The following is a 56,901-nucleotide window of genomic DNA, read 5'->3' on the forward strand; positions in this document are numbered from 1 at the left end:
GCAGCGGCGTCCTCCGCGAAAAGGGCTGTCGACCAAAGCGTTTCGTCCTCCTTACCGGTGGCCGCCTGCAGGCGCGCGGTATCACCGGTGCCCCGGTAGTCGAAGGTGATCGTGAAGAACCGCTCGGTCAGCAGCGGGCGCACGTGCTGCCACCAGTCGTGCGAGTTCGCCTGTCCCTGCAGCAACAACAATGCGGGCGCGTCGCGCGGACCCTCGACCTGATGGGCGACACGAGCCTCGGCCACCGGACTGGTCCCGCGCAGCTTCATCAATGGTCCTCACTCGTCGTGGACAACCCGCAAACTACAACGTCGACCGGAGCGTCTCCTAGGCTGCCCTCGTGACTGGATCTGGCGAGGTCGAGGCAACTATCGCGGCATACGAGAATGGCGCGCAGCAATATCGCGACGCGACAGCGTCGATGCCGCCGACCATTGCCGCCGCAATCGAGCGCTACTCCGACAGTCTTTCCCACGATGCGGAGGTCCTGGAGATCGGGAGTGGCCCGGGCCGAGACGCTACGGCGCTCGAGGCGCAAGGGCTCCGGGTCCGACGCACCGACATCACGAGTGCATTCGTCGAGATGCTCAGGGCGGACGGACATCGCGCGACGCAGATGGACCCACTGGCCGACGACTTGGGCGGACCCTGTGACGGGGTCTGGTGCAGCGCGGTCGTCGTACACCTCGACAGGGCGGACGCTGCTCGTCTCGCGCAGCGACTGTATGACGTGACGCGCCCCGGCGGACAGCTCTTCCTGTCAGCCAAGGAGGGAGATGGCGGCGCCTGGTCGGAGACCGGAAACCTGAATGCGCCAAGACATTTCACCTACTGGGGTTCTGATGCTTTCGGCAACTTGCTCAGCTCCGTCGGCTGGACCGTCGACGAACTGCGGGTCGAGCCCGGGCCGGGTGGTGGTTCATGGCTGCACGCATACGCGACACGGCCCGTTGAGGTCGGTTGACTCCGGAACTTCTCGCTTCCCGAGTCGCCGCTGCACATTGCCCGACACTGGGGAGACTCGTGAACATCGCCGACCGCCATACCCGCACACGGCCCGACACTGGGGAGACTCGTGAACGCCGCCGACTGCCATACCCGCACACGGCCCGACACTGGGGAGACCCATGACCGCTGCCCGGACGTAAACCACCCCGGACGTGGTGCAGCCCCCGGGGCCTCGAGTGTCCGTGGGGGCTGCACTGGGTCCAACTCGCGAGGTGCGGCCGGTGTTCCCGTCAGAAGTGGACTACTCAGACCTGTCGCTTGTCCCGGATGGCGGATTCGATCTCGGCGATCGCGTCGGCCACCGGAACGCCGTTGCGCTGCGAGCCGTCTCGGAAGCGGAACGACACGGCATTCGCCGAGCGGTCCTCCTCACCGGCGATCAGCGTGAACGGCACCTTGGACTTGCTGGCGTTGCGGATCTTCTTCGGGAAACGGTCGTCAGACTCGTCGAGCTCGACGCGAATCCCCTTCTCCTGCAATTGATCCAACACACCCTGCAGGTGTGGCGCAAACTCCTCGGCGACCGGCACACCGAGCACCTGCACCGGCGACAGCCACGGAGGGAACGCACCGGCGTAGTGCTCGACCAGCACACCCAGGAATCGCTCGATCGACCCGAACTTCGCCGAGTGGATCATCACCGGCTCCTGGCGGGTGCCGTCCGACGCCTGGAACTCCAGCCCGAAGCGGTGCGGCTGGTTGAAGTCGTACTGGATGGTCGACATCTGCCAGGTGCGGCCGATGGCGTCGCGGGCCTGCACGGAGATCTTCGGGCCATAGAACGCGGCGCCGCCCGGGTCCGGCACTAGCTCCAGGCCGGTCTCGGTCGCGACCTGCTCCAGGATCGCGGTCGCGGTCTCCCACTGCTCGTCCGAGCCGATGAACTTGTCCTTCTTGTCGCCCTCGGTCTCCCGGGTCGACAGCTCCAGGTAGAAGTCCTCCAGCCCGAAGTCGCGCAGCAGCGACAGCACGAAGTTGAGCAGGTGGCGGATCTCCCCCGGCGCCTGCTCGGCCGTCACGTAGGAGTGCGAGTCGTCCTGCGTCATACCGCGCACACGCGTGAGGCCGTGGACCACACCAGACTTCTCGTAGCGGTAGACCGAGCCGAATTCGAAGAAGCGCAAAGGCAGTTCGCGATAGGACCGGCCGCGCGACTTGAAGATCAGGTTGTGCATCGGGCAGTTCATCGCCTTCAGGCGGTATTGCGCGCCCTCCAGCTCCATCCCCGGGAACATCGTGTCCGCGTAGTAGGGCAGGTGGCCGCTGGTGTGGAACAGCCCGTCCTTGGAGATGTGCGGCGTGCCGACGTACTGGAAGCCCTCCTCCAGGTGCCGGGCGCGCACGTAGTCCTCCATCTCGCGCTTGATCACGCCACCCTTGGGGTGGAAGACCGGCAGCCCCGACCCGAGCTCCTCGGGGAAGCTGAAGAGGTCGAGCTCGGCGCCCAGCTTGCGGTGGTCGCGCTTCTCCGCCTCGGCGAGCCGGTCGAGGTAGGCCTTCATCTCGGTTTTGCTCGGCCATGCGGTGCCGTAGATGCGCTGCAGCTGCGGGTTCTTCTCCGAGCCACGCCAGTAGGCGGCGGCCGAACGCATGATCTTGTAGGCGTTGCCGATCAGCTTGGTCGACGGCAGGTGCGGGCCGCGGCACAGGTCGCCCCACGCCACCTCCCCGTCACGCCGGACGTTGTCGTAGATCGTCAGGCCGCCCTCGCCGACCTCGGCGTCGGCACCCTCGGCGGCGTCACCCGCCTTCGACTTCAGCCCGATGAGCTCCAATTTGTAGGGCTCCGAGGCGAGTTCGGCACGCGCGTCGTCGTCGCTGATCTCGCGGCGCTGGAACGTCTGGCCCTCGTTGATGATCTTCTGCATCGCCTTCTCGAGGGCCTTGAGGTCCTCGGGCGTGAAGGGCGTCTCGACGTCGAAGTCGTAATAGAAGCCGTCGGTGATCGGCGGCCCGATGCCGAGCTTGGCGTCCGGGTTGATCTGCTGCACGGCCTGCGCCAGCACGTGCGCGGTCGAGTGCCGCAGCACGTTGAGCCCGTCCGGGGAGTCCACCGGGACCGGCTCGACGAGGGCGCCGGCCGGGATCTCGCGGAAGAGGTCCTGCAACTCGCCGTCGACCGTCATCGCCACGATCGTGCGGTCGTCGCCGAAGAGTTCGGTGCCCGTCGTGGCCTGCTCGACCCGTCGACCGTTGGCGGCGGTGGGGGCGGCTTGGCCTACTGACACGGGTGTTCTCCTTCGGTATGGCGTGAGTACGGCGAGCGCCGGCTCGCCATACGACATGATCCGGCGACACGCCGGGCAGTGTCAGGCTAGCGGGCCGGACTCACGGCCGACACGGCAGATCCGTCGCGGTCGCCAATCAGCCCGTGGCGATCGCGAAGGCGACGACGGCCACACAGATCAGTGCCATCACGGCGGCGACGACCCACAGTGTCCGTGTCGCACGGCCACCGCCGCCGACGCTCGCAGCAGGCTCCGGTGCAGGACGCGCCGTGTGCGCCGGTCGGCCCGCGGACCGGGCTGCGGGTAACGGCGCGGTCCCCGGCATCCGGGTCCCACCACCGGCTGACCCGGGACCACCGGGAGAAGACGGGGGTCCAGGGGGGCGCGCGGGCGCCGCTGACCGCCGCGGCTGCGACATCGCCGACCGGGCGGCGTCCATCAGTTCCGTCGCGGTCGCGGGCCGCTGGGAGGGGTCCTTCGCCATACCCGAGCGCACGACGCGGTCCAGCGCGTCCGGCAGATCCCCGCGGTGCTTGCGCAGCGACGGTGGCGCGGCGTTGAGGTGCGCGGAGATCAGCTGCACCTGCTCCCCGGCGACGAACGGCTTGCTACCGGTCAGGGACTGATAGAGCACGCAGGCCAGTGAGTAGACGTCGCTGCGGGCGTCCGAACGCGGCGGCGACTGCAGCCGCTCCGGCGCCATGTAGGACGCGCTGCCGACGATCTGCCCGGTCGCCGTGAGGTCCTGTTGGGTGATGCTGGCGGCGATGCCGAAGTCGACCAGATAGGCGAACCCCTTGGGATCGACCAGGATGTTGGACGGCTTCACGTCACGGTGCACCAGGCCCGCCCGGTGTGCGGAGTCCAGGGCAGCGGCGATCTGGCTGAGCAGGTCGAGCGTGCGGGACACCTCCAGCCGTCCCCTGTCCAGCAGCTGTGCCAGGTTGCGGCCCTTGACCAGCCGCATGTCGAGATAGAGCCGACCGTCGATCTCGCCATACCCGTGGATGGGTATGACGTGCGGGTCGGTCAGCCGGGCGACGATCGCCGCCTCCCGCTGGAACCGGGCACGGTACTCGTCATCGGCCGCGGTCGCCGGGTGCATGACTTTGAGCGCCACGTCCCGGCCCAGTCGGGTGTCGGTCGCACGAGCGACCTGGCCCATGCCCCCGGTGCCGATGACCTCGTGCAGTTCGTAGTGCCCGAAACGCGCGGGACGACGGGCCGACACGTCACCGCCGCTCATGGCGTCCTACCCAGGGACGCGACTCCTCCAACAGGCACGGGCGACACATTAACGGTCCCGCCTCAGCGGTTCTCGCCGCGGTGAGCGTGCCTCGTCCCCAGCAGGCTGCCTGTCGGTTACGGTGGACGCTGCGGCCCGTCTCACCACAGGTATCGTGGAGAGGCTGCACGGACACCAGGACGACCGTCACAGGGGCCTGCAGCATTCGACGTTTATCCAGGAGTACGAACACAGTGAATGCGACAACATCGATCCGTCGGTGGGTCGCCCAGCGACTGCTGTCAACTGCCGCAGCAGGCCGCTCATCGGGGTTGGCAGGTCTGAAGGTTCTTCCCAAGAAGCTGACGATGCCGTTACGACGCAACGGCATCGATCCGCTCCCCGAGCTAGGGCGACTACGCGATCAGGACCCGGTGCACAAGATGCGCCGGGTTTTCGGCATCAATGTGTGGCTGGTCAGCGGCTACCACGAGGCGAAGGCCGTGCTCGCCGACACCAAGAGCTACAGCACCGACATCCGACCGATGCTCGGCATGGACAGCGACGTCACGATCGGCGGCCTCGGCTTCACCGACCCGCCCGAGCACAGCCGGCTGCGCAAGATCCTGACCCCCGAATTCACCATCCGGCGACTCGCCAGGTTGCAGCCGGTCATCGACCGGATCGTCGCGGAGCGACTGGACGCGATGGAGGCAGCCGGTCCGGTCGTCGACCTGGTCGAGGAGTTCGCCTTCCCCATCCCCTTCCTGATCATTTGCGAGCTGCTCGGCCTGCCGGTCGAGGACCGGGAGCACTTCCGCAAGCTCGGACATGCCCGGTTCGACATCACCGAGGGCGGCGTCGGCGTGTTCGGCGCGATGAGCGAGTCGCGTGCGTTCCTGCAGGAGGCCGTCAGCCGCCAGCGCATCAACCCCGGTGACGGCCTCATCGGGCAGATCATCCGCGAGCTGGGCGACGACGTCAGCGATGAGGACCTCGGCGGCCTCGCCGACGGTGTTTTCACCGGTGGCTACGAGACGAGCGCCAGCATGCTGTCGCTGGGCACCCTTGCCCTGCTGCGTGATCCGGAGAGTTACGCCCGCGCCGGACAGCGCGAGCACGTCGACGCGGTGGTGGCCGAACTGGTGCGCTACCTGTCCGTCGTGCAGATCACCTTCCCCCGTTTCGTGAAGCACGACATGGAGCTCTACGGCAAGCAGATCAAGAAGGGCGACGTGCTCGTCGTCTCGTTGTCCGGTGCCAACCGCGACAAGGCCTTCGGCGACGAGCCCGAGACCGTCGACTCGCATGCGGATCGTCCGTCGCACCTGGGGTTCGGCCACGGCTTCCACCGGTGCGTGGGTGCCGAACTCGCCCGCATGGAGTTGCGCTCGGCGTTCCTCGGGTTGGTCGAGCGATTCCCGCACCTCGAGCTCGCCATACCGCCTGAGCAGTTGACGTTCCGCGACCTGTCGATCGTGTATGGCGTGGACTCGCTCCCGGTCCGGCTAGAGCCCCAGAGCAGCCGCGACGTCGCATGAGGTCTCCGGAACTGCTCGACACTGCACTGGATCGTGCATGAGGATCATCCATGTCGCTGACTCCTACTCTCCCGATGTCGGTGGCATCGAGCGTCAGGTCGAGGCGCTGGCGCTCGCCCAGCGCGCCGACGGGCACGACGTTTCGATCATCACCGCGGTCAACAAGGACGGCGCCGAGGACGGTGGACTCGACGTTCACCGCGGGCTGCGCACCCGGTGGCTGACCATCGCGTTCCCCTCGCTGAACCACTCGATGGTCGCCGAGGTGCTCGACCGGGGTGACGTGGACGTCGTGCATGCGCACTTCACGGTCGCCTCCCCTATCGCGATCTATGTCGCCCGCGCCGCGAGCAGGCGGGGCATCCCGGTCGCGGTCACGGTCCACTCGGTGTGGTGGAAGGTCGCGGCGGCGCACCGTTTCGTGAGCAGTGTCTTCTTCGGCCCGTCGCTGATGCGGGTCGTCTACTCCGGCGTGAGCACGATGATCGCCCGGCACATCAAGCGCGTCTATCCACGCTGCGGCGACGTCTCGGTGGTCCCCAACCTGGTCGACACGCAATGGTGGGCCCCGGCCGCACCGTCGATGCACCGTGCCGGCGACCCGGACTTCCGGGTCGTGCTGGTGGGCCGGCTGAAGAAGCGCAAGCACATCGACGAGTTCATCGAGGTGATGTCCCGCGTCAAGGCGAAGGTTCCCGCGGGCGCGACCGTCTCCGTCTCCATCGTCGGTGCGGGGCCACGACGCGACGACCTCGAGCAACAGATCGAAGCGCTCGGCTTGAGTGACTGGGTGCACCTGCTCGGTCTCCAGACGCCGGAGCAGATCCGGGACCTGCTGCACGAGTCCGACCTGTTCGTCGCACCGTCCCGCCAGGAGGCCTTCGGGATCGCCGCACTGGAAGCCCGCAGTGCGGGCGTCCCCGTGCTGGGCTACAACTTCACCGGGCTGGCTGATTTCGTGCAGAGCGGTGTCGAGGGCCTGCTCGTCGACGACGCCGACGACATGGTGGATTCGTTGGCGAAACTACTGGTCGACGCGGAGCGGGTCGAACAACTCAAAGCCTCCACCCGAGCTCGGCGTCCGGCCGTTACTCACGATGACGCGATGCTTGCGACATACGAGTTCTATGCACGCGCCCGACGCGAATTGCGAGGGCGTTCGGCACGCACGCGGCGGCGCTGATCTCGACGCCGACGAGGCCGCCAATTGCACAACCGCAATGCGACCCGGTCGCGTGAATTCCCTGATGCGCGCGAGACTATAGCGTGTTCGCGGTGCGCTCACGGGGTTCCGGGACGGTTCGATTTCGGTGAATCAGGATGGGTTCACGGACCACCCCATTTCGGCTAACTTGCTGGGCATATGCGAAATCCGCACCGTGCTCGCAAGGCGCACGCTGGAATGGAGTAATCACATGGAGTTGAGCGACTTTCATTGGTCCGACATCATCACGAAAGTTGTCGCGGCCATCGTCATTCTGGTCATTACCTGGCTATTGGCGAAGTTCGCCAAGAAGATTCTTGCCAAGCAATTCACCAAGATCAAGGCGCTGAACCGGCAGGACGGCACTGGTGATTCGCTCGGCGAATCCCTGAGCACGATCGTCTCGCTGATCATCTGGGTATTCGGCTTGATGGCGGTGCTCAACCTGTTCCGGCTCAACCAGGTCACCGCACCGTTGCAGGACATGGTCAGCACTCTGTTGCACGCCCTGCCACAAGTGCTCGGTGCCGCGCTGGTCATGTTCATCGGCTTCGTGCTGGCGAAGATCGCACGCGAGCTTGTTGTCACCGCGCTGCAGGCCGCCAACGTCGACCGTTTCGCCGACAAGCTCGGCAGTTCCGCGAACCAGCAACTCCAGGAAGGCACGAACGGCGGACAGCACGAGGCACCCCAGCACCTGCAGGGTGACCAGCAGGGTCTCGGCCAGGCACACGCCCAGGCCCAGGCACAGCAGGGCGGCGCCGAGCCGATCAAGATCTCCACGATGGTTGGCCACCTCGTTTTCGCCGTCGTGTTGCTGGTAGTCGCGATTTCCGCACTGCAGATCCTCGGGATCAAGTCGATCTCCGACCCGGCATCCCACATGTTGAAGCTGATCCTCGACACCCTCCCGCTGATCATCGGCGCGGGCATCCTGCTCGCGATCGGTGGCGTGATCGCCAAGTTCGCCGGCAACCTGCTGGAGAACCTGCTGCGCGGTATGAACCTCGACCGGGCCGTCAGCAACCTTGGTGTGGAGACCGAGAACATCGACATCGCCAAGACGCTGGCGAAGATCGCTCAGATCGCGATCGTGCTGTTCTTCGCGGTTGCGGCGGCGAACGTGCTGCACATCCCGCAGATGACCGAGATCCTCAACACCGTGCTCAACATCGGTGGCCGGGTCCTGTTCGGCGCGGCCATCATCGTGGCCGGTGTCTTCGTCGCCGGACTGCTGGCGAAGATGGTCACCGGACGAACGGGCGAGATCGTCAAGATCGCGACGATCGTGCTCTTCGCCGCCATCGGCCTGCGCTACATGGGCCTGGCCAACTCCGTCATCAACCTCGCGTTCGGCGCGGTCGTCGTCGGCGGTGCTGCCGCGGCGGCCCTCGCGTTCGGCCTCGGTGGCCGGGATGCGGCCGCGCGCCAGTTGGAGAAGATGCAGCGGCAGGCCGACTCTGCGCCGAAGCAGTCGTCCAGTCCCGATCAGGGGGTGTAGGCCGCACGCGCCATACCCACGAGAAGCCCGGCGGTGCTCCGCCGGGCTTCTCCCCTGTCGGCTGCAGGCTAGGCTGAAGGGCCCGATCAGGTCGAGTGCCGCGGTTCGGCGGCTCCGGCCGGAGAGGAGCGCCGATGTCGCTCAACGCCGCACAGAAGCTCATTCGTGACCACCTGCTGGACGGTGATCTCACGCCAGGCGCTGAGATCGCGTTGCGGGTGGACCAGGCACTCGTGCAGGACGCCACCGGCACGATGGTGATGCTCGAGTTGGAAGCACTGGACCTCGACCGGGTGCAGACCGAGGTGGCCGTCCAGTATGTCGATCACAACCTGCTGCAGGAGGACGAGCGCAACCCGGACGATCACGCGTTCCTGCGCTCCGCGGCGCAGCGCTTCGGGTTGTGGTTCTCCGGGCCGGGTAACGGGGTGTCGCACCCGACCCACCAGCAGCGGTTCGGCAGGCCCGGGGCCACGCTCGCCGGCTCCGACTCACACACCTGCGCGGCCGGCGCCATCGGCATGCTCGCCGTCGGCGTCGGTGGTCTCGACGTGGCAATGGCCCTGGCGGGAGAGCCGCTCTATCTGCGGATGCCCCAGGTCTGGGGCGTCGAACTGACCGGCGAATTGCCGGACTGGGTGTCGGCCAAGGACGTGGTCCTGGAGATGCTGCGCCGGCACGGAGTGAAGGGCGGCGTCAACCGGATCATCGAATATCACGGTCCTGGACTGGCCGGGCTGACCGCGATGGATCGTCACGTCATCGCCAACATGGGTGCCGAACTCGGGGCAACCGCAACGGTTTTCCCGTCCGACGACGAGGTGCGCCGGTTCCTTGCCAGCGAGGACCGCGAGGTCGACTGGCAGGAGCTGCTGGCCGACGACGGGGCGTCATACGACCTCGAGGAGCAGATCAACCTGTCGTCGCTGGAGCCGCTGATCGCCAAGCCCTCCTCCCCCGGCAACGTCGTGCCGGTCCGCGAGGTCGCGGGCGAGCCGGTGTCCCAGGTCGTGGTCGGGTCCTCGGCGAATCCCGGCCTGCGTGACTTCGCGGTCGTCGCGGAGACGCTGCGTGGCCGGTATGCCGACCGCGGGGTGTCCGTCGACATCAACCCGACGTCGCGGGAGATCCTGCAGGATCTGACCAAGGGCGGTTGGCTCTTCGACCTGATCAGCGCAGGGGCACGGGTTCACCAGTCCGGATGTCTGGGCTGCATCGGGATGGGCCAAGCGCCGGCGACCGGTCGCAACAGCCTGCGCACGATGCCGCGCAACTTCCCGGGGCGGTCGGGCAGCCAGGAGGACTCGGTCTGGCTGTGTTCCCCGGAGACGGCCGCGGCGGCGGCGCTGACCGGGGTGATCACCGACCCGCGACAGCTCACCGAGGAGCACGGGATCGCGTACTCGCGACCGAAGTTGCCCGAGCATGCCAGCGTCAACACCGCGATGCTCGTGGAGCCGCTGCCGCTCGAGGAAGCGCGCAAGGTCGAACTCGTCAAGGGCCCGAACATCTCCGCGCTGCCCGACTTCGATGGGCTGCCGGACCGGGTCGAGGCACAGGTGGGCCTCGTTGTCGGGGACAACGTCTCCACCGACGAGATCCTGCCGGCTGGTGCCAAGGTGCTGCCCTACCGGAGCAACATCCTCAAGATCTCCGAATTCGTCTACAACGCGGTCGACCCGGAGTATGTCGAGCGGGCCACCGCACTGCGGGACGAGGGGGGCCACATCATCGTCGGCGGCGAGAACTACGGACAGGGATCGTCCCGTGAGCACGCGGTGATTGCGCCGCGCTACCTCGGGTTGCGCGTCGTGATCGCCAAGTCGTTCGCCCGGATCCACTGGCAGAACCTCGCCAACTTCGGGATCCTCGCGCTGGAGTTCGACAAGACCGAGGACTACGACGACATCCGACTGGGTGACACGCTGGCCCTCGATGGCCTGCACGCCACGCTGCCGCAGGGCGACACGGTGGAGGCCACCAACTCGCGAAGCGAGGCGTCATACACGCTGCGTCACCGATTGTCGCCGCGCCAGGTCGACATGGTGCTGGAAGGTGGCCGGATTCCGTTGCTGCGCAAGCAGATCGATGTTGACTGACGTCCGCGACATACTCCGTGAGCACGGAACGACGTATGCCGCCGAGGCCGGCATTACGCTGCGGGACAAGCCGGCGCCGCTCTTCCAACTGCTCGTGCTGTGCCTGCTGTTCTCGGCGCCGATCAGTGCGGGGGTGGCGGCTGCGAGCGCCCGAGAGCTCTTCCGGGAAGGCTGGCGGACGCCCCGGCGGATGCGGGAGGGGTCGACGTGGCAGCAGCGAGTCGACGCGCTCGGTCGGGGCGGTTATAGGCGGTATGACGAGAGCACTGCTCGCTATCTGGAGCAGCTGTGCGACCGACTGCTCGAGGACTACCGCGGCGACCTGCGCCGGCTGCGCGATGAGGCGGGTGGCGACCCTCGCCTGATCCGGCGGACGCTGCAGCAGTTCGACCGGATCGGTCCGACCGGCGCGGACATCTTCTGCCGCGAGGCGCAGGCCGTGTGGCCGAGCCTGCGGCCGTACTTCGACAGACGCGCCCTCGAGGGCGCGAAAACCGTTGGGCTGCCGGCGGATCCAGACGAGCTGGCCGCGCAGGTCGCACCCGACGAGGTCGCCAGGCTTGCTGCGGCGCTCGTGCGTGTGGATCTCGGCTGAGTTGGACCTACGGGGAGGAATTCAGTCGGGCCTCGTCGATCGTGGGCTCGAAGAGTTCGACCGGGTTGCCGGAAGGGTCCTCGGCGATGGTCTGCCTGCCGCCGACGCCGTTGACGATGTCGTTGCGAAACCGCACACCGCCTGCGCGAAGCTCGGACACAAGCCCCTCGAGGTCGTCCACCTCGATCGCGAAGCGGTTCCAGCCACCGGGGCTCGGCGTCGTGCCGTCTGCCATGGCCTGCCCGCCATCCGGCCCGCCGCCGGGAGCGGACAGGACGAGGCGCAGGTCGCCACGGGCGAGCATCGCGAAAGCCGGCGCCGGATGCATCACCTCGGTGAAACCGAGCCGGCCGGTGTAGAACGCGATCGCCGCATCGACGTCGTGCACGATGTAGCGGACGCTCACTGTGGGCATGGGAACCTCCCGATCCGGGACTGTGCGACATTCCACGTTAGCGCCGATCCGAGACAGCCTCAGTCCCGAGCGCCGACGTCGTCCAACACCGTTAGAAGCACATGGGTTACGTCGTCCGCCGAGATAATTGTGTCGCGGTCGCCACGACGTTGTCGGAGCGCTCGTGTGATGCCCGACAGCGAGGGGTCGCGAGCCAACGCCCACTGCCCGGCCTGCGGCTTCGAGCAGTACGTGCCCTCGGTGTCGAAATGCCAGATGCGGCATGCGGTCAGCACCATCAGCTCGGCGTGCTCGGCATCATCCGCGAGTGTGAGCCATCGTCCAAGCCAGAAGAGGCCACGATCCTTCACCCACCGAGCTGGAACCTGCCCGATCGCTCGATCGACGGGTATGCCGATCAGCGAACGACCCGAAGTCCGCGCCATCGACAGTTCGACCACGAGGTCCTCGTTCGCGGCCTTCGCACTCTCCACGTGGATCCCGTCCGAGTAGCGGGCGACCTCGAGCTCGGACGCGGGCGCACGGCTCGGCCTTCCTGCGGCGGTTGAGGTGACCACTATGAGGTCGACCGCCTTGGCCGCGCCCACTCTCGCGTTGTCGACCGCATCGACGATATGGTCGCGGTCGGTCGCGGACAGGCCGTCGGGTCCGGTGACGAGCATGAGGTCGATGTCATTGCGTCCCGGTTCGAAATCACCGAGCGTCAGGGAGCCGTGCAGGACTGCGGCATAAAGGTTCGGCCCCAGGATGGCGGCACAGGTCCTGGCGAGCCCACCCGCTGCGGTCTCGGTCTGCCGCGCCTTGTCGTCCATCAGGTCATCGTCCTCCCGCAGGCGGGTCTCCGATCCGGGCACGCCGCCATCCGCCGTCCGGGTCGGCTCGCCTTGCAGCATGCAAATCAGTAGAGGGTCCGCCTCTGGGTGTCGCCGACATGATGGCGCGGGCCGCGCAAGCGGTCGCGCGGTTGGCCGACGTTGTCGAGATTCAGTGGTGGCTGAAGCCGAAGGAGAACCGCGGTCTCGACGTCGCCAAGGACCACGGTCGCTGGCTTCACCCATGTCGCCTGCAAGAGTCGCCCATCCATCCATCGGCTCAAGCGCTCGTCGCCTGCTGTGTCGAGTGCATGGTTCGCGCTGGCGGAGGGTCTGGTCACGTTCCGCGGTACCGCCACAAGCTCGAGCTGATCAACGAGTAACGCGGCAAGGCTGCGGCGGACGGTTGAGGACCCAGTCTTGCCGGTTGCGAAATGGGTGCGGACGTCGCGGCCGTTCAGACTCTTCTCGGCCTTCCCGACGTACAGCGGCTGCGCCTCGAACGCAGGACCAATTCCGTCGATCCGCCGCGAGTAACGTCGGTGCGACCACGGTCCGCCGCGGTCCAGGACGTCGGCGCAAGTCACATGGAACTCCTTGTGACTGTTGTGGTTTCGACTCAAAGAGTTGTCAGTGGTCACCTCTAGAATTGAACGCATCAGACACCGACGAGACAGGGTGGGAGGTGACCACCGATGAGCTCCAACGAAGGTCCCGGCGACGACATCGACGCCCGTGTGGTCGATCTGTCCGGGTTGCCGGACACTGTCATCGCCGCGATCAGCGCGCTGGCCGACCAGGCCCGGCAAGCCTTCACTGACGCGTCCCGGGAACACCTGGGTGATCTGGTGCAAGCGGCCGAGGTGGTCAAGGGCTTCTCGGACGCGTCGTTGTTGGACGCGACAGGCGCTTTGGTCGAGAATCTGGCCGCAGACCACGGCGTCGGCCGTGACGACCCTCGCTATGCGCGCAAGATCGCAGCACATCGCCAGTCCGCGTGCCGGGCAGTGGTGCACGAGGTCCAGCTGCTGACCGGTTCGACGTTGACTGCCGCCCGTGAGCAGGTCCGATTCGCCACGGCCATGCGACAACGCGTCGGCGCCGCCCACGACCGGCTCCGGGCAGGAGCGTGCACCTGGCAGCGGGCACGGATCGCCTACGCCGAGACGGCGCACCTCGATCCGGTGCTCGCCGGGCAGGTCATCGACCGGCTGCTGGCGCCGCCGGACCGCACGACGACACTCGATGGCGGCACGGCGACTGTGCCGTTGTCGCACGCCGGGTTCCGGGCGAGGATCCGCCGGCAGCTCGCGTTGGTCGACGGTGTAAAGGCCGACAGGGACCGCAAGCATCGAGAAGCCGTCGACGCACGCGACGCCTGCACCTTCGCGGGCCGGGACGGCACCGCGACCTTCCATGCCTCCGGTGATGCGGCCCGCGTGTTCACCGCCCAACAACGCGTCAGCGACCTCGCCAAAGCCGCGCGCGCCGCCGGTGACAAGCGCACCCTGGCCCAGTTGCGCGCCGATATCGCGATCGACCTGCTCATCGGCGGCACCATCCCCGGCCACGAACACCTCGGAGACGCCCCTGCCGGCCGGTTACACGTCATCGTGCCGTTAGCCACACTGCTGCCCGAAGATCTCGTGCCGCACGCCGGATCCGCCGCCGCGGGACCGGCATTCACGCCCGCCGAAGTGCCCGGGCTCGGATTCTTGACACCCGAGCAGGTCCGCGCCGTGGCGTTGCAAGCCGGCTCGACCTGGGCACGGATGGTCACCGACCCCGTCAGTGGGCAGGTGATCGACGCCGCCGGCACTTACCGCGCACCCGCCGGGATGGTCAGGCTGGTGCAGGGTCGCGACCACACCTGCCGGGCACCCGGCGACTGCGGCATCTCCGCGCACGAGACCGACCTGGACCACGACGTGGAGTACCGGCCCGGCGCCACGCATCCGTCCGAGGGCGCCACGCATCCGGACAATCTGCACCTCATGCACCGTGGCCACCACAACGCCAAGACCGGTAGATTCTGGACCAGCCGACAACACGCCGCCGGGACCATCACGTGGCACACCCTCACCCGACGCCTACGCACCACACCCTTCGACCACCAGCGGCCGGATGACCAATGCCCACCGCGGGTCAGTCGCGCAGAGCAGCAACTCGGCATCCGCCTCGCCCTCTACCGCGAACACGACGTCATACCAAACGTGTTCACCGACCTGGACGACCTCGACCTCCTCCGTGAGGAGCACGAGGACCGTGCCACCGAACGTCGCGCCGGCCACGACCTGCGGATCCACCGACACACACGCGACATACGCGTAAAGCCGCCCGAGCCAGAGCCACCCTTCTGACCGGGGTCTCCGGGGACAGCACCGTCACGTCAGGCCGGCGCGCCGGCGCAGGATGGCACGCTCGCTCTCGTTCCTCGTCCGCCCGGCAGCCTCGGTGAACGCCGCACGTGCTTCTGTATGGCGCCCCGCGCGCTCCAGGAGATCGCCGCGCACGCTCGGCACCAGGGGTGACTCCCCCAGCGCATCCGCCGGCACAGCGTCCAGCACGGCGAGCCCGGCGTCGGGCCCGAACGCCCGGCCGTGCGCGACCGCCCGGTTGACCTCGACAACCGGGCCGGGCGCTGCGGTCGCCAGGACGTCATACAGCGCGGCGATCCGGCGCCAGTCGGTGTCCTCGGAACGCGCGGCACGCGCGTGCTGCGCCGCGATCGACGCCTGGAGGAAGTAGCTGCCCACCGGCTTCCCTTGTCCCGCAAGCAGTTCCGCCTGCCGCAACGCACCGACACCGCGTCGGATCAGCAACCGGTCCCACCGGCTGCGGTCCTGGGCCTCCAGCAACACGGCGGCGCCCTCGTCGTCGATCCGGGCCGGCATCCGAGAGCCCTGGATCTCCACCAGCGCCTGCAGGCCGAGCACTTCGGGCTCGTCCGGAGCCAGTGCGGCCAGCATGCGCGCAAGGCGCATCGCCTCGTTCGCCAGGTCGGGCCGCATCCAGTCCGTGCCGGAGCTGGCGGCATACCCCTCGTTGAAGATCAGGTAGATCACCGCCATGACGTCGTCGAGCCGGCGGGTCCGCTCGGCTCCGGTCGGTAGCTCAAACTGTGCACGCGACGCCGCAAGCGTCTTCTTGGCACGCGAAATCCGTTGCCCCATGGTGGATTCGGCGACCATGAACCCGCGTGCGATCTCCGCTGTCGTCAGTCCACCCACCAGCCGCAGCGTCAACGCGGCCCGAGACTCGGCAGTCAGCGACGGGTGACAGGACAGGAAGATCAGCCGAAGCGCGTCGTCCTCGATGTGGTCGATCTGGGCGTCGAGATCAGGCATCTGCTGCTCGTCCCTCCCATCGGTCCGCTCGAGTTCAGCGGCCTTGCGACGAAGCACCTCTGCACGCCGGAAGTGATCGACGCCGCGCCGCTTCGCGGTGGTCATCAACCACGCACCCGGGTTGTCGGGCACCCCGGCGGCAGGCCATTGCTCGAGCGCGGCCACGAGCGCATCCTGCGCCAGGTCCTCCGCGAGCTCCACGTCGCGGGTCATCCGGGTGAGCGCGCCGACGAGGCGGGCCGATTCGGCCCGCCACGCGGCGACGATCACTTCGTGCGGATCCCCCGTCGTCCTCTGTGCCGGCACCAGGCCAGCGTAATGACGCCCGCTCAGTCGGTGGGCGCGTCCGGACCGTCGGAGATCTGCCGCAGGGTCGAGATCACGGTGACCTCCGGCCAGTGCTTGGCGTGCAGTTCGGCGAAGTCACGCTGGTCGGCCACGGCGTCCTCCAGACTGTCGTACTGCATGATCGCCCAGCCGCCGACGACCTCCTTGCCCTCGGCGTACGGACCGTCGACGCGGCTGACTTCCCCTTGGCGCACAACGAAATTCACTGCGTCCTCGGTGCCGAACAACCCGCCACCGTCGAGGAATACACCCTTCGCGGCCTGCTCGCCGATGTAGACGTCCATCGCGTCGAACAGTGCCTTCGGCGGCGTTCCGACGCCTTCTTCCATCCGCACGAATCCCATGAAACGCGGCATCTCGATCACTCCTGTTGATTGGTCGGGCTTGCTTGTCACACGTACGTCGAACGAGCTCCGGCGACTTCGACATCGATCCCGGAAAATTCTTCACGACTCGCCGCCGGAGCAACGACATACATCTTGTCGGCCCACGCGCGCCGGGCAAGAATGGAACGTTGCGGGCGCGCCGACCATGACGGCCCGCTCACGAGGAAGGGCGTCTCATGTCCGATGCAGCCATCCATCTGTTGGTCGGAACGACCAAGGGCGCATTCATCCTGGACGGCGATACCGCCCGGGTGCGCTGGACGGTCCGTGGACCTTACTGCGACGGCTGGCCGATCAACCACATGATCGGCGACCCCGTCACAGGCACCATCTGGGCCGGTGGTGGCGGCGACTGGTCCGGCGCAGGCGTATGGCGTTCCGGCGACGGCGGCCGGACCTGGGACGTCACGAAGCTGACAACCGGCCAGGTGGATGCGTGGGCGGCGCAGGACCCCGACTTCGCGGCCTCCATCGGCTGGACCGTGACGCCCGCGCCGTTCGGCGACGGGTTCTCCCAGGTGTGGTCCCTCGGCCGCAGCGGCGAACGGCTGTATGCCGGAACCAAGCCGGCGGCGCTCCTTGTCAGTGACGACGGCGGCGAGACCTGGGAGACGGTCAAGGGCCTGACCGATCATCCGTCGGCACCCGATTGGGGCCCCGGCGCGGCGGGCCTCGTGCTGCACACGATCGTGGTCGACCCGGAGCATCCGGAGACGATGTGGGTCGGGATCTCAGCCGCCGGAGTCTTCGCCACCGAGGACGGCGGTGCCACCTGGGAGCGGCGCAACGACCTCGCCGACCCTGCGGACAGCGAGGGACACGAGCATCCGGCGGCGGCGTCGGACGGACACACCGGCTTCTGCGTGCATCACATCGAGCGTGCCGCCGACGATCTGCTCTATCAGCAGAACCACCACGGCGTATGGCGTTCGGACGACGGCGGGCACCGGTGGCACAACATCACCGCCGGCCTGCCGTCGACGTTCGGCTTCCCGCTGTGGGCGCACCCCCGCGACGGCCGCACGATCTGGACGGTGCCGCTGAACGGTGACACCGAAGGCCGCTATCCGCCCGACGCAGCAGCCGCCGTATGGCGCTCCACCGACGCCGGTGAGTCCTGGACCGCCCAGCGCCGGGGGTTGCCGCAGGAGGCGTGCTTCTTCACCGTGCTCCGACAGGGCATGACCGGTGACCGGCAGGATCCGGCCGGTGTCTACTTCGGCACCAACTCCGGGTCGGTCTTCGCGAGTCGTGACGAGGGCGAGAGCTGGGACGAGATCGCCCGGCACCTACCGACCGTGCTGGCCGTCGAGGTGCTCGAGCAGGACGCACCTCTCGCAGGTCCATAGGCGTCGGGTCCGGCACGTCCGGCAACCAGGTGGAGAACACGCCCGAGATGTCAGCCGACCAGTTCGCGAAGGTGGACGCCGTGATCCGTGGCGATCAGCTCGGCAGCCTTCTCGCCGATCATGATGGCCGTCGCGTTGGTGTTGCCGCTGACGACATTGGGCATCACACTCGCGTCCGCCACCCGCAGCCCCTCGATACCGTGCACGCGCAGCCGCGGGTCGACGACCTCACCGATCCGACAGGTCGACGTCTCGTGGTAGACGGTTATCGCGTAATGGCGGGCGAAGTCCTCCAACAGCGCGTCGCTCGGCTCGGAGCCGGCCACGTGACCGTGGGCTTGCGCCAGGTGCGGAGGGATGACCGGCTCACCCAGGCCACCGCCGGGCCAGGCCTTCGCGATCTCGAGCGCCTTGCGCATGACTGCGACCATGACCTGCACGTCATGCGGGTCGCTGAAGTAGTTGAGCTCGATCCGCGGTGCGACCGCGGGGTCCGCGCTGACCAGCGTCACCGAGCCCTCGGAGTGCGGTTGCACGGGATTGGGCAACACGACCACCTGGGCGCGTGACGGGTCGAGGAATGCTTCCGGGTCCGCGAAGAAAGCGGTCGGCGGGAGTCGGAAGACGCCCTCCCAGATCGACGGCGTATAGCCGGTTGCAAGGAAGCCGATCTGCGCGTCGTGGGTGTGCTCGTCGCCCAAGCCGGTCGAGAAGAACGCCACGGCGTCATACAGGGAGGACGACGCGAGGCCGCGGCCAGTGGTGAACCACTCGCCTATCCGCCGCTCGGCCTCAGCCTTGAGACCAGCCAGGGCCTCGGGGAGATCAACATCGTCCGCGGGGTCGGCAGGGAGCGGCCCGGCCGGGGCTCGGAGCGCGTCCGGCCCGAGGGACATGGCGACCTCGGTCATCGTTTCGCCGATGCCATCGGCGGCGAACATCAACGGTGTGTGCAGGTGGTCCTTGAGATGACGCCCGACGTCCGGGAGGTCGACGACGCAGTCCACCCCGACGTCGGCGAGCTCGTCGCGGGCTCCGACCCCGGACAACAGCAGGAGCTGCGGCGACCCGATCGCGCCCGCGCACAGCGCCACCTCGGTGCCCGCAGCCACCTCCTCATGCGTGCCGTCCTCGGTGCGGTAGGCGACCCCGGTGGCACGGGTCACTTCCCCGTCTCCCTCCAGCAGGACCCGCTCGACGAGGGCACCGGTGACCACCGTGAGGTTCGCCCGCTCCATCGCCGGCTCGAGGTAGGCGTGAAAGGTCGAGCTGCGCCGGCCGTCCTTCGTCGTCGTCTGGAAGAGCGAAGCGACCCCTTGGGGGTCGAGCCGGGCGCGACCGTTGTAATCACCCTGCTTCATGCCCGCGGCACCCGCCGCCTCGACGAACTGGGTCGAGGCCGGAAGGATCGGCTGGCGCACCGACACACCCACCGGACCGTCGTCGCCGTGCATCGCGAGGTCGGAGTCCAGCTCGGGACTGTGCACGAAGCCCTCGGCCTTTCGGAAGTAGGGCAGCACCTCCTCGTAGGACCAGCCCGCCGCACCGCCAGCGGCCCATGCGTCGAAGTCGCCCGGGTGGCCCCGGACGTACGCCATGTAGTTCAGGCCGGAGGAACCACCGAGCATCTTCCCTCGCGGCACCATCATCTGACCACCGACCAGGCCTTTGCCTACCCCACCGGGGTCGCCGTTGAACATCCAGTCGGTCGCGGGGTTGTTCTGCAGACTCGCGACCGCTGCCGGCACCAACTCCGCGGGCGGTGGCGGGCCACCCGCCTCGAGCAGGCACACCCGCACATCCGGGTCCTCACTCAGCCGAGCGGCGATCACGGCGCCCGCCGATCCCGCTCCCACGATCACATAGTCGTATGTCGAGCCCATCGCTACCACCTCGTCGTGGCGCCTCGCCGAGCGGCGGGGACGGTCTCGTCATGCAAGCACACCCCGAGTAGCCAGACAAGGGATCGCGCGAACCGAGCACGCGCACGACAAAGCCCCCGGCTGCTCTCGCAGCCAGGGGCAGTTTCGCAGGTCAGTCGCCATCGGGCATGGTGGATGTGAAGGGACTCGAACCCCTGACCTCTCGCGTGTGAAGCGAACGCTCTAACCAGCTGAGCTACACATCCAGGCGCTGCGACGACCCGTCATACGGAGCGTGCTGCGAGCGCCAACATTAGCTGACGCAGCTTGCGGCCGCATAATCGGGCTCGCCGTTCACAGCCCGGGCGCATAACCGATCCAGGTCTTCACCTGATCCGGTAGGAAGCCGGGCACGCCGCTGACCAGGAACACCAGCCAGAAGCATGCTGCGACGAGCACGACGATGCCCAGCCCGACCAGACCGCGCACGAACCAGTTCTGCCGACCCACCCACTCGGTCCACAGCCGCACCTTCTCCCGGGCGAAGCCGAGCAGTCTTTTGGCCCAGGTGAATTCGGTCGCCCAGATCCCGAGGCCGATGAAGATGATCACCCAGCCGGGACCCGGCAGCGGCAGCAGCACGATGCCTGTGGCCACGACGAGCAGGCCGAGCAGGCCGATGCCGATCCGATAGAAGAGGTATGACGTGGGATTGGCCCTGATCCGGGCACGCCAGGCGAACCGGTCCTCGGCGATCCTGTCGTCCAAGGGGCGGTCGACCTCTTCCTGAGGCGGCGGTCCAGCCATGGTGCCGGTCAGTCGCGCCCTGCGGCGGAGGCTTCGGCGAACGCCGCGGCTGCCTTGCTGGTGATCGGGCCGGGAGCGGCGAGCTCGCGGTCGCCGACCGCGGACACGGCTTGCACATCGCGGGTGGACGAGGTGATGAACACTTCGTCGGCGGTGTCGAGAACGTCGATCGGCAGGATCTCCTCGCGCACCGGGATGCCGGCCTCGCGGCTCCACTCGATGGTCAGCGCGCGGGTGATGCCGGCGAGCGGGCCACACTCCAGCTTGGGAGTGAGCAACTCGCCATCGACGACGACGAAGATGTTGGATCCGGTGCCTTCGCACAGCTCGCCACGGTTGTTGGCGAAGATCGCCTCGCTGCCGCCTTCCTTCTTGGCGGCCGCGAGCGCGACGACGTTCTCGGCATACGAGGTGGTCTTCAGGCCTGCGACGGCACTGCGCTCGTTGCGGGTCCACGGCACGACGACGATCTTGGTGGTCGGCGTCGGGCGGTCGACCGGCATGGAGGCGACGATGTAGGTCAGCGGGCTGTCGCTGCGATCGGATCCGAGCGGGCCTTCACCGGCGGTGACGGTGTAGCGCAACCGGCCGAAGTCGAGCGGTTCGGCGAGCACGGCGTCGAAGCCTTCCTGCAGGCGCGCCCGGTCGGCGGAGGGTAGCCCCAGGCCGTGCAGCGACCGGTCGAGGCGATCGTTGTGCCGGTCGATGGCGAACGGCTTGCCGTCGACCACCTTTGCGGTCTCGAAGACGCCGTCGCCCACGGTGATGCCGTGGTCCAACGCTCGCACACTGGGCTTGTCGTCGACCATCTCGCCGTCAACCCAGACCCGCACACTCATGTCACCCTCCAAGGCTTGAGATCAGATCGCTCCATCCTTGCACTTCAACGGTCGGTCCCGCCGGTTGGTTCGATCGGCCGAGCAACCGTGCCCGGCGGCGCCGGACAGTTGATGGAACAATCACCGGCATGCCGAGCCCGCTGCCCCACGACCCGATCGCCGAGGCCCGCCGACAGTGGACCGCACACGGTTGGGGTGACTATGCCAATGGCATGGCTGCGATCACCTCGGTCATCCGCGCCCAGCAGATCTTCCTGGCCCGCGTCGACGAAGTGCTCAAGCCGCTGGGGCTGACCTTCGCGCGCTATGAGTTGCTGACACTGCTGCACTTCACCCGCACCGGCGCGCTGCCGATGGCCAAGGCGAGCGCGCGGCTGCAGGTGCATCCGACCAGCGTCACCAACGCCGTGGACCGGCTGGAGAAGGTCGGCCTGGTGCGCCGTACCCCGCATCCGACCGATCGGCGCACGACCCTCGTCGAGCTCACCCCGGAGGGGCATCAGCTGTCGCTGACCGCCACCCGACAGTTGAACGAGGTGGTCTTCGCCGAACCCGGGATCGCGGCCGATGACCTCGCACCTCTGCTGCGGATCCTGGCCCGATTGCGCCAGGGCGCAGGCGATTTCGAGGTCGATGCAGATTGGTGATCTCGATACGCTCGTTCCTCGCTACTCGATCCGGCGGAGTCACGAGTTGGAGAACGTGGCGGGCCGCTTGCCGAGGAAGGCCGCCATACCTTCCTTCTGATCGTCCGTCGCGAACGCGGCGTGGAAGGACCGGCGTTCGAGGCGCAGGCCTTCGGCGAGTGGGGTCTCGAAGGCGGCATTGACCGCCTCCTTGGCCATCATCGCGACCGGCAGCGACATACCGGCGATGGTGCCGGCGACTTCCTTGACGACCTGCAGGAGCTCGGCCGCGGGGACGACCCGCGCCACGATCCCGGAGCGCTCGGCCTCCTCAGCGTCCATCATTCGGCCGGTGAGCACCAGGTCCATCGCCTTCGCCTTGCCGACCGCACGGGTGAGGCGTTGGGAGCCGCCCATGCCGGGTATGACGCCCAGCGTGATCTCGGGCTGGCCGAACTTGGCGGTGTCAGCAGCGATGATGAAGTCGCACAGCATCGCCAGCTCGCAGCCACCACCAAGCGCATAGCCGGCGACCGCGGCGATCACCGGGGTGCGGACCTTGGCGAGCCGGTCCCAGCCGGCGAACAGGTTCTGGTTGTGCACCTCGGAGAACGTCTTGTCGGACATCTCCTTGATGTCGGCGCCGGCGGCGAACGCCTTCGCCGAGCCGGTGATGACGATGGCGCCGATGCCGCTGTCGCGGTCCAGTTCCTCGGCGACGGTGACGACCTCGGTCATCACCTCGGAGTTGAGTGCGTTGAGTGCCTTGGGCCGGTTGATCGTGATCGTCGCAGTGCGGCCGTCGCGCTCCACCAGGATGGTGTTGTAATCGGTCACCTTCACTCCTTCGTCCGTGGGACTGTCTGTGGCGTGACTGCCATTCTGTCCAAGCCGCAGCCCGGAGCAACGAGTGCCCCGAGCCGCGGTGCGCGGATCACGCCGGGTGTCAGTGCACCGGGCGGACGACGAACGGGAGCAGGCCGGCGCTCGGGTGCGAATAGAGACCGGCGACGTGGACGCTGTTGTGCGTTCGCGGCGTTGCCGATTCGATGATCTTGTCGTTGCCGATATAGAGCGCGACATGGGTCGTGCTGGAGGCGGAGGACCCCCAGAAGACCATGTCTCCGGGACGCCGCTGACTCAGCGGGATGTGCCGGTACTTCGCCTGTTGGGCGCCGGAATAGGTCCCAACATCGACATGAGCACCCTGCCAGAACGCATACTGCATCAGTCCGGAGCAGTCGTAGCCGATGTGGTTCCAGTCCGGGTGGCCGGACGGGCTGGTGGTGCCCTTGGTCGGCCCGTACTTGCCGCCGCCACCCCACGCGTAGATGTAACCCTTCCCGATCTGTGAACGTGCTGCCCGGATGACGTCGCGCACCGTGCCGCTGCTCTTCGGCGGCGTCGAATGCTGCCCGCCGAACTTGTGCGACGCGTTGTTGTTCTTCAGCGCGGGGATGAGATTTGCCTTGTGCCCCGGGGCGATTCGCTGGGACGGGCCGCCGTAGTAGCTGTTGTAGTAGACCGTGACCGTGTGTCCGGTCCGGTTCCAGACGGATGCGGCGTTGTTCTTCACACAGACGTGCCGGCCGTTGCCGTGTCCCCTGAATTCGTAGCAGCTCGGCTGGGTCTCACCGAGATTGGCCTTCGAGTGCTTGAAGTCCGACACCGATCCCTTCTCGTTGCTGTTGAAGTAGTAGCAGAACTCACCCTTGCTGCAGGCCCCGTCCCGTGACGCGGCGTGCGCTTGCGCGCTGCCCAGCCCGAACGCCAGCGCGGGTGCGGCGACCATGCCGGCAGCAACGGCCGCGACCGTCCACTTCAGGTGCCTCTTGCGGCCGTTCCCAGTGTCCGGAGCGATCGGTGCGTAACTCTGCTGACTCATGTCAGCCTCCTATCCCCTTGTGCCACAACAGCTTTGGCGTGTTGTGTCAGATGGGTAGGAGACGTCGTCAACCGTGCGTCAGTTCCTGCGAAACGGGCAACCCGCCGATAAATGGGTCCCCGGGCCCACGCGGCCAGCTGGGCCGCACCGATCAGTGCGTGCTCAATCCGAGCTCGTGCCCCAGCGGTGCGAAGTACGCCTCGACCATCGCCTCGTCGACCTCTGACAACGTGGCAGGTGACCAGTGCGGGTTGCGGTCCTTGTCGATCACCTGGGCGCGGATTCCCTCCGCGAGATCATGCGTGCGCAGCGCATGCGACACCGCGCGCAGGTCCTGATCCAACACGGCCTCCAGGGACCCGGTCTCCCGGGCTTGGCGCAACGACCGCAACGTCGCCTTCAGCGCCACCGGGGACTTGCCTGCAAGGGCGTGCGCGGCGGCGCGGGCCTCGGGCTCCGTGCGCCGCTCGAGTCGTTCGGCGATCTGCTCGACGGTGGCGGCGGCATACACCTCATCGATCCAGGTGCGCGCCTCGAGAATTGTTGATGGCGGAGGTGTTTCGGCATACCGATCCACAGCTACCGGCACGCCGCCGGCGATGATCGCCGCAACGAGATCCGGCAGTGCGGTGGACGGCACGAAGTGGTCCGCGAGCCCGAGCGCGATCGCATCCGCGCCGTCCATGTGACCGGCGGTGAGAGCCAGATGCGTGCCTGTCTCCCCCGGCGCCTGCGCGAGCAGGAAGATGCCGCCGACATCCGGTACGAACCCGATGCCGGTCTCCGGCATCGCGATCCGCGAACGCTCAGTGACGACACGGGTATTGCCGTGTGCTGAGACTCCGACGCCGCCACCCATGACGATGCCGTCCATGAGGGCGACATACGGCTTCGGGAACCTGCTGATGGCGTGGTTGAGAAGATATTCGGCACGCCAGAAGCCCAGGATGTCCGTGCCGCCGCTCACCGCATCCGAATGCATCGCGACGACATCGCCACCCGCGCACAGACCTCGCTCACCCGCGCCGTCGAGCACCACAGCACTGATCGACGGGTCCGACGCCCACTCGTCGAGGGTCTCCTGCAGGGTGTTGACCATCTCGCCGTTCAATGCATTGATGGCGCGCGGTCGGTTGAGGGTCAGCCGCCCGATCGAGCCGTCGACCCGTGCCAGGACGGACGGTTCTGCGGTGGTCTGCGATGTCATCTGTCCCTGCCCGTGTCGACGTCAGCGGCGTAGGATCGAGTCCGCTGCCAGCACCGTAACGACGAGGAAGGGTGCAGCGGGAACAGGGCACCTCCGAAAGCCCGACGCAGGGGCGCCGGTGGTCTACAGTGCCGAGCGGCCGGTCCCTCCGGCCATCACCTGAAACGAGGAGAAATCACATGGTCGACTTCGGAAATCTTGTCAACAAGGCAAAGGACTTCGCCAGCAAGAACCCCGACAAGGTGCGCGATGGCCTCGACAAGGCCGAGGACGCGATCAGCTCCAAGACCGGCGGCAAGTACGACTCGCAGATCCACTCCGCCGGCGACAAGGTCGAGCAGCAGCTCGGTGTCGACGAGCAGCAGGCTGAGAAGCCGGCCCAGGACGCGCAGGACTCCGCAGATCAGCAGGGCGGCGACGCCAAGGGCGACAACAACTGACGCTGAGCGCATTCTCCCTCAGACATGAGCTGGGGCGCCGACACGGTCGACGCCCCAGTTCACTTGTCTCTGCGCTCGGTCAGGAGAAGTCCGATCCGCCGTTGTCGTTGCCGTCCTGGCCGTTACCGTCCTGGCCGTTACCGTCCTGGCCGCCGAAGCCGCCACCGGACTGGCCCTCGTCCTGCTGGCCACCGAAGCCGCCACCGGACTGGCCCTCGTCCTGCTGGCCACCGAAGCCGCCACCACCCTGACCGGAGTCCTGACCACCCTGGTCCTGGCCGCCACTGAAGCCACCGTCACCCTGGCCCGAGTCCTGACCACCCTGGTCCTGGCCGCCGTCCTGGCCACCGCCGAAGCCACCGTCACCCTGGCCCGAGTCCTGACCACCCTGGTCCTGGCCGCCGTCCTGGCCACCGCCGAAGCCACCGTCGCCCTGGCCCGAGTCCTGACCGCCACCGAAGTCGCCGCCGCCCTGACCGGAGTCCTGACCACCTTGGCCCTGCTCGAATCCTTGCCCGGACTCGTTGTCGCCGGACTGGTCCTGCCCGAACTGATCGTTCTGACTCATGGGTAATTCCCTTTCGTCGCGCGGATTTTTGTCCGCCAGGTCACGGCCCGGCGACCTCCCACGCTATAAGCCCGGTTACGGGAATGTAACCGTCAAGCACTTCAAGAATTCGTAAAGAACCTTTTAGTAACGCCTACGTTCGCGAATAGAACGTGGTAGCGAAAACGCCCTTCGAAGAGCAACTCCCGGCAGGCTGGATCGCGCCGGGTAACCGCCGCCCGCTCTTGCACAGGAGCCGCTGCCAGAGGGCGAACGTGCGGTCGAAGACGCAGGCGCCGCGCCGTACCTTGAGGCGTAACCGTCCTGAGTGCGCGACTACGACTCGTCGTCGATGCGGAAGCCGACCTTGATGGTCACCTGCCAATGGACGACCTTGTCCTCCTCCAGTTGGCCGCGAACACCCTGGACCTCGAACCAGTCGAGATTGCGGACGGTGCTGCCGGCGCGAGCGACCGCGTTGTTGATGGCGCTCTCGATGCCGTCCGGCGAGGTGCCGACGATCTCGGAGATCCCGTATGCGTGATGGGCCATGAGTTGATCCCTTCGCGAGGACTCAGACCGCCGTTCGACGATCCGTACGGTCGACGTCATTCTCGTCCGGGTCATCGAGCCCGTCCAGGATGGCGCCCGTCCGGCATACGCCGGTATGTCACGGATGTCGTTTGCACAGAATCGGTTTCAGCGTGCGCCGGGCCAACCCGTGTAGGCCTCGGCAAGGTAGGTGGATCCTGCGGTCGAACCGGTGACGGAGGCCAGCTCACCTTCCTGCCGACGTGTGTCGAACGGCGTGGCGTCGGGGAGCGTGTGCAGCATCGTCGTCATCCAGTAGGAGAAGTGCTGCGCCTTCCAAACGCGTGCCACGGCGCGTTCGCTGTATGTCGCCAGCGGCGCCGCGTCGCCGGCACGAACGGCCCGCTCGAGTTCCTCCGCCAGCACACGGACGTCGGAGAGTGCGAGGTTGAGGCCTTTGGCGCCCGTCGGCGGCACGGTGTGCGCGGCGTCGCCGGCCAACGCCATCCGACCGAAGTGCATGGGCTCCTGCACGAAGCTGCGGAACGGCAACACGGTCTTGGAGGTGATGGGGCCCTCCTTGAGCGCGTAGCCGTTGGCGCCGAGCCGGGTCTGGAGTTGGTCCCAGATGCGGTCGTCGGACCAGTCGTCGACGTTCTCGGCCGGATCGCACTGGAAATACATGCGTTGCAGCGTTTCGGTGCGCTGACTGATCAGCGCGAAGCCGTGCGGTGAGTGGTTGTAGATCAGCTCTGGAGCGCTCGGCGGAGCCTCGGTGAGTATGCCGAACCACGCGAACGGATATTCGCGGAAGTACTGCGTGCACTCCGAGTCAGGCACCCGGTGACGACACAGGCTGCGTGAGCCGTCCGCTCCGACCAGGAAGTCCGTCCGGACCTCTCGAGCGACACCCGCCGCATCGGTGAACCGGAGCACCGGACCGTCCGTCGTCAGATCGTCCACCGAAACGTCGGTAACCTCGAAGCGCACGTCCCCGCCGTCCCGTGCTCGAGCGTCGGCCAGGTCGATGAAGACATCGGTCTGCGGGTAGAGCTGCGTGGACGCACCCGCGAGTCCGCGGAAGTCGATCCGGTGTCCGCCTCCGCCGAAGGCCAACTCGATGCCGTCGTGCCGATACCCGTCCCGGTGCACTCGTTCCGACACGCCGGTATCGACCAGCAGGTCGACCGACCCCTGCTCCAGAATGCCCGCACGGTGAGTGTGTTCGATCTCGGTGCGGCTGCGCAGATCGATGACGACCGAGTCGATCCCGGCGCGATCGAGCAGGTGCGACAGCATCAGGCCGGCTGGTCCGGCACCGACGATGCCGATCTGGGTGCGTTCGGGGGTGCGTGGTGGCATGTCCGCATTCTGCGGAGCCGGCGTGCGCCGTGCCATCACCAGCTTCCGTTCAGCGGAAGCGGGTGCGGCTCACGTCGAGCGCAGGCTCCGGCCGATCCCCCGAGCCGCGACCTGCATCGCGCTCACCAGGCGCGCCTGGTCCCGCTTGAGAGTCGGCACCACGACACCCAATGAGGCGACGACCGAGTCGCCCACTCGGATCGGCACCGCGGCCGAGCAGGCACCGAGGCTCATCTCCTCCTGGGTGGTGGCGAAGTCGTCCACGCGTACCTTGGCCAATTGCTTCTGCAGCCGGCCAGGTTCGCTGATCGTGTAGCGGGTGACCCGCGGCAGGTCGGCCAGCACCTGCCGCCGCACATCTTCCGGTGCGAACGCGAGCAACACCTTGCCAACACCGGTGGCGTGCAACGGAAGTCGCGATCCGACTGTGCTCACGACCGGCACCGACGCATGGCCGGAGAGCCGCTCGACATAGAGGACGTGCTTGCCGTCGCGGACCGCCAGATGCACGGTGGCGAGGGTGGCGCCATACAAGTCGTGCAGGTATGGCGCGGCGACCTCCCGCAGACCGGTGTTGACCGGCGCGAGCAGCCCGACGTCCCACAACCGGCGCCCGACGACATACGTCGAACCGGTCCGTGCCAGGGCACCCCAGTCGACGAGTTCGTTGACCAACCGGTGCGCAGTGGCCAGTGGAAGTCCGGCTCGCGACGCGAGATCGCTCAGGCTGAGCTGGCGGTGCCGCTCGTCGAAGGCGCCCAACAGCGCCAGTGCCCTGCTCGTCACCGAACGTCCCGCCGCAGCGGAGTTTCCTGCCATGCCACCCATGTTTCCGGCCAGCGGAAGATCGGGCAAGTGGTCAGGGCAGGTCTCCCGATACGGTCGCAGCGTGACCACGCAGCAGAACAAGCCCCTCCTTGCGACCGACCCGGACGCGGCGTCCGCGAGCCAGGCCGATATCAGCGCCGAAATCGCAGCCATCGCAGACGAATACGCTCGGGGCGCCACAACCGAGACGCAACCCCGACTCGACTATGCGCCCTACCGCAGCAGCCTGCTGCGGCATCCCACCAAGGCGATGCAGCATGCCGACCCGGAGACGATCGAGCTGTATGCGCCGGTCTTCGGACAGCGCGACATCGGCGCTGCCGAATCGGACCTGACCATCCAGGCCAGCGGTGAGCCGATCGGCGAGCGGATCGTGGTGTCCGGACACGTGCTCGACGGCGACGGGCGGCCGGTGACCCATCAACTCGTGGAGATCTGGCAAGCCAACGCGGCCGGGCGTTACATCCATCTGCGTGACCAGCACCCGGCGCCGATCGACCCCAACTTCACCGGTGTCGGACGCACCATCACCGATGCCGAGGGCCGCTACACGTTCACCACCATCAAGCCGGGTCCCTACCCGTGGAAGAACCACCACAACGCGTGGCGACCGGCGCACATCCACTTCTCGCTCTTCGGCACCGACTTCACCCAGCGGCTCGTCACCCAGATGTACTTCCCCGGCGATCCGCTCTTCGCACTCGATCCGATCTACCAGTCGGTCGTCGACCCGGTGGCGCGCGAGCGGCTCGTCGCGACCTACGACCACGACGTGACGCGGCACGAGTGGGCGACCGGCTACACCTGGGACATCGTGTTGACCGGTAGCCACCCGACCCCGACGGAGGAGTCCTGATGAGCGCCAACCGAGGTGAGGACACGAGCGCAGCGAGGCCCGGAGCCGAGGCCAGAGGCGCGACCGCCAGAATGAGCGCACTGCATCCCACTCCGGGCCAGACGGTCGGACCGTTCTTCGGCTATGCGCTCCCGTATGACGGCGGCGGCGTCCTCGTTCCCGTCGGTCATCCGCACGCGATCCGACTGCACGGCACGGTATATGACGGAGACGGCGAACCGATCCCGGACGCCCTGATCGAGATCTGGCAGGCGGACGAGAACGGTGCAGTTGCACAGGATCCGGGCTCACGCTCGCGCGATGGCTGGACCTTCACCGGCTTCGGCCGGGTTGCCGTCGACCCGGACGGGCACTACTCGTTCACCACCGTGCCACCCGGAGTGACTCGGGGCGACGGCGCTCCGTTCTTTGCGGTCACCGTCTTCGCGCGCGGACTGTTGCACCGGCTCCTCACCCGTGCCTACCTACCGCTCGACGACGCTGTGGCAGCAGTGGATCCGTTCCTGTCGTCGGTTCCGGCGAACCGCCGGGGCACCCTGGTCACTCGTGCCGACGAGCACGGCCTGGTCTTCGACATACACCTGCAGGGAGCAGACGAGACGGTGTTCCTGACCTACGGCGAGGACCAGTGACCGGGCTGCTGTGGCCCGGTGATCACCGCGCCGGTGAGCTGTTCTCCGACGCCGCGGTGATCCGGGCGATGCTCTCGGTGGAGACGGCGTGGCTCGCCGCGCTCGCCGAGTCGGGCGCCGCTCCCCCGGGAGCTGCCGTCGACATCGAGGCCGCGGTGCGGATCGAGCCGGAGGAGATCGACGCTGCCGCCGAGGCGGGCGGCAATCCGGTCATTCCGTTCCTTGCCGTCGTCCGTGACAGGCTCGCGGTTGCCCATCCGGAAGCGGCGCGCTGGGTGCACCGCGGGCTGACCAGCCAGGACACCCTGGACACCGCGATCGTCCTGGCCGCGCGAGCGTGCACGGACGCCGTGCTCGCGAGCATCGACGCCCAGGTCGCCGCACTCGTCGGGCTCGCTGAGCAGCACCGCTCGTCCGTCATGGCCGGACGCACCCTCACGCAACATGCCGTCCCGATCACGTTCGGACTCAAGGCAGCTCAGTGGTTGCACGGCATCCTCGACGCCCGCGACGACCTGCGGGACGCTCGTGATCGGCTGCCTGTCCAGTTGGGCGGGGCGGCCGGCACACTCGCCGGACCCTCGTTGATCCTGCACCTGACCGGCGCGGACCGCGATGCCGTCGCCGTGGCCCAGTCCGCCGCGGAGCACCTGGGCCTGCCTTGGTCCCCGCCGTGGCACACCACACGTGCGCCCATCACCCGGATCGCCGACGCCTTCACCCGCGCGACCGATGCCTGGGGCCGAGTGGCGCGCGACGTGTTGGTGCTCTCCCGGCCGGAGATCGGCGAGCTGGCCGAGCCGGTTGAGGCCGGGCGCGGCGGTTCTTCCACCATGCCGCACAAGGTCAACCCCGTCCTGTCCGTGCTCATCCGTCGGGCTTCGCTGGTTGCACCTGGCTTGGCCGCCCAATTGCATGTCGCTGCAGCTGAATCCGTCGATGAGCGCGCCGACGGAGCATGGCACGGCGAATGGGCGACCCTGGCCACGCTCGCTCGCCACACGGTGACGGCAGCATCACAGACAGCCGAACTGTTCACCGGACTGCACGTCGACACCGGCCGGATGGCCCGGCTGGTCTCCGCTTCCGGATCGAACCTGCTGGCCGAGCAGCGCAGTCTCGCCGGCTTCGTCGGCGCGGCCGATGACGACTTCGACCCGACGCACTATCTGGGCAGCGCCGACGCCATCATCGACACCATCCTCGACCGTGCCCGATCAGGAGGCTCCCGATGACCGTTCCCCCGATCTCCGGCGTCCAGCTCGGCGGCTCGCCGGACCTGCCCCTGCTCGTCTGCGGTCCATCACTCGGCACCTCGGCAACGGCTCTGTGGTCCGCGACAGCGGCGCTGCTGGACGGCGAATTCCATGTCATCGCATGGGATCTGCCCGGTCATGGCCGCAACCGAGCGCCGGTCGAGAACAGCTTCACGATGACCGAGCTGGCCGACGGCGTGCTTCGCTTCGTCGACGGTGTCCTGACCGAACGCGGCGAGAGCGGCGGCACCTTCCGCTACGCCGGTGACTCGGTCGGCGGCGCGGTCGGGCAGCAACTGCTGCTGGACCACGCCGATCGCGTCCGCGGAGCTGTCCTCGCGTGCACCGTGCCGTGCTTCGGACACGCTGCCGGATGGCACGAGCGAGCCGAAAAGGTCCGAGTCTCAGGCACGCCCATCATGGTCGAGGGCTCTGCGAGTCGCTGGTTCGCGCCCGGCTTCCTCGAGCGTCGACCGGACGCCGGAGCGGCGCTGCTGCATTCGCTGCAGGACACCGACCGCTTCGGGTATGCCGCAGTCTGCGAGGCGCTGGCCGACTTCGACATACGGTCCGAGCTGCACCGGATCCAGGCGCCGGTCATCGCGCTCGCCGGTGTGTATGACGAGTCCGCACCGGTCGCCGGAATGGCTGCACTCGCGCACGGTGTGGCCGACGGGCAGCTCGTCGTCCTCGACCGTGTCGCTCACCAGGCACCGGTCGAGGCCCCGGATGAGACGGCGCAGGCCATAGGTCGCTTGGCCGGAAACCCGTTGCCCTTCAGGACGATCGACGAACGCAGCGCTGCCGGCCTGGCCGTACGGCGTGCCGTCCTCGGCGACGCGCACGTCGACCGTGCGACTGCCGGCACCACTGATCTGACTCGGGACTTCCAGTCGTTCATCACCGATTATGCGTGGGGCGGCATCTGGACGCGGCCCGGCCTCGCGCGCCGTGACCGGTCCATCGCGGTGCTCACCGCGCTCGTCGCTCGCGGGCACCACGAGGAACTCGCGATGCACCTGCGCGCTGCGCGCACCAACGGGCTCAGCGTCCGGGAGATCGAAGAAGTGCTGCTGCAGAGTGCGATCTACTGCGGTGTGCCGGACGCGAACACGGCGTTCCGGATCGCCCAGCAGGTGCTCGGCGATCCGGACACCGACAGCTGACTCAGAGGCCCAGCCGTTCCGCGAGGTCAGCGGCGCTCGTGCCCCACGTCTGCCGCATGTGGGCGCCGTCGGGTCCGACGTCGATCACGGCCTCGTTGCTGTAGATCCGGCACACGCAGCCACGTCCGGTCAGCGGATAGGTGCACTCGCGCACTAGTTTCGGCTCACCGGTCTTGGTGAACAACGACATCATCACGAAGACCTGCCGCGCACCGATCGCCAGATCCATCGCACCCCCGACAGCGGGGATGGCACCGGGTGCGCCGGTGTGCCAGTTGGCCAGGTCGCCGTGGTCCGACACCTGGTAGGCACCCAGCACGCACACGTCGAGATGTCCGCCGCGCATCATCGCGAACGAGTCGGCGTGGTGGAAGTATGCCGCGCCCGGAAGCTCGGTCACAGGCACCTTGCCGGCATTGGTCAGGTCCGGGTCCACCTCGTCACCAACGGCTTTCGGCCCCATGCCGAGCATGCCGTTCTCAGTGTGCAGGGTCACGCCCTGCTCGGGCCGCAGGTGGTCGGCCACCTTGGTCGGCTGGCCGATGCCGAGGTTGACGAACGCGCCCGCCGGTATGTCGGCGGCGACGACGGCCGCCAACTCGTCCTGGTCGAGCGGACCACGATCGAGGTGTTCGACCGTCGGTATGGTCTCCGTGGTCATTGCGCCCCCTGGACGGTGTAGTGACGGGCTTCGACCGGGACGATCCGGTCGACGTAGATCGACGGTGTGACAACGGATTCGGGATCCAGGGAACCGACCGGAGCGATCTCCTGCACCTGCACGATCGTCGTGGTCGCAGCGGTCGCCATGACCGGCCCGAAGTTGCGAGCCGTCTTGCGGTAGACCAGGTTGCCCACGGTGTCCGACCGATACGCGGAGATGAACGCGTAGTCCGCCGAGATCGGATGCTCCAACAGGTATTCGCGGCCGTCGAAGGTCCTGGTCTCCTTGCCCTCGGCCAACGGAGTGCCGACCGCCGTCGGGCAGTAGAACGGCCCGATCCCGGCACCGGCAGCGCGCATCCGCTCGGCGAGGTTGCCCTGGGGGACGACCTCCAGCTCGACGTCGCCGGTGCGATAGAGCTCGTCGAAGACGTAGGAGTCGACCTGCCGCGGGAAGGAGCAGACCACCTTGCGGACCCGACCGGCCTTGAGCAGCGCGGCCAGACCGACCTCACCGTTGCCTGCGTTGTTGGACACGACCGTGAGGTCCTTAGCGCCCTGCCGGATCAGTCCGTCGATGAGATCGAACGGCATACCGGCCAGGCCGAATCCGCCCACCAGCACGGTGGATCCGTCCTCGATCCCGGCGACGGCCTCGTCCACCGACTCACACACGACTGCGGCACTCATGACGCCGCCCTCCTTCGTCGGGCCGCGTCATTCGCCTGAGCCTTCTGTCGCTCGCTCCGCTCGCTCATGACGACACCTCCGGGTTCTCCAGGACGACGGCCAGACCCTGGCCCACACCGATGCAGATGGCAGCGACGCCATACCGCTGCTTGTCCTCGCGCAGCACCTTGGCGAGGGTGCCGAGGATGCGACCGCCGGAGGCTCCGAGCGGGTGACCGATCGCGATGGCACCGCCACGGGTGTTGACGATCTCCGGATCGATCGGCCACGCGTCGACGCAGGCGAGGGATTGCACGGCGAACGCTTCGTTGAGTTCGACCCGACCGACCTGGTCCCAGCCGATGCCGGCGCGGGCGAGTGCCCGGTTGGCCGCCTCGACCGGTGCATAGCCGAACGACTGCGGCTCGAGCGCCATGATTCCGCGACCGACGATGCGCGCGGCCGGGTCGCCGAGTGTCTTCGACGCAGCTTCCGAGCCGAGCAGCACTGCCGATGCGCCGTCGTTGAGCGGTGACGCGTTGCCGGCGGTGATCGTGCCGTCCGGTCGGAAGGCCGGCTTGAGACCGCTCAGCACCTCTACCGTCGACGTGGGGCGGATCGATTCATCACGGACAACAGCGTCACCCTTGGCCGGAGTCACGGAGCTGACCAGATCGTCGTAGAAGCCGGATTCCCATGCGGATTGGGCGAGTTGGTGCGATCGCGCGGCGAATGCGTCCTGCCGCTCGCGGCTGATGCCGAAGCGCTCCTGCAGCTGCTCGTTGCCCTCGCCGAGACTGACCGTCCACTCCTTCGGCATCGCGGGATTGACCAGCCGCCACCCGAGCGTCGTGGAGACCGCCGTCACGTCGCGGGCCGGGTAGGCACGGCTCGGTTTGGGCAACACCCAGGGGGCGCGGGTCATCGACTCCACACCGCCGGTGAGCACGATGTCCGCGTCGCCGGTCTCGATCTGCCGACTGGCCATCATCGCCGCGTCGAGCCCCGAGCCGCACAGCCGGTTGATCGTCGTGCCGGAGACCGACGTGGGCAGGCCGGCCAGCAATGCCGCCATCCGGCCGACGTTGCGGTTCTCCTCCCCCGCTCCGTTGGCATTGCCCCAGACGACGTCGTCGATCGTGGCCGGGTCGAGGTCCGGCACATCGGCGAGCACCGCTCGGATCACGTGCGCGGCGAGATCGTCCGGGCGCACGTCCGCCAGCCCGCCGTTGAACTTGCCGAAGGGCGTCCGACGCGCCGCGTAGACGTATGCACTCTCGTCACTCATACCTCGAAGTTAGCGCCATACGACGATATTCTGAAGTATCGATATTGGCTTGGATTGAGAGTTGTTGGATATGGATATCCGTCACCTGCGCTATTTCATCGCGGTCGCCGAGGAGCAGCACTTCACCCGCGCCGCGGAGCGCCTGCACATGGCGCAACCGCCGCTGTCGCAGACGATCCGACAGCTGGAGACCGAGCTGGGGGTGGAGCTGCTGCACCGCAGCACCCGCAGCGTCACGTTGACGCCGGCCGGCCAGGCCTACCTGGAGCGAGCCCGCGCCATACTGCACGGCCTCGGGGACGCCACTGAGCACGTACGACGTGTCGCCGCCGGCGCTGTCGGGCGCCTGGTCATCGGTTGCGTCGGCTCGGCCACCTATTCGCTGCTCCCCCAGCTGTCCCGCGGGCTCGCCGAAGCGCTGCCCGGCATCGATTTCGCGTTCCGCGGCGAGATGCTGGTCCCCGATCAGGTCACGGCCCTGCGCAACGGCGACATCGACATCGCGCTCCTGCGACCGCCGGTCGCCGACCTCGGACTGACCGTGCAGCCGATCCGTCAGGACCGGCTGGTGGTCGCGTTGCCGGCTGGGCACCGTCTGGCCCCGGTCGAGCGTGTCCGGGTCAAGCAGTTGGCCGGCAGTGACCTGATCGTCCACTCGGCCGACCGCAGATCGGTGATGTATGACGTGGCCCTCGGCCTGCTCCGGAATGCCGGCATCGAGCCACACATCCGACACGAGGTCGGCGAAACCTCAACACTGGTGACGCTGGTCGCCGGTGGCCTCGGGGTCGCGATCGTCCCCGATCCGGTCAGCGCCCTGCGTCTGGAAGGTGTCGCCTACCGGCCGCTCGTCCAGCCTGCGACGACAGTGCAACTCGCCGTCGCGCACCGTGCGGACCGGCACGAGCCGCACCTGGCCCGCGCGGTCGGCGTCATACACGATTTGGTGTAGGGACGTCCTCGCCGGTTGGCGACAACGCCACGACAAGTGCCTCACCGAAGAACTCGCCGTCGCGTTCGACGGCTGCGATGACTCGGCGCCGGGCGTCACGGCCGGAGCAGGGTCCGCGTCCAGGCGTCGATGAGCCAGTCCCGGAATTGCTCGGGACGCCAGCCGCGTTCGCGCACGAGCAGGTCCCAGTACTCCGCGGCGTTCATGCTCCAGATGATGTCTGCCACCTGATCGTCGGTCAGGTCGTCGCGCAGTTCGCCGGTGCCGCGCAGGTCGGCGGCGAAGAGGCGCATGTTCCGCGCCCGGCGCGTGGCGATCTCGCGCCAGAGACTCGCGCAGTCCGGGTCAGCGGCTGACCGGTGAAACCTTTGCCCTGGAAGCGATTTCGGCGATCGTCGTCCGAGTGTAACCGTGCTCCACGAACAGCGAGCACGCGGCGGACAACACCGCAGAGCGGGTCGCGGCGGCCCGCTCGAGACGCCGCGGTGCGTGATAGCTGCGCCTGCCGGCCGGCCGACCCTTGACGCCCCGCGGTCTACGCGGCCTTCGGCGGCACGCGCCCGACCGGCGAGCCCGAGGTGCACCGCCTCGACGTGCTCCATGCCACCGGATCGCTGGTCGAGCCCGCCTGGTCGTAACTCTCCCCAGGCAATGGAAGAAGACGTCATGATCCCCGCTCCGCGCGGCGGTCGGGCGTCATACGGACTTCTCGGGTGGAGCCGTCGGTCCTTGACCACTGCGCCGCCAGCTGCGATCGCGAACGTATACCGAGCTTCGCGTAGACGCGAGTCAGGTGGTATTGAACGGTTTTCACCGACAGGAAGAGCTCGGCCGCGACGTCCTTGTTGGTGTGCCCCTGCGCGACCAGTTCTGCGACCGCCGACTCCTGCGGGGTGAGCACGTCGGAGTGGGCATCGGTCGTGCGTGGCGCGTTCACTCCCCCGGCGGCGAGCTCCCGATCACACCTACCGACATAGGTGGCGGCACCGAGTCGGGCGAACTGGTCACGCGCAGTGGACAACACGGAGTCGGCTTCTGCCCGGCGCCCTGCGCGGCGGAGCGTCTGCCCGAACGCGAAGTGGACCCGTGCGAGGTCGTATGGCGCGGGCAGTTGCTCGAGCCGTCCGATCGCAGTCGTGAAACGCTCGCGTGCCGAGTCCAGGTCGCCCTGTTGCCCGTGCCAGCGTCCCCGCGCATACGCGAGTCGGGCGATGGCAGAGGAGTGCTCGGCAGCCGCGGCGCGCTGCTCGTGCGGCCGCAGGAAACTGTCGGCCTGATCCAGCTGACCCGACACCACGAGCGCATTGGCGTAGACGTCGGCCCACGGCCAGAAGCCCGGACTGCTGACCCACTCACGTGCCCACGGTTCGGTCAACGGCGCAAGCGTGCGTACGACGGCCGGGTATTCCGCGCGCGCCTCGTGCCAGGCGGCACGAGCGAGCGCCGAGGGAACCCGCATGATCGCGTAGTCCTGCCCGCTGACCGTGCCGTGTCGCAGGCACAGCTCGGCGTTCGACCAGTCACCCCGGAGCGTGTGCACCTGCGCCCGCGTCCACTGCAGCAGTGGCGCCAGCAGCGTCATACCGGACTGCTCCGCGAGGCCCGCACCGGTCGTCGCCGTGCGAAGGGCGGCGTCCCAGTCCCCGGTGACGAACTGGACACGGGCGAGCCACGCGCGCGCCCACAACGAGATCCGCAGCGACCCACCGAGATGGTCCGTGGGCACGGCACTCTCGAGTTCTTCGCGGGCCTCCTCCGGGTTGTCCGTGGCCAGATGCAACCAGCCACTCGCCATCCGCACCCGTGCGGCGACCGCACCCTCGGGTACCGATCCGACCAGGGACGCATAGCCGGCCAGTGCCGCCGCGGGTGAGTCGACGACCGCGCTCGCCAAGCCCCGGATCGCTGCGGCTTCGATCGCTGCCGGCGACTCCGCGGGCGCGAGCTCCATCGCTCGGTCCGCCCACGAAACCAGCTGCTGCGCTTGGCAATTCGCCAGGCTGTGCAGCACATGGCGCTGAGCGATCAGCGATGCGCCGAGCGGATCGCGTCGCGGATTGATCAATTCCCAGGCCCGCTGCAACCGGTTGTCGGCCTCTCCGGATCGGCCACGCACGACGGCGACGTAACCCAGGACAGCGTTACGCCGCGGGGTCTCTCGCAACGATTCGAGTTGGGCAAGGTGGCGGGTCGCGCCCGCGACATCTCCGGCGCCGACCTGCGCATCGGCCGCCTCCAACAGTCGGTCACCGGCGAGGTCCGGATCGCTGGTGGCTCGTGCCGCCAGGTCGAGCAGCTCACCGGTGGTCGCCCAGGAACCGGATCTGGCCTGCACCCCGGCCTCGGCGGCCAGCCGCTCCGCGAGTGCGTCGTCGGGCAACGAAGCAGCGGCGAACCAGCTGTGTCGTAACCGCGCCGCGTGCCCGTCCACCACGTCGGCGGCACACGCATGCAGAGCCCGCCGGTCCCGGGGACCAAGCTCCTCGAGCACCGCACGGCGACTCACCGCGTCGCGCATCCGGACCAGGGTCTCCTCGGCGTTCAGCGGTATGACGAGACCGCTTTCGACCACCTCCGCCATCACAGCCGGAGTGGCGACCTCTCCCGAGATCCGGGCAGCGTACGGCGCGGACATCGCGCCGGTCAGCGGATCCGCGTCCTCCAGCACCGCGACCGCGTCGACGAACCGCCGCGCCGGATGCGACAGCCTGCGGCGCCGCGCACGCACAGCGCGCCGGACACTCGAGGGCGCCGGCAGGGACAGGTGAGCATTCGTCCAGTCCGTCGGGCCCACCTCCAGCAACAGTTCGACGACGGATCGGGCGTTGCCTGCGGTGTACCGCAACAGGTGGGCGATCCCGGTGGCCGGCACCAACGCGCCGCTCTGCTCCGCCAGCACCGCGACGTCGTCAGCCGTGAGAGGTGTCAGCTCGACGACGTGGTCCGTCGCCGCCCGTACGTCGTCGAAAAGGTCGCCCCGCGCAGGGTCACCGTGGTCATGAGCGGACAGTGGCATCCCCGCCCGCAGCGGCTCGGTCCAGTCCAGGATCACCAGCAGTCGTGCTCGCGCATCGCGGGTCGCACTCACCAACGCCTCGATGGACAGCGGATCCACCAGATGCGCGTTCGTCACCAGCACCACCGCGTCCCACCGGTGCGTGCCGCACTCGACCGTGGCGATGAATTGCCGCGCCATACCGTGGACGCCCTCGGACGGGTCCACGCCCCACGCGGTCAGCGCGTCACCGGCCAGCTCCTGTGCCCACGGCAGACCTGTCAGGCGACGCACCGAACCGGCATCGAGCGGCCGGCCGGGACCGCAGCGGTCCCCCAGTCGCTTGACGAACGTGGTGGAGCCGCAACCGGATTCGCCGGTGACGAACACCAGCGCTGACGCAGCTGTGCCGGACAGCGCGCTGCGAACAACAGCATCGAGGTGCAACTGTCGGCTCGGCGCGATCGTCGGCGAGGTGTCCACCGTGCCACCGTACGGCCACCGGAGGGTCTGCCGGGTGGACACGGATCAGCCCGGATCCCCGCCCGCGACCGGCAACACGGTGCCGGTGATGTAGGACGCCTCCTCGGAGGCGAGGAAGGTGATCGCGGCGGCCTGCTCGTCCAGCGTTCCGTAGCGGTGCATCGGAGAAGACGCGAGCGTCTGGTCGATGTGCGCCTGGAACCACTTCTTCTCCTGCTCGGTACGCGCTTCCGGCGTCCCGCGGGAGATCCGGCGAGGCGGGGCGTCCGTGCCGCCGGGTGCCGTCGCCACGACTCGTATGCCGTGCTCGGCATACTCGAGCGCGAGCGACTGGGTGATCGCGTTGATCCCACCCTTCGCGGCGGAGTACGGGATCCGGTGAATGCCTCGAGTGGCGGCCGAGGACACATTGACGATCACGCCGTGTCCCCGCTCGACCATGGACGGAAGCGCGGCTCGGCAAGCGAACAGCGTTGTCATCAGTGAGCGTTCGACCTCGGCACGGATCTCGTCGTCGGTGAACTCGGTGAACGGCTTGAAGTTGATCGCTCCGCCGACGTTGTTGACCAGCACGTCGACCCGACCGAACTCCGCGATCGCGCGCTCCAGCAGTTCCGTTGCGCCGGTGTAGCTCTCGAGATCGCACTGCACCGGCAGGCAACCGGCTCCGCCGGCCAATTCGCCGGCGATCTCCTGGACCAGCTCGGACCGGTCCGCGACGACGACCGTGCCGCCCTCGACGCTGACCCGTCGCGCGACCTGCGCCCCGATCCCCTGGGCCGCCCCGGTCACCACCACGACCTTGTCGGCGAAGCGGCCGGGGGTCACGAAGCGGGGTCGGGTCGCCGAGGCGGTCTCGCCCATCGCGCGCCGCATCGTCTCCTTGGAGCGACTGGCGTGCTCGATGATGAGCCGCTGCGCCGTGGCACGGTCGCCTGCCTCGAAGGCGTCGACGAGCTCGACGTGGTCGGTCGCGCACCGCGGGTTGCACCAGGTGGCGTTCGCGAGCACTTCCGACATACGTCCCTTGACGCCCAGTGCCTGGTAGGCCTTGAGGAGGTGTTCGTTCCCGGTGAGCGCGAAGAGGTAGTCGTGGAACGCGGCGTTGGTGTCGGTGTAGGCCGCCGCGTCGACGAAGCGTTCGCCGTCGACATAGGGCAGGGTCGACTCCGCCAGCAAGCGATATCCGGTGAGTTGTCCGGACGACAGCCGCCCGATGACCAATTCGAGCGCACCGAGTTCGAGTGCTTCACGGGCCTCGAAGATCGCATCCGAGGAGTTGATGTCCGGATGCTCTTCACCGATCTGGTAGCCGTCGGCGGCCACCGGGGCGACTGCTGCGGGGACGATGACGGGGTCCGACACTGCCGTGGCGGAGTCGGCCGGCAGGAACACTTGACCACCCACCGAACGTATGGCGCCGGCGTCGTCGACCGGTGTCGCGTCACCGACGGGTGACACGTCCGCCGCCGGCACGATGTCCTGACCGGCGATACCTCGCGCGTCCGCTGCGAAGAGCAGCTCCTCCACCGCGGCGAGTCCGGTCTCCGGCACCGCACCGGCCTCCGATGCCGTCGTGGGTGCGGCGCCGGCCGCGGCCAACGCGAACTTCTCGTAGTAGAAACCGGTCGGCTCGATGCCCACGTCGGCGACGCCCTTGCGGACGGACTCCACCATCGCCGGTGGTCCGCACAGGTAGAGCGCGACGTCACCCTCGTGCAGGTGCTCCGCGGCGATCAGATCCGTGACGTGGCCCTTGTGCTGAGCAGAGCTCGCCTGGTCGGAAACGCAGTGGTCCCAGGTAAATCCGGGCAGTGCGTCCGCGAGCGTCGCGAGCTCCTCGAGGGAGACCAGGTCGTCATCGGTGCTGACACCGTAGATGAGGTGGGCGATCCGGTCGCTCCGGTCGGCGCGCAGCTTCCGCAGCATGGACAGGATCGGCGCCAGCCCGGTGCCACCGGCGAGCATCAGCACCGGGCGTTCGGTCTCGCGCAGGAAGAACGATCCGTGCGGGCCGGTCAGGGTCAGCTCGTCGCCGACCGCGGCGCGCTCGGTCAGGTAGTCGGACATCGCACCGCCCGGGCTGAGCTTCACCAGGAAGCTGAGCTCCGGCTCGTGCGGAGCGTTGCTGAACGAGTAGGAGCGCTTCACGTCCGTGCCGGGGACGTCGATGTTGACGTATTGCCCTGGCAGAAAGGCGAGTTCCTCGCGGTTGGGGACCTCGAGCCGCAACTCCATCGTGCTCGTCGACAGCCGGTCCAGGCCCGTGACCGTCCCGGTGTAGGTGGCTGCCTTGGTCTTGGCCACCTCGGACGTGCTCGCGATCTGCAGCACCAGGTCGGACTTCGGACGCATACTGCACGGCAGCGCATATCCCTGTGCCGCCTCGTCGTCCGACAGCGCATCGTCGATGTAGGTGCCACCGTCATACTCGCCGGACTCGCAGAGCGCCTTGCACGTGCCGCAAGCTCCGTCGCGGCAGTCCAGCGGGATGTTGATCCGTTGCCGGTATGACGCGTCGGCGACGGTCTGATCCGGTCGGCAGGTGATGAACCGGGTCACGCCGTCCTCGAAGGACAGCGCGACCTGGTGGGTCGCGGTGCTGGTGTCGGTGACGGACATGTCAGCTCGCTCAGATGTGGTAGATGTCGACGACGTGGTGGATGTAGTCGTTCTTGAGGACCACGGTCTTGCGGCGGATCAGCGGCTGCTCTCCGGAGAAGTCGATCGTGTAGAACGACGTCCCGTAATAGGGATCGATCGTCTTGTAGCGGAAATACATCGTGTGCCAGTTGAAGCGCACGTCGACGATGTCCCCGCGGCGTTCGATGACCTCGACGTTGCTGATGTTGTGGCTGGTGCGCGGCTCCGGAAGCGAGGTCGCCGATGACCGTTCGGTGCGGATCCGGAAGACCCGGTCCTCCAGACCGCCCTTGTTGCCGTAGTAGATGAGCGAGATGTCTGTCTGCGGGTCCTCCGTCAGCAGGTCGTCATCGCCCCAGGCCGGCATCCAGTAGACGACGTCGTCGGCGTAACACCCGAGCCACTTCTCGAACTGCCGGTCGTCGAGGTAGCGGGCCTCCCGATAGAGGAACTGCTCGATGATGTTCTGGGTGATCAGCGCCGAACCGGTTGTCTCGGGCGAGTTTTCAACGGTGGTCATCGCTCAGGCATCCTTCGTGTGAGCCACGGACGCTTCTTCCGCTGCGATCGCGGAGCGCATGGTTTCGAGCCAGTGGCCGTGCTGGACCGGGTAGAGACCCTCGTCCTCGTTCTTGGCCCCGGCGGAGATCACTCCGTCCATGCCCAACGACTTGGCGACCGCGTCGGGGCCGGTGATCCAGTGCTGCGCGCCCCGGCTCATGTCGTTCCACGGGGCGGCCGTCGCCCGGAACGTCAGCTGGCAGGACCGGAACTCCTCCAGGTCGTCCGGTGTCGCCATACCCGAGGCGTTGAAGAAGTCCTCGTACTGCCGGATCCGCCAGGCACGCGACTCCGTGCTCTCGCCCCTGGGCGCGATGCAGTAGATGGTGACCTCGGTCTTGTCCGGTGCTATGGGCCTGAAATGCCTTATCTGCGTGGAGAATTGGTCCATCAGGTACACGTTCGGGTAGAGGCACAGGTTGCGTGATCCGGTGACCATGAACTCGCCCTTGGCGTCGCCGAACTTCTCCTTCAGCTCATCCATCCGGTCCCACAGCGGGCGGTCCTGCGGATTGCCCGCCCAGGTCCACAGGCACAGGTGGCCGTTGGGGTAGGACCAGTAGCCGCCGCCGGACTTCCCCCATGAGCCGGCGTCGAGGGTCTTGGTGGTGTTCTTCGACTCACCGGTGTTGCGCCGGGAGGTGGTGGCGGCGTAGTTCCAGTGGGTCGCGGTGACGTGATAGCCGTCGGCGCCGTTCTCGGCCTGCACCTTCCAGTTGCCGTCATACGTGTAGGTCGACGATCCGCGCAGCACCTCCAGCCCCTCCGGCGACTGGTCGACGAGCATGTCGATCACCTTGGTGGTGTCGCCCAGGTGCTCGGCGAGGCTGGGCACGTCCGCGTTGAGACTGCCGAACAGGAAGCCGCGGTAGGACTCGAACTTCGCCACCTTGGTGAGGTTGTGCGACCCCTCAGTGTTGAAATTGTCCGGGTAGCCCGCGTCGTCCGGGTCCTTGACCTTCAGCAGCGTCCCGTCGTTGCGGAAGGTCCAGCCGTGGAAGGGACACGTCAGGGTCGGCCGGTTGTCGGTCTTGCGCCGGCAGAGCATGGCGCCACGGTGGGCGCACGCATTGATCAGGCAGTTGAGCTCTCCGCCCTTGGAGCGGGTGATCACGATCGGTTGGCGGCCGATGTATGTCGTGAAGTAGTCGCCGGGGTTCGGGATCTGACTCTCGTGTGCCAGGTAGATCCAGTTCCCCTCGAAGATGTGCTTCATCTCGAGTTCGAAGATCTCCTCATCGGTGAAGATCCGTCGGTTGGTCCGGAAGGTCCCGGTCGTCGGGTCGTCGATGACGGCGTCGTCCAGCTTGCTGCTCAGGCTTTCCAGCATCTCGGTCACGGTCGGTCCTCCAGGGTCGCTGCTGCACTGATCCCAGAACTTCAACACAGCGTGTTTCAGGTCACACGAGGTAAACACCTAGTGCTGGCTAGGTAGTCGATTACGTGTGCACGCGTTATCAATACACGGCAAATTAGACATTGTGCCGGCGTAATCGACGCCCTAGCGTTGGTGCTACATGACCCACGTCACAGCGATGAAAGGACCGGCATGGACCTTCGCCAACTGCGCTATTTCGATGCAGTCGCCGAGCTGTGCCACTTCGGGCAGGCCGCCGAGCGCCTGCACCTCGCCCAGCCTGCACTGTCCCAGGCGATCCGTAGGCTCGAGGCGGACCTCGACGTGCAGCTGTTCACTCGGACGACCCGATCGGTTGCGCTGACCGAGGCCGGCGCCTTCTTCCACCAGGAGGTGCGCCGCATCCTCGGCGACCTCGACGCATCGGTGGCCGGTGCACGCAACATCGCCGGTGGCCACACCGGTCTGCTGCGACTGGGCTTCACAGGCACGAGCGCCTACACCCAGATGTCTCCCCTCACCCGGCTGATCCGGTCGGTGCACCCGGCCGTGGCTCTGGAGGTCCAGACCGACCTGTTGACCCCGAGTCAGGTCGAGGGACTGCTGGACGGTCGCCTCGATCTGGGCGTGCTGCGCTCCCCCGTGCTGGAGGACGGCGTCCAGACGCGACACATCCTGGACGAGCCGCTGATCCTCGCGTTGCCCGCCGATCACCGCCTCGCGCAGGAGTCCGGCCTGGAGCTGTCTGACGTCGCGCCCGAGGACTTCGTCGCGTATGCCGACAACCGGTCGGTCGTCTACGAGGCCATGATCGCCAGCTGCCGGCGCGCCGGGTTCACCCCGCGGATCACTCAGCGGGCCGCGAGTACCGCCGCTTCTGTGGCGCTGGTCGGCGCCGGGCTCGGTGTGACGCTCGTGCCGGAGTCGGTCCGCAGCATGCAGCTGCGAGAAGTCGTCTTCCGTGACGTGCAGGACGCAGACAGCATCGACCTCTCGCTGGCCTGGCGCAGCGATGAGCCCAGTCCGCTGGTCTCCTCCGTCCTGGACACGCTCGAAACCCATGGGTTCTTCGCGGACCCAGCCGCAGCTCAGGAGCAGGCGTGAAAATCACTGCGGTTGAGGCGATTCCGTTCGCCATTCCCTACGTCAAGCCACTTCGCTTCGCCAGTGGCGAGATACGCAGCGCCGAGCACGTGCTGGTCCGGGTGCGCACCGATGACGGTGTCGTCGGCGTCGCCGAGGCACCGCCCCGGCCGTTCACCTACGGGGAGACCCAGGCCGGGATCATCGCGGTCATCGACACGATCTTCGCCCCGCAGGTCATCGGACTGACGCTGTTGGACCACGAGCAGATGCACAGCCGGCTGGCTCGCACCGTCGGCAATCCCACCGCCAAGTCCGCGCTCGACATGGCGGTCTGGGACGCCCTCGGCAAGACGCTCGAGTTGCCGGTCACCGAGCTGCTCGGTGGCTTCACCGATCGGATGCGGGTCAGCCACATGCTCGGCTTCGACGAGCCCGCCGCAATGGTCGCCGAAGCGGAGAAGGTCGTCGACACCTACGGCATCCGCACCTTCAAGGTGAAGGTCGGCCGGCGTCCGGTCCAGTTGGACACCGCGGTCGTCCGCGCACTGCGCGAGCGTTTCGGGGACAGCGTCGAGCTGTATGTCGACGGCAACCGCGGCTGGACGACGTCCGAGGCGTTGCGGGCGATGCGCGAGATGCACGACCTCGACCTGCTCTTCGCCGAGGAGCTCAACCCCGCCGACGACGTGCTCGGCCGCCGGTGGCTCGTCGAGAAACTCGACGTTCCCTTCATCGCCGACGAGTCCGTGCCCACCGCGGCAGACGTCACCCGCGAAGTGCTGGGCGGGTCCGCGACCGCTGTCTCGATCAAGACCGCCCGGACCGGCTTCACCGCCAGCCGGCGCGTCCATCACCTCGCCGAGGGGCTCGGCCTGGAGGTCGTCATCGGCAACCAGATCGACGGCCAGATCGGCACCGCCTGCGCGGTCGCTTTCGGGGCGGCATACGAGCTCACCTCGCGCCGCGCGGGCGAATTGTCCAACTTCCTGGACATGAGCGACGACCTGCTCGCACAGCCACTGCAGATCAACGGCGGGCAACTCGTCGTGCCGCCGGGACCCGGACTCGGCATCGATATCGACGAAAACCGGCTTCAGCATTACCGACTCGACAAGAAGTGACACCACTGAAGGAGAACGACATGACCACCACCAACGACAGCGCCGTCGCAACCGCGGCCGCATCCGGCGCATCCGCGACCGACCGCTTCGCCACGGACAAGTCGCCGTACGCCGCGGTCAAGGACGTCCCGAAGGAGCGCGTCGACCTACTCGCCCGCGAGGTCCTGGAAGCCGTCCACGGCACCATCCGCAAGCACAAGGTCACCTATGACGAATACAACGCCCTCAAGGCATGGCTCATCCAGGTCGGCCAGGACGGCGAGTGGCCGCTGTTCCTCGACGTGTGGGTGGAGCACGTGGTCGAGGACGTGGCGACCGAGCACCGTCAAGGCAACAAGGGCACCATCGAAGGCCCCTACTACGTGCCGAACGCGCCGGACGCCGTCGACAACACGATCCCGATGCGCGACGGGGAGTCCGGCACGCCGCTGACCTGGAAGGGCACCATCACATCGGTCGACGGCACTCCCCTGCCGGGCAAGGTCGAGCTCTGGCACGCCGACGCCGAGGGCTTCTACAGCCAGTTCGCCCCCGGTATCCCCGAATGGAACCTGCGAGCGACGTTCCATGCCGACGACAAGGGCAACTTCGAGATCCACACCATCCAGCCGGCTCCCTATCAGATCCCCACCGACGGCTCGTGCGGCAAGCTGATCGCCGCCGCGGGCTGGCACGCCTGGCGTCCGGCGCACCTGCACGTCAAGGTGTCCGCCCCGGGCCATGAGCTGCTCACCGCACAGCTGTACTTCCCGGGCGACCCGCACAACAACGACGACATCGCGGATGCGGTGAAGCCGGAGTTGATCCTGGACCCGAAGCCGAGCGGCGACGGCGTCGGCATCGACTACAGCTTCGTGCTGGACCCGGAGGCCTGATGCTGTTCGCGGTCCGGATGGACGTGGCGATCCCGGCGGACCTCGACCCCGAGGTCCGCCAGGAGACGATCGCCCGGGAGAAGGCCTACTCGCAGGAACTCCAGCGCGGTGGCGAGTGGAAAAGCATCTGGCGCATCGTGGGCAAATACTCCAACATCAGCATCTTCGATGTGGAAAGCACCGACAGGTTGCACGAAATCCTTTGGGGTCTGCCACTTTTCGAGTACATGGACGTCGACGTGACACCGCTGGCGCAGCACCCTTCGGCGATCCAGCAGGACTGATCGTGGCAGCTCCGGAGATCACCCTCACGCATCTGGCCGGGCCACCGGATCGACCGGTCGTGCTCGTCGGTCCCTCCATCGGGACCCGCGTGCAACGCCTGTGGGCGGCCACCGCTGCCCACCTGCCTGATCACCGCGTCATCGGCTGGGACCTGCCCGGCCACGGACGCAGCGCACCCACCGAAGAACCTTTCAGCACTGCGGAACTCGCGGCCCAGGTGCTGCGCGCCGTGGACTGCGCGGTCGGCGGCAGCAACCGGTTGCACTACGCGGGCGACTCGTTCGGGGGTTGCGTCGGGCTGCAACTGGCCCTGGATCATCCCGCCCGGTTCGCAACCATGACCATCCTGTGCAGCGGGGCAAAGATCGCGACCGCCGACGTATGGCGCGAGCGCATCGCTCTCGTCCATCGGGAGGGGATGCGCCCGATCCAGCAGGCATCTCCGCAGCGGTGGTTCGGCACCAGGATCGCCGAGCAACCGACGCAGGACTCGCGAGCCGTGGTCGAGGAGGTCGCCGATGTCGACGCGTTCAGCTACTCGCTCGCCTGTGCGGCGCTGGCCGAGTTCGACGTCCGAGACCGGTTGTCCGACATACAGATTCCGCTGCTCGCGGTCGCCGGAGCCGACGACCTGGTGACGACGCCCGACCAGCACCGGGGGCTCGCCGCACAGACCCCGGGTGCACGGGTGGAGGTGCTGGACGGCGTCGCCCATCTGGCGCCCCTGGAGGACCCGCTCACCACCGCCGTGCTGCTCGAGAAACATTTCCGTGAAGGGACCTAACTCATGAGTGTCGATACGAACGTCGAGAATCCGGACGCGTCCATGCGGTATGGCGCAGTGGGCACCCAGGTCGCCGACGTCTTCGAGCCACCCGAGCCGACCGACTCGCTGGTCCTGCTCTTGCACGGAGGTTTCTGGGACGACGCCGATCGGATGCGGGCATGGTCGGCCGGTCACGCACTGGCGAAGGCCGGACACCTCACAGCAGCCGTGGAGTACCGCCGCGGCAAGGGTCGTTGGCAGGACGCCCTGGACGATGTCGTTCAGGCCATCGATCAGATCCAACTCAGCGGCCGTGAGTGGACCGTGCACAACGAGGTGCCACGATCGATCACCGTCGTCGGCCACTCCGCCGGCGGCCAACTCGCGCTGTGGGCCGCCAGCCGGTCGAGCCTACCGCCGACGTCCCGGTGGCACGCCGACAACATCCAGGTCACCGGCGCGGTCGCGCTGGCGCCGATCGCCGACCTGCGGCGCGCGGCCGAACTCGGCATCGGCGACAACGCCGTGACCTCCTTCCTGGGCGGCGCTCCCGCCGAGGTACCCGACAATTACGCGATCACCGACCCGAGCCTGCTCACGCCGTCGGTGCCGGTCCGGCTGCTGCACGGTCCTGGGGACGACGTCGTGCCCGTGGAGTTGAGCGAGCGCTACGTCGCGCACCTGCAGGACGTCGACGCGACTGATGCGGAGCTCATCAGGATCGGCGGCGCGGACCACCGTTCCTGGGGTGATCCGACATCAGCCGCATGGTCGGCACTGATCGTCGCCGTCAACGGCCTCACGGAGGCGGTCGGCAGGTAACGTGGCGGTCGCCATACGGTGTCATACGGCGTCATACGGCGTCGTACGGCGTCATACAAGGGGGCAGTCGTTGCGGGCTGCATGGAATCGGGAGGTACACGATGGCCGACGGCAAGAAGAGTCTCACCAAACCGATGGAGGGACAGCTGAACCCGGACGAGCAGCTCATCGGCGGGTGTAAGGCCGCAGGGAAGAACGCCGTCCTCAAGGGTGCTGTGGGAGGTGCCGTCGGCGGAGTCGTCGGTGCTGTCGCAGCCAGTCAGATGGAGGGCAAGGCGTCGCCCGGGATCGCCGCCGGGGTCCCCCAACTCCAGGTGTTCTGGGTCGGCGCGACGAATCAACGCCTGGTGTTCTTCGACACCGGCTCGTTCTCGTCGAAGCCACGCTCGTTCAAGGGCGACGTCCCGTTGTCGTCCGTCGCCGACGTCGAGGTCGGCAATCGAGGTCCCTTCCGCCGACTGACTCTGACCTTCACCGACGGCAGTTCGTCGACGGTAGACCTCTACCGTGCCAACAGCCCCGGCCAGCTGCAGGATGCCCTCGAGCAGTTGCTGCCCGGAAAAGTGCACGGCAAGGCGTGAGGTCCCGGGACTGAAACGACGAAGCCCCTGACCTCGCGGTGCGAGGATCAGGGGCTTTCGAGCTGGTGGACGATACTGGGATCGAACCCTTTTGGGAGGGGGCTCTCAAGCATAAGGTCACTCACGGCCTGACCTGCTGATATGTGTCAATCATGCTGTGCTGCAGCGCTATTTGCACTTTCAGGCCTAGGGTCATAGGTGGACGCTACGTGACAGAGATACTCTTAGAAGTGACCCAGTAAGTGACCCCGTGGAGGCAAGCGACCACATGGCTAGAAGCGACTTCGGACGCGTGCAGAAGCTCCCGAGCGGCAAGTTCCGCGCGAGGTATCAGTATCTCGGCTCGCTGCACCTGGCGCCGCATACCTACCTGACACAGACCGATGCCCGCGCCTGGCTCGTGGCCGAGAAGAGACTCATCAGTTCCGACTCCTGGACGCCTCCGGCCGTGCGAGCCGCCGCTGCAAAGCGAGCTAAAGCCACGGAGGCACAGAACATCTTCAGGACGTACGCGACGACGTGGCTCGACGGTCGACACGACCTGCGAGCGAACACACACGCGGCCTACACACTGGCGCTCAAACGACACCTACTGCCAACGTTCGGAGATCTCGCTATCGACGCGATCACCACTGCAGACGTTCGCGCCTGGTTCAACTCGTATGGGCAGAAGACACCGACCGCACGAGCCCGTGCGTATCAAGTTCTAGCATCGATCATGAACCACGCGGTCGATAACGACGTGATCGGAAAGTCGCCTTGTCGAATCAAAGGCGGTGGCATCGCGCAGGTCAAGCACGAGCCCGAGCCCCTGACTCTCGCCGAACTGTTCGCGCTCGCCAATGCGATGCCCGCCAAGCACTACGCACTGACGTTGCTGTGTGGCCTTGGCGGTCTCCGCTTCGGTGAGGCGGTCGCGTTACGTCGACGCGATATCGACCTCAGGGCGGGCACCGTACGGATCGCCCGTGGCGCGACCCGGACCAACGGCGTCAAGTCCGTTGGCGCACCGAAGACCAACGCAGGCAAGCGGACGATATCGGTTCCAACCGTCGTGATAGACGCACTCGCAGACCACCTGAAGACAGTTGCCAGCGCCGCAGACTCGCTAGTGTTCCCAGCCGACAATGGCGAGGTCTTGGCACCCTCCGCGCTGTACGGCAGCAAGCCGCGCATCGAGAAGCGAGGCCGGAAGAAGTACGCGAAGAACGGTTACGGCTTCTACCGCGCTCGTGTCGAGATCGGGCGCCCGGCGTTTCACTGGCACGACCTGAGGCACACTGCCGCCTCGCTTGGAGACCAGGCAGAAGCGACTCCGAAGGAAATGCAGCACCGACTAGGGCACACCACGCCAACCATGGCACTCAGGTATCAGCATTCAACCGCCGAACGTGACAAGGCCGTAGCCGATCGACTTCAGGCCCAGATCGACGCCATGGCAAAGGTGATCACCACCGCTCCGTGACCTGATTGTCGTCGGCTCCTGTCGCTGGCCGAAGGCGAAGGTATCGCCGCAGCGGCCGGTCGCCAGCTCGACCGCCACCCGCAGCGCGACCCCGACCGCCCGGTGAATGTGACACAACCGCTCGGACACTGACCAAGATCAAGCAATCGGCCGACGACTGGTGTATTTCCGTCGGAGCCCACGTTGCCTGAGCGCACACCATGCCGCAGCGCCCTGTGGGTGATGGATCCGCTCAACGGATCCGCATCACCGATACAAGAAAGGAGTGTTCGATGAGCGACAAGCAACTCCTGATCGACAACGGGCGACTGGTCGCCCTGATGCCGCACCTCCTCGGCGCCCGTCCCGAAGATGTGCTCGTCGTGATGCCGCTGCAGAAGGACGATTCGCGCCGCCCGACGATGCTTTGCCATGTCCCCGATGATCAGAGCGTGTGGGTCGACGAAGCACGCAAATTTCAAAGGTATGACGGCGTCGGCGTCGCCATCGTTGCGTTCGCCAATCACGAGCGAGCGGAAACTTCCTCGTCAGTGGTAGCGCAGATGCTGCAGAACAGCGGCGCCCACGTGTGGACGCGCGTCGCGACCGACGGATATACCTGGGTGGACCTCGACAGTGGCGACGTTGGGACGGTCAGCCAGACGGACCGCGACCGCATCGCTGTCGAGTTTATCCACGAGGGACAGGCCCGACCGTATGACTCGATGGCGCAGTTGCGCGCGTCGTTTGAGCCCTCGCCCAGCAAGGACCTAGCGGCGGCGATGAACGACGCGTTCCACCACACAGCGATGGCAGGCCGGGATCGACGATCCCTGATCAATGAGCAGCGCTGGATGACACACACCATCGTGAATTTCGTCTCGACCGGGCGACTCCCGGAAACGTCCGACGCCGCACGGCTGTTGTGCGACGTGCAGGTCATCCCACTGCGCGACCACGTGTGCACGGAGATCACCCACGAGCACGCAGCCGCGCACGCCGCGCTCTGGAAAGGGATCATGACCCAAAGCCCTGAGGAAGCGCGCGCACCCGCTGCCTCGTTGACGGCGTTCGGACTGTGGCTCAGCGGTGACGGCATGCAGGCGCGACTCGCTCTCGAACAGGTGCCGGGACACTACGAGCTGGCCAACCTGATCGGCCTTGCTGTTGCAGCGGGCGTCGACCCCGCCGGTTGGTTGCCCCCCGACCCGGACAGCAAAGTGTATGTGAAGCGAGAATCCGCGGATACGCCGAGAACAAGTCGACATCGAGACGTGCCACCCCCATCCGCCGGCGACGATGGGCCCGCACCACGACGTTGACCTGACCACAACCACGACCAGGCGAACTGTGCGGACCGAGCAGACAACCAGCGCCCCATCGCAGCTTGAGAGCACGCTGCGAGAGTTCCTCCACACCAATCATATTGAGAGCACGAACGATCCGCTCGGCATCGACGTGATCTATCCACCGCATGACCACTGACTCCCGCTCTCGCACGGATGGGCCACCACCGAGCTGTTCGCCTCAAGGTGCCCCCTAATCTCCCCTAATCTCGCCCAGCGGTTTTCGGTGTCGGCCATCGCCACCTCGAGGCGCTCCAACACCTGGTCGAGCGTGCCCAACGTGGCCGGCGTGCTCTCCTGGAACCAGGCAGAGCCGGATCCCCGACGTGGAGTTCTGCTAATCCACGGCGGGGCTGGTCTCGACAAGCACGCACGCAGTCCCGCCGCTACGCCCAACTCGGGTACGTCGTGCTGGCTGCGGACATGTACGGCGAAGGCGTCGCCGGCAACCGCGCCGCCAGGCGGGCCGGACCCGGCGATATCGCCGCCAGAATCCTGATCGGTCACGGTGCCGATGACCCCCAGATCCAGATGGAGGATGTCGTCGCGCTCGCCGACGAGATGAAGCTGGCCGGCGCGGACTGGCAGCTGAACAATGTACGGCAGTGCCCAAACACGGTTTCACCCATCAGCACGCACAGCCGGGCGCACAACCGGGAGTCGCTTACCATCACTCACCGACCGACGCTCGTTCGCCGACGGCAAAAGCTTCATGCGCGAAACGCTTGGCATCGCCGATCGGTCGAAAGCTGCCGGGACGCGACCGCGGGACGACCACACCGGACCGACGAGCACAGCCGAGCGCGACCGATTCGTTCGCGACCCGGTCACTGGAAAGTTCTAATCGTCCTCGCCCGACCATGTGCTGACCAGAGCGGTCCCCCACCATTTGCGCCGGGTGCGGTAGGGCACCTGGGGCAGCCCCGACGCACACTGATCTCGACGATGGCACGAGACCAGCAACAGCATTGGCTGGAGAGGCGCTACTTCGCCTCCCACAGGCTGCGCGACAGCCGTTCCAGCGCCGGCAGGTTCAGTCGCCACTCCAGGCGCTGTCTGCTGATCCTCCTGGAGGTGACCAGCCCGATCTCTTCGAGCATGTGCAGCTCGTCCAGTCTGGCCGGCAGCTGCGCGGCCGTGGCTGGCCCGCCCATCAGCATCTGGACCGTTTCGAGCCGGGCCGGCGTGCCCAGGACGTGCAGCACCGACGCCAGCGGTGTGAAGTCACGGGTGTGCGACAGCGGCTTGATCAGACTCGCCGCGGTTGGTTTGTCGATCGGCCGCATGGCCAACGAGTGTAGGTACGACGCGTCACTCTTTGGGTGGGAGCGTGACGCCGGTGAGGTCGAGCTGGGTTCCGAGTCGATTGATGTCGTCGTCCGTCAGCTTGTATATGGCTTCATGTTGCACGCCGCGGAAGGTGCCGCGCTCACGCTCGTTCGGTCTGGTGATGACCCAGGGCATCCGATTCGGGTCCTGCACCGCCCACAGCTCGTAGTCGCTGGGCTGGGTCACGTTCCACACGACGTAGAGCCAGGCGCGGTCGCCGAGGGTCTCGAACGTCCATTTCTGCCGGTCGAGTACGTGGATTGGTCCTTTGCTGCCGCGGCTCTTGACCTCGATGACTCTAGCCTGCCGCGCGACCCCCGCAACCACGTCCGCCGACAGACGGACATCCTTGACGTCTATGCCTGATGCTGCCTCGCGGATGCGGTCCGCGTCCTGGCTGAGGCCTTCGTGTACATCGAACACTGGGTCTCGGTGAAGTTGTTCGTAGCCCAGCACGATCGCCATGGCACGCTTGTCGGCAACCTTCCGCCGGTCGACCATCGTCATGTCCGGGGATACTACGAGGGCCTACCGACAGCGTCCTCCGTTTCTGTGGGGTCACACGTTCCAGAACGTCTCTGGTCGCGGCGTGCCACAAGACCGCCTAGGCGGCAACACGGAATTAGCTAGAGCAGTCTGGTCGATGGACAGCTTCTGATGAGGCCCGGGCCTGGCGCGCCACTGAACGCTGCCGACGTATCCCTCATCGTCGACGACTTCGGGCCAGGTCGTCAGTCGTCGAGAAGGTCTCCGGTACCGAGGCCAAATTCGCGCTCGATATCGGCCGGCGTTGCCGACTGCAGGTAGCGTGCGAACTTCTCGTTGACCGCGTTCATTCGGTCGTGCGCCGCCGCGACGCCGATGTACAGCTGGTCGGCGATGTCACTCCATCCGATGCCGCGTGCCCGCAGCCGCAGCACCTGGCGCTGCTTGTCGGTGATGTCGGGTAGCTTGCCGTGCCGCTGCAGTAATTCGGCCACTCCCACCAGCGAACTGCTGATGACGAAGCCACCGGCGGCCACCCGGTCGACGTTCTGCGTGGTCAGCGTCGGCGGGTCGTACTTGTGGGTGATCCCTTGCGCCCCCGCGCGCAGGCACAGCGCCAGCACCGGGTCGCGGGTCTCCTCGGTGTAGATGCAGACGACGTGTCCTGCGGCAGCCAGGGACCGGATCGCCGGCCGGGCCTGCTGGACGCCCGCCGCCGCGCCCGTCGCAAGCTTGAGATCGACCAGCACGACGTCAACGTCTGGCGGATTCCGCAAGAAGGTCTCGGTATCTGCGAATGTGTCAATGACGTCGAGGCCCGGATGGGTGATGGCGAACCCGGACCGCACCACTGCCAGGTCGTCGATCAGCGCAACGCGCGTTCGCGGGTCAGCCATTGACGACCCCGGTGATCGTGACGAGGGTGCCGTGCCCGGGCCTCGAGTCCAATCGCACTCCGATTCCGCGGGACTGCAGAGCGGTGAATACCTGTTCCTGCAGCCCGAATCCGAACGAGGACGGACCGGGTTCGAAGCCGACACCGTCGTCGTGGACCGTCAGTTCCCATTCATGGTCTTCCTGGTCGGCGTGCACCGTCACCGCACGCGCGTTGGCGTGAATCCGGACGTTGTACAGCAGGGTGGTAACTGCTCGTTGCAGCAGCAGCAGCGCCGGCTTCTGGCCGAGCGCGACTTGTTCGGCGAGCGCGGTGTGGACTACCAGTGGCAGGTCGGTGAAGCCCTCGGTCGCGGCACGCACGACGCCGGCGAGAGTCGCCGGCGACCCGGGTGGTTCCGGTGCCCCCTTCTTCATGAAATACGCCCGCAGCCGCAGCGACTCCTTGCGAGCCTGCTGGCGCAACGCTGGCAGCGTCGAGGCGGGCGTGCCCTCGTCGGCGAGCATCCGCAGCATCGTCGACGCGTCGTGGACCTGCATCAGGTACCGGTCGAGCTCCAGTAGTTTGGTCGCAGTGAGCATCTCCTGGTGCAGTTCGTCAAAGCTCGCGCCGAGTCGTCGCAGATAGCCCGCACCGATCGCCGCGCCCACTCCGAACAGCACGACGTTGCAGGCCGAGCTCAGCGTCACCGCGAGTGTTCTCGTGTCCGACAGCGCCGCGGTCCCCACCAGGGTGGCTGCGATCGTCGCCGAGATCGCCAGTGACCATTTCATGGACCGGGTCCACCCCGCGGCCAGGGAAGCGGCGTTGATCGCGTAGGGCATGTCGAAGTGACCGAGCATCCACGAAGTGCTCTGTGAGGAGACCGAACTGCACACCACGATGGACAGCAGGCAGGTCACCAGGTCAGCCACACCCCACGGCCTGGCCCGCATCCTGGCCCTGCGCAGGGCGTCGACGCATAATCCGCACGACACAAGCAACGCCAGCACCGCGACCGTCGTATAGGCCAGATCGTCGCGGGTGGTGCGCAGCGCGACCGGCGCGGAGGCCAGCGCAGTGATGACCACCACGCCGCGCACCACCACCGCCACCACGGTGATGCTCGCCTCCGACGCCTGTCGTGCCCGGCCGTCGGTCCACACACCCGCCCGCTGAATCGGTCGCAGGACGGAGGCGAGCATGTGCTGATTCTGCTGGCAACCATGGCCTGTGGGAACCCTCGATTCGACGGGTGGACGCACCCGACGAGCCCGCGGGTTGCCCGCACCCCACGGGCGTCGAGGGCAAGAAGCCTGGCTATCGCCGGGTGTTCACGACGTGCCGCCGAGGCGATCCTGGTGCCAGCAACC

55 protein-coding genes and 1 tRNA gene (1 of these 56 running past the window's edge) are annotated in these 56,901 nt (G+C 67.3%); 24 read left to right on the plus strand and 32 right to left on the minus strand.

The window, feature by feature from the left end; genetic code table 11:
* Window positions 1–269 carry the start of an alpha/beta fold hydrolase gene (locus tag IEX71_RS15020; protein ID WP_188837827.1) on the minus strand. Its footprint begins 565 nt before the window's first position, so 269 of the gene's 834 nt are visible here — the first part of the coding sequence; its start codon is at window positions 267–269; the stop codon falls past the left edge of the window.
* A gap of 71 nt (window positions 270–340) precedes the next feature.
* Between IEX71_RS15020 and IEX71_RS15025 the strand changes: the two genes are divergently transcribed.
* Window positions 341–964 (plus strand): class I SAM-dependent methyltransferase, encoded by a 624-nt coding sequence (locus IEX71_RS15025; RefSeq protein WP_188837828.1) that lies wholly within the window; start codon window positions 341–343, stop codon window positions 962–964.
* A gap of 289 nt (window positions 965–1,253) precedes the next feature.
* On the opposite strand, the gene thrS is transcribed toward IEX71_RS15025, so the two are convergent.
* Window positions 1,254–3,293 (minus strand): threonine--tRNA ligase, encoded by a 2,040-nt coding sequence (gene thrS, locus IEX71_RS15030; RefSeq protein WP_188837829.1) that lies wholly within the window; start codon window positions 3,291–3,293, stop codon window positions 1,254–1,256.
* Between the two features lie 79 nt (window positions 3,294–3,372).
* Window positions 3,373–4,482 (minus strand): serine/threonine-protein kinase, encoded by a 1,110-nt coding sequence (locus IEX71_RS15035; RefSeq protein WP_188837830.1) that lies wholly within the window; start codon window positions 4,480–4,482, stop codon window positions 3,373–3,375.
* Window positions 4,483–4,715: 233 nt separating this feature from the next.
* On the opposite strand from IEX71_RS15035, the gene IEX71_RS15040 reads away from it, so the two are divergent.
* The 5 genes from IEX71_RS15040 to IEX71_RS15060 all read left to right on the plus strand — a co-directional run bounded on the left by IEX71_RS15040 (window position 4,716) and on the right by IEX71_RS15060 (window position 11,401).
* The gene (locus IEX71_RS15040) at window positions 4,716–6,002 is read left to right on the plus strand and encodes a cytochrome P450 (protein ID WP_229749754.1); all 1,287 of its coding nucleotides are present in this window, start codon (window positions 4,716–4,718) and stop codon (window positions 6,000–6,002) included.
* A 37-nt stretch (window positions 6,003–6,039) separates the two neighbouring features.
* Window positions 6,040–7,185, plus strand: coding sequence for a glycosyltransferase family 4 protein (locus tag IEX71_RS15045; RefSeq protein WP_188837831.1), 1,146 nt, complete (start codon window positions 6,040–6,042; stop codon window positions 7,183–7,185).
* 232 nt (window positions 7,186–7,417) lie between these two features.
* Window positions 7,418–8,707 carry a mechanosensitive ion channel gene (locus IEX71_RS15050; RefSeq protein ID WP_188837832.1) on the plus strand — a complete coding sequence of 430 codons (1,290 nt, stop codon included), beginning with the start codon at window positions 7,418–7,420 and terminating at the stop codon, window positions 8,705–8,707.
* A gap of 134 nt (window positions 8,708–8,841) precedes the next feature.
* Entirely contained in the window at window positions 8,842–10,806 is a 1,965-nt protein-coding gene (locus IEX71_RS15055) for an aconitate hydratase (protein WP_188837833.1), read from the plus strand.
* Window positions 10,796–11,401, plus strand: a complete 606-nt coding sequence (locus tag IEX71_RS15060; RefSeq protein WP_188837834.1) for an endonuclease — start codon at window positions 10,796–10,798, stop codon at window positions 11,399–11,401. The genes IEX71_RS15055 and IEX71_RS15060 overlap by 11 nt, the downstream gene beginning before the upstream one ends.
* A gap of 7 nt (window positions 11,402–11,408) precedes the next feature.
* Here the strand turns inward: IEX71_RS15060 and IEX71_RS15065 are convergent, their stop codons facing one another.
* From IEX71_RS15065 to IEX71_RS15075, 3 genes are read right to left on the minus strand one after another with little or no spacing between them, the layout of a single operon-like run.
* Window positions 11,409–11,816, minus strand: a complete 408-nt coding sequence (locus tag IEX71_RS15065; RefSeq protein WP_188837835.1) for a VOC family protein — start codon at window positions 11,814–11,816, stop codon at window positions 11,409–11,411.
* Window positions 11,817–11,875: 59 nt separating this feature from the next.
* On the minus strand, window positions 11,876–12,709 hold the full coding sequence (locus IEX71_RS15070; RefSeq protein WP_188837836.1) for an aminoglycoside adenylyltransferase domain-containing protein: 834 nt from the start codon (window positions 12,707–12,709) through the stop codon (window positions 11,876–11,878).
* 5 nt (window positions 12,710–12,714) lie between these two features.
* Window positions 12,715–13,269 (minus strand): GIY-YIG nuclease family protein, encoded by a 555-nt coding sequence (locus IEX71_RS15075; protein WP_188837837.1) that lies wholly within the window; start codon window positions 13,267–13,269, stop codon window positions 12,715–12,717.
* Window positions 13,270–13,323: 54 nt separating this feature from the next.
* Between IEX71_RS15075 and IEX71_RS15080 the strand changes: the two genes are divergently transcribed.
* Entirely contained in the window at window positions 13,324–14,988 is a 1,665-nt protein-coding gene (locus IEX71_RS15080) for an HNH endonuclease signature motif containing protein (RefSeq protein ID WP_188837838.1), read from the plus strand.
* A gap of 24 nt (window positions 14,989–15,012) precedes the next feature.
* Here the strand turns inward: IEX71_RS15080 and IEX71_RS15085 are convergent, their stop codons facing one another.
* Both IEX71_RS15085 and IEX71_RS15090 read right to left on the minus strand, forming a co-directional pair.
* On the minus strand, window positions 15,013–16,281 hold the full coding sequence (locus IEX71_RS15085) for an RNA polymerase sigma factor (RefSeq protein WP_229749755.1): 1,269 nt from the start codon (window positions 16,279–16,281) through the stop codon (window positions 15,013–15,015).
* Window positions 16,282–16,304: 23 nt separating this feature from the next.
* Window positions 16,305–16,679 carry a YciI family protein gene (locus IEX71_RS15090; protein ID WP_188837839.1) on the minus strand — a complete coding sequence of 125 codons (375 nt, stop codon included), beginning with the start codon at window positions 16,677–16,679 and terminating at the stop codon, window positions 16,305–16,307.
* 206 nt (window positions 16,680–16,885) lie between these two features.
* Here IEX71_RS15090 and IEX71_RS15095 point away from each other — a divergent pair, with 206 nt between their 5' ends.
* Complete coding sequence (locus tag IEX71_RS15095; protein ID WP_188837840.1) at window positions 16,886–18,058, plus strand: WD40/YVTN/BNR-like repeat-containing protein; 1,173 nt, start codon at window positions 16,886–16,888, stop codon at window positions 18,056–18,058.
* A 50-nt stretch (window positions 18,059–18,108) separates the two neighbouring features.
* Here the strand turns inward: IEX71_RS15095 and IEX71_RS15100 are convergent, their stop codons facing one another.
* The 4 genes from IEX71_RS15100 to IEX71_RS15115 all read right to left on the minus strand — a co-directional run bounded on the left by IEX71_RS15100 (window position 18,109) and on the right by IEX71_RS15115 (window position 21,566).
* Window positions 18,109–19,941, minus strand: coding sequence for a GMC family oxidoreductase (locus IEX71_RS15100; RefSeq protein ID WP_188837841.1), 1,833 nt, complete (start codon window positions 19,939–19,941; stop codon window positions 18,109–18,111).
* A 168-nt stretch (window positions 19,942–20,109) separates the two neighbouring features.
* Window positions 20,110–20,186: transfer RNA gene (locus tag IEX71_RS15105), tRNA-Val, on the minus strand.
* 88 nt (window positions 20,187–20,274) lie between these two features.
* Entirely contained in the window at window positions 20,275–20,727 is a 453-nt protein-coding gene (locus IEX71_RS15110; protein ID WP_188837842.1) for a TIGR02611 family protein, read from the minus strand.
* An 8-nt stretch (window positions 20,728–20,735) separates the two neighbouring features.
* Window positions 20,736–21,566 (minus strand): aminotransferase class IV, encoded by an 831-nt coding sequence (locus tag IEX71_RS15115; protein WP_229749756.1) that lies wholly within the window; start codon window positions 21,564–21,566, stop codon window positions 20,736–20,738.
* A 128-nt stretch (window positions 21,567–21,694) separates the two neighbouring features.
* Between IEX71_RS15115 and IEX71_RS15120 the strand changes: the two genes are divergently transcribed.
* Window positions 21,695–22,213 carry a MarR family winged helix-turn-helix transcriptional regulator gene (locus tag IEX71_RS15120; RefSeq protein WP_188837843.1) on the plus strand — a complete coding sequence of 173 codons (519 nt, stop codon included), beginning with the start codon at window positions 21,695–21,697 and terminating at the stop codon, window positions 22,211–22,213.
* Between the two features lie 39 nt (window positions 22,214–22,252).
* On the opposite strand, the gene IEX71_RS15125 is transcribed toward IEX71_RS15120, so the two are convergent.
* The 3 genes from IEX71_RS15125 to IEX71_RS15135 form a co-directional block, all read right to left on the minus strand.
* The gene (locus IEX71_RS15125; RefSeq protein ID WP_373284638.1) at window positions 22,253–23,035 is read right to left on the minus strand and encodes an enoyl-CoA hydratase; all 783 of its coding nucleotides are present in this window, start codon (window positions 23,033–23,035) and stop codon (window positions 22,253–22,255) included.
* A gap of 103 nt (window positions 23,036–23,138) precedes the next feature.
* Entirely contained in the window at window positions 23,139–24,077 is a 939-nt protein-coding gene (locus IEX71_RS15130) for an NlpC/P60 family protein (protein ID WP_188837845.1), read from the minus strand.
* 151 nt (window positions 24,078–24,228) lie between these two features.
* A complete protein-coding gene (locus IEX71_RS15135) occupies window positions 24,229–25,284 on the minus strand; it encodes an enoyl-CoA hydratase/isomerase family protein (RefSeq protein ID WP_188837846.1) in 1,056 nt (351 codons plus the stop codon).
* Between the two features lie 179 nt (window positions 25,285–25,463).
* On the opposite strand from IEX71_RS15135, the gene IEX71_RS15140 reads away from it, so the two are divergent.
* Complete coding sequence (locus tag IEX71_RS15140; protein WP_188837847.1) at window positions 25,464–25,724, plus strand: antitoxin; 261 nt, start codon at window positions 25,464–25,466, stop codon at window positions 25,722–25,724.
* Between the two features lie 79 nt (window positions 25,725–25,803).
* Here IEX71_RS15140 and IEX71_RS15145 read toward each other — a convergent pair whose 3' ends face one another.
* The 4 genes from IEX71_RS15145 to IEX71_RS15160 all read right to left on the minus strand — a co-directional run bounded on the left by IEX71_RS15145 (window position 25,804) and on the right by IEX71_RS15160 (window position 28,983).
* Complete coding sequence (locus IEX71_RS15145) at window positions 25,804–26,292, minus strand: hypothetical protein (RefSeq protein ID WP_188837848.1); 489 nt, start codon at window positions 26,290–26,292, stop codon at window positions 25,804–25,806.
* A 315-nt stretch (window positions 26,293–26,607) separates the two neighbouring features.
* Entirely contained in the window at window positions 26,608–26,823 is a 216-nt protein-coding gene (locus tag IEX71_RS15150; protein WP_188837849.1) for a dodecin, read from the minus strand.
* A 147-nt stretch (window positions 26,824–26,970) separates the two neighbouring features.
* Complete coding sequence (locus IEX71_RS15155; protein ID WP_188837850.1) at window positions 26,971–28,164, minus strand: 4-hydroxybenzoate 3-monooxygenase; 1,194 nt, start codon at window positions 28,162–28,164, stop codon at window positions 26,971–26,973.
* Between the two features lie 69 nt (window positions 28,165–28,233).
* Window positions 28,234–28,983: an IclR family transcriptional regulator gene (locus IEX71_RS15160; protein ID WP_188837851.1), complete on the minus strand. Its 750-nt coding sequence runs from the start codon at window positions 28,981–28,983 to the stop codon at window positions 28,234–28,236.
* Between the two features lie 70 nt (window positions 28,984–29,053).
* On the opposite strand from IEX71_RS15160, the gene pcaH reads away from it, so the two are divergent.
* The 4 genes from pcaH to pcaDC are packed head-to-tail and all read left to right on the plus strand — an operon-like array spanning window position 29,054 to window position 32,902.
* Entirely contained in the window at window positions 29,054–29,848 is a 795-nt protein-coding gene (pcaH, locus tag IEX71_RS15165; RefSeq protein WP_229749757.1) for a protocatechuate 3,4-dioxygenase subunit beta, read from the plus strand.
* A complete protein-coding gene (pcaG, locus tag IEX71_RS15170) occupies window positions 29,848–30,480 on the plus strand; it encodes a protocatechuate 3,4-dioxygenase subunit alpha (RefSeq protein ID WP_308420985.1) in 633 nt (210 codons plus the stop codon). The genes pcaH and pcaG overlap by 1 nt, the downstream gene beginning before the upstream one ends.
* Entirely contained in the window at window positions 30,477–31,715 is a 1,239-nt protein-coding gene (locus IEX71_RS15175; protein ID WP_188837852.1) for a lyase family protein, read from the plus strand. Before pcaG ends, IEX71_RS15175 begins: the two co-directional genes overlap by 4 nt.
* Entirely contained in the window at window positions 31,712–32,902 is a 1,191-nt protein-coding gene (pcaDC, locus tag IEX71_RS22740) for a bifunctional 3-oxoadipate enol-lactonase/4-carboxymuconolactone decarboxylase PcaDC (protein ID WP_188837853.1), read from the plus strand. Before IEX71_RS15175 ends, pcaDC begins: the two co-directional genes overlap by 4 nt.
* Window position 32,903: 1 nt before the next feature.
* On the opposite strand, the gene IEX71_RS15185 is transcribed toward pcaDC, so the two are convergent.
* The 3 genes from IEX71_RS15185 to IEX71_RS15195 form a co-directional block, all read right to left on the minus strand.
* Window positions 32,904–33,563 carry a 3-oxoacid CoA-transferase subunit B gene (locus tag IEX71_RS15185; RefSeq protein ID WP_188837854.1) on the minus strand — a complete coding sequence of 220 codons (660 nt, stop codon included), beginning with the start codon at window positions 33,561–33,563 and terminating at the stop codon, window positions 32,904–32,906.
* Window positions 33,560–34,255 carry a 3-oxoacid CoA-transferase subunit A gene (locus tag IEX71_RS15190; RefSeq protein WP_188837855.1) on the minus strand — a complete coding sequence of 232 codons (696 nt, stop codon included), beginning with the start codon at window positions 34,253–34,255 and terminating at the stop codon, window positions 33,560–33,562. The genes IEX71_RS15185 and IEX71_RS15190 overlap by 4 nt, the downstream gene beginning before the upstream one ends.
* 64 nt (window positions 34,256–34,319) lie before the next feature.
* Entirely contained in the window at window positions 34,320–35,522 is a 1,203-nt protein-coding gene (locus IEX71_RS15195; RefSeq protein ID WP_188837856.1) for a thiolase family protein, read from the minus strand.
* A 70-nt stretch (window positions 35,523–35,592) separates the two neighbouring features.
* On the opposite strand from IEX71_RS15195, the gene IEX71_RS15200 reads away from it, so the two are divergent.
* Complete coding sequence (locus IEX71_RS15200; protein ID WP_188837857.1) at window positions 35,593–36,474, plus strand: LysR family transcriptional regulator; 882 nt, start codon at window positions 35,593–35,595, stop codon at window positions 36,472–36,474.
* 95 nt (window positions 36,475–36,569) lie between these two features.
* On the opposite strand, the gene IEX71_RS22560 is transcribed toward IEX71_RS15200, so the two are convergent.
* The 6 genes from IEX71_RS22560 to benA form a co-directional block, all read right to left on the minus strand.
* A complete protein-coding gene (locus tag IEX71_RS22560; RefSeq protein WP_229749758.1) occupies window positions 36,570–36,767 on the minus strand; it encodes a hypothetical protein in 198 nt (65 codons plus the stop codon).
* 52 nt (window positions 36,768–36,819) lie between these two features.
* Window positions 36,820–36,921, minus strand: a complete 102-nt coding sequence (locus IEX71_RS22855) for a helix-turn-helix domain-containing protein (protein ID WP_373284641.1) — start codon at window positions 36,919–36,921, stop codon at window positions 36,820–36,822.
* Window positions 36,922–37,138: 217 nt separating this feature from the next.
* Complete coding sequence (locus tag IEX71_RS15210; protein ID WP_229749759.1) at window positions 37,139–39,952, minus strand: helix-turn-helix transcriptional regulator; 2,814 nt, start codon at window positions 39,950–39,952, stop codon at window positions 37,139–37,141.
* A gap of 45 nt (window positions 39,953–39,997) precedes the next feature.
* On the minus strand, window positions 39,998–42,574 hold the full coding sequence (gene benC / locus IEX71_RS22570) for a benzoate 1,2-dioxygenase electron transfer component BenC (protein WP_188837858.1): 2,577 nt from the start codon (window positions 42,572–42,574) through the stop codon (window positions 39,998–40,000).
* Window positions 42,575–42,584: 10 nt separating this feature from the next.
* Entirely contained in the window at window positions 42,585–43,115 is a 531-nt protein-coding gene (benB, locus tag IEX71_RS15220; RefSeq protein ID WP_188837859.1) for a benzoate 1,2-dioxygenase small subunit, read from the minus strand.
* 3 nt (window positions 43,116–43,118) lie between these two features.
* Window positions 43,119–44,486: a benzoate 1,2-dioxygenase large subunit gene (gene benA, locus IEX71_RS15225; protein WP_188837938.1), complete on the minus strand. Its 1,368-nt coding sequence runs from the start codon at window positions 44,484–44,486 to the stop codon at window positions 43,119–43,121.
* Between the two features lie 219 nt (window positions 44,487–44,705).
* Between benA and IEX71_RS15230 the strand changes: the two genes are divergently transcribed.
* The 9 genes from IEX71_RS15230 (at window position 44,706) to IEX71_RS15270 (ending at window position 52,815) form a co-directional block, all read left to right on the plus strand.
* Complete coding sequence (locus IEX71_RS15230; protein ID WP_188837860.1) at window positions 44,706–45,617, plus strand: LysR substrate-binding domain-containing protein; 912 nt, start codon at window positions 44,706–44,708, stop codon at window positions 45,615–45,617.
* Complete coding sequence (locus tag IEX71_RS15235; RefSeq protein WP_188837861.1) at window positions 45,614–46,720, plus strand: mandelate racemase/muconate lactonizing enzyme family protein; 1,107 nt, start codon at window positions 45,614–45,616, stop codon at window positions 46,718–46,720. The genes IEX71_RS15230 and IEX71_RS15235 overlap by 4 nt, the downstream gene beginning before the upstream one ends.
* 20 nt (window positions 46,721–46,740) lie before the next feature.
* Complete coding sequence (catA, locus tag IEX71_RS15240; protein ID WP_188837862.1) at window positions 46,741–47,595, plus strand: catechol 1,2-dioxygenase; 855 nt, start codon at window positions 46,741–46,743, stop codon at window positions 47,593–47,595.
* Window positions 47,595–47,879 (plus strand): muconolactone Delta-isomerase, encoded by a 285-nt coding sequence (gene catC / locus IEX71_RS15245; RefSeq protein ID WP_229749760.1) that lies wholly within the window; start codon window positions 47,595–47,597, stop codon window positions 47,877–47,879. Before catA ends, catC begins: the two co-directional genes overlap by 1 nt.
* Before the next feature lie 2 nt (window positions 47,880–47,881).
* A complete protein-coding gene (locus IEX71_RS15250; protein ID WP_188837863.1) occupies window positions 47,882–48,664 on the plus strand; it encodes an alpha/beta fold hydrolase in 783 nt (260 codons plus the stop codon).
* 3 nt (window positions 48,665–48,667) lie between these two features.
* Window positions 48,668–49,468, plus strand: coding sequence for an alpha/beta hydrolase family protein (locus IEX71_RS15255; RefSeq protein WP_188837864.1), 801 nt, complete (start codon window positions 48,668–48,670; stop codon window positions 49,466–49,468).
* A 101-nt stretch (window positions 49,469–49,569) separates the two neighbouring features.
* Window positions 49,570–50,049 (plus strand): hypothetical protein, encoded by a 480-nt coding sequence (locus IEX71_RS15260; RefSeq protein WP_188837865.1) that lies wholly within the window; start codon window positions 49,570–49,572, stop codon window positions 50,047–50,049.
* A gap of 250 nt (window positions 50,050–50,299) precedes the next feature.
* Complete coding sequence (locus tag IEX71_RS15265) at window positions 50,300–51,514, plus strand: tyrosine-type recombinase/integrase (protein ID WP_188837866.1); 1,215 nt, start codon at window positions 50,300–50,302, stop codon at window positions 51,512–51,514.
* 272 nt (window positions 51,515–51,786) lie between these two features.
* A complete protein-coding gene (locus IEX71_RS15270; RefSeq protein WP_188837867.1) occupies window positions 51,787–52,815 on the plus strand; it encodes a DUF4192 domain-containing protein in 1,029 nt (342 codons plus the stop codon).
* Between the two features lie 1,007 nt (window positions 52,816–53,822).
* On the opposite strand, the gene IEX71_RS15275 is transcribed toward IEX71_RS15270, so the two are convergent.
* The 4 genes from IEX71_RS15275 to IEX71_RS15290 form a co-directional block, all read right to left on the minus strand.
* On the minus strand, window positions 53,823–54,125 hold the full coding sequence (locus IEX71_RS15275; protein ID WP_188837868.1) for an ArsR/SmtB family transcription factor: 303 nt from the start codon (window positions 54,123–54,125) through the stop codon (window positions 53,823–53,825).
* Window positions 54,126–54,150: 25 nt separating this feature from the next.
* Window positions 54,151–54,675, minus strand: coding sequence for a protein NO VEIN domain-containing protein (locus IEX71_RS15280; RefSeq protein WP_188837869.1), 525 nt, complete (start codon window positions 54,673–54,675; stop codon window positions 54,151–54,153).
* Window positions 54,676–54,899: 224 nt separating this feature from the next.
* A complete protein-coding gene (locus IEX71_RS15285) occupies window positions 54,900–55,550 on the minus strand; it encodes a helix-turn-helix domain-containing protein (RefSeq protein WP_188837870.1) in 651 nt (216 codons plus the stop codon).
* Window positions 55,543–56,733 (minus strand): sensor histidine kinase, encoded by a 1,191-nt coding sequence (locus tag IEX71_RS15290; protein ID WP_188837871.1) that lies wholly within the window; start codon window positions 56,731–56,733, stop codon window positions 55,543–55,545. The genes IEX71_RS15285 and IEX71_RS15290 overlap by 8 nt, the downstream gene beginning before the upstream one ends.
* Window positions 56,734–56,901 lie beyond the last annotated feature (168 nt).

This window comes from Flexivirga endophytica (assembly GCF_014640635.1).
GTDB classification, from domain to species: domain Bacteria; phylum Actinomycetota; class Actinomycetes; order Actinomycetales; family Dermatophilaceae; genus Flexivirga; species Flexivirga endophytica.

Coding starts and splice junctions, on each gene's coding strand:
- benC (WP_188837858.1), bottom strand. CDS start 42,574: ATGTCCGTCACCGACACCAGCACCGCGACCCACCAGGTCGCGCTGTCC.
- IEX71_RS15115 (WP_229749756.1), bottom strand. CDS start 21,566: ATGAGTGTGCGGGTCTGGGTTGACGGCGAGATGGTCGACGACAAGCCC.
- IEX71_RS15150 (WP_188837849.1), bottom strand. CDS start 26,823: ATGGCCCATCACGCATACGGGATCTCCGAGATCGTCGGCACCTCGCCG.
- IEX71_RS15285 (WP_188837870.1), bottom strand. CDS start 55,550: ATGGCTGACCCGCGAACGCGCGTTGCGCTGATCGACGACCTGGCAGTG.
- thrS (WP_188837829.1), bottom strand. CDS start 3,293: ATGTCGTATGGCGAGCCGGCGCTCGCCGTACTCACGCCATACCGAAGG.
- IEX71_RS15290 (WP_188837871.1), bottom strand. CDS start 56,733: ATGCTCGCCTCCGTCCTGCGACCGATTCAGCGGGCGGGTGTGTGGACC.
- benA (WP_188837938.1), bottom strand. CDS start 44,486: ATGCTGGAAAGCCTGAGCAGCAAGCTGGACGACGCCGTCATCGACGAC.
- IEX71_RS15185 (WP_188837854.1), bottom strand. CDS start 33,563: ATGACCACGGAGACCATACCGACGGTCGAACACCTCGATCGTGGTCCG.
- IEX71_RS15255 (WP_188837864.1), top strand. CDS start 48,668: ATGAGTGTCGATACGAACGTCGAGAATCCGGACGCGTCCATGCGGTAT.
- IEX71_RS15270 (WP_188837867.1), top strand. CDS start 51,787: ATGAGCGACAAGCAACTCCTGATCGACAACGGGCGACTGGTCGCCCTG.
- IEX71_RS15060 (WP_188837834.1), top strand. CDS start 10,796: ATGTTGACTGACGTCCGCGACATACTCCGTGAGCACGGAACGACGTAT.
- IEX71_RS15280 (WP_188837869.1), bottom strand. CDS start 54,675: ATGACGATGGTCGACCGGCGGAAGGTTGCCGACAAGCGTGCCATGGCG.
- IEX71_RS15045 (WP_188837831.1), top strand. CDS start 6,040: ATGAGGATCATCCATGTCGCTGACTCCTACTCTCCCGATGTCGGTGGC.
- IEX71_RS15035 (WP_188837830.1), bottom strand. CDS start 4,482: ATGAGCGGCGGTGACGTGTCGGCCCGTCGTCCCGCGCGTTTCGGGCAC.
- IEX71_RS15050 (WP_188837832.1), top strand. CDS start 7,418: ATGGAGTTGAGCGACTTTCATTGGTCCGACATCATCACGAAAGTTGTC.
- IEX71_RS15145 (WP_188837848.1), bottom strand. CDS start 26,292: ATGAGTCAGAACGATCAGTTCGGGCAGGACCAGTCCGGCGACAACGAG.
- IEX71_RS15140 (WP_188837847.1), top strand. CDS start 25,464: ATGGTCGACTTCGGAAATCTTGTCAACAAGGCAAAGGACTTCGCCAGC.
- IEX71_RS15160 (WP_188837851.1), bottom strand. CDS start 28,983: ATGGCAGGAAACTCCGCTGCGGCGGGACGTTCGGTGACGAGCAGGGCA.
- IEX71_RS15130 (WP_188837845.1), bottom strand. CDS start 24,077: ATGAGTCAGCAGAGTTACGCACCGATCGCTCCGGACACTGGGAACGGC.
- IEX71_RS15275 (WP_188837868.1), bottom strand. CDS start 54,125: ATGCGGCCGATCGACAAACCAACCGCGGCGAGTCTGATCAAGCCGCTG.
- catC (WP_229749760.1), top strand. CDS start 47,595: ATGCTGTTCGCGGTCCGGATGGACGTGGCGATCCCGGCGGACCTCGAC.
- IEX71_RS15055 (WP_188837833.1), top strand. CDS start 8,842: ATGTCGCTCAACGCCGCACAGAAGCTCATTCGTGACCACCTGCTGGAC.
- IEX71_RS15135 (WP_188837846.1), bottom strand. CDS start 25,284: ATGACATCGCAGACCACCGCAGAACCGTCCGTCCTGGCACGGGTCGAC.
- IEX71_RS15080 (WP_188837838.1), top strand. CDS start 13,324: ATGAGCTCCAACGAAGGTCCCGGCGACGACATCGACGCCCGTGTGGTC.
- IEX71_RS15095 (WP_188837840.1), top strand. CDS start 16,886: ATGTCCGATGCAGCCATCCATCTGTTGGTCGGAACGACCAAGGGCGCA.
- IEX71_RS15155 (WP_188837850.1), bottom strand. CDS start 28,164: ATGCCACCACGCACCCCCGAACGCACCCAGATCGGCATCGTCGGTGCC.
- IEX71_RS15110 (WP_188837842.1), bottom strand. CDS start 20,727: ATGGCTGGACCGCCGCCTCAGGAAGAGGTCGACCGCCCCTTGGACGAC.
- IEX71_RS15100 (WP_188837841.1), bottom strand. CDS start 19,941: ATGGGCTCGACATACGACTATGTGATCGTGGGAGCGGGATCGGCGGGC.
- pcaG (WP_308420985.1), top strand. CDS start 29,848: ATGAGCGCCAACCGAGGTGAGGACACGAGCGCAGCGAGGCCCGGAGCC.
- IEX71_RS15070 (WP_188837836.1), bottom strand. CDS start 12,709: ATGCTGCAAGGCGAGCCGACCCGGACGGCGGATGGCGGCGTGCCCGGA.
- IEX71_RS15195 (WP_188837856.1), bottom strand. CDS start 35,522: ATGAGTGACGAGAGTGCATACGTCTACGCGGCGCGTCGGACGCCCTTC.
- IEX71_RS15190 (WP_188837855.1), bottom strand. CDS start 34,255: ATGAGTGCCGCAGTCGTGTGTGAGTCGGTGGACGAGGCCGTCGCCGGG.
- IEX71_RS15090 (WP_188837839.1), bottom strand. CDS start 16,679: ATGCCGCGTTTCATGGGATTCGTGCGGATGGAAGAAGGCGTCGGAACG.
- IEX71_RS15200 (WP_188837857.1), top strand. CDS start 35,593: ATGGATATCCGTCACCTGCGCTATTTCATCGCGGTCGCCGAGGAGCAG.
- benB (WP_188837859.1), bottom strand. CDS start 43,115: ATGACCACCGTTGAAAACTCGCCCGAGACAACCGGTTCGGCGCTGATC.
- IEX71_RS22560 (WP_229749758.1), bottom strand. CDS start 36,767: ATGCGCCTCTTCGCCGCCGACCTGCGCGGCACCGGCGAACTGCGCGAC.
- IEX71_RS15120 (WP_188837843.1), top strand. CDS start 21,695: ATGCCGAGCCCGCTGCCCCACGACCCGATCGCCGAGGCCCGCCGACAG.
- IEX71_RS15260 (WP_188837865.1), top strand. CDS start 49,570: ATGGCCGACGGCAAGAAGAGTCTCACCAAACCGATGGAGGGACAGCTG.
- pcaDC (WP_188837853.1), top strand. CDS start 31,712: ATGACCGTTCCCCCGATCTCCGGCGTCCAGCTCGGCGGCTCGCCGGAC.
- IEX71_RS15065 (WP_188837835.1), bottom strand. CDS start 11,816: ATGCCCACAGTGAGCGTCCGCTACATCGTGCACGACGTCGATGCGGCG.
- IEX71_RS15230 (WP_188837860.1), top strand. CDS start 44,706: ATGGACCTTCGCCAACTGCGCTATTTCGATGCAGTCGCCGAGCTGTGC.
- catA (WP_188837862.1), top strand. CDS start 46,741: ATGACCACCACCAACGACAGCGCCGTCGCAACCGCGGCCGCATCCGGC.